Genomic DNA, 57,671 nt, shown 5'->3' on the forward strand with positions numbered 1-57,671 from the left:
CGCGTTCGCGTCATTGCCGCGCTTGCGCCACCCCCCGCGCCCGCGTCACTGCCACGCCCGCCCCACCGCCACGCCCGCGGTAGCACCACGCCCGCGTTCGCGTCATTGCCGCGCTTGCGCCACCCCCCGCGCCCGCGTCACTGCCACGCCCGCCCCACCGCCACGCCCGCGGTAGCACCACGCCCGCAGGACCGCCGCGAACACGGCTGGCGGAGAGCCGATCTCACGTCAGATGATCGAAATCACCACGCACCCAGCCGATGTGGCGGTCGGCCGAGCGGCGAATGATCGCGCGGGCGTCGGTGTCGATGGTCTTACCGAAATTGTCGTACAGCCGGTCGAATTCGAACTCCACGGCGCTCGTCGTGACTCGATCGACCACGGCGGCCGACAACGGAATGCGGTTGGGGTAACTACGCATGAAGGCGACGGATTTGCGGTCCGGGTTTGCCTGGATGGTGTCTGCGCTGAACAACACGCCCTTGCCGGCGGCGCCCGCCGCCCAATGCAGGACCGAGCTGCCCGCGAAGTGTCCGCCCAGTTGACGCACGGTGATCCCCGGCAGCAATTCGAGCCGATCCGACCACGGCCTGATCACCGGATCAGGCCGCGCGACCCATTGCAGATCGGACTCCGGGACATATACCGGCACCCCGCCGAGCGCCCGGCTCCACTCCACCTGAACGCCGTAGTGATGCGGATGACTCGGCACGATCGCGACGACCTCACCGAGCTCGAGCACCCGCCGCGCCGCATCCTCATCGACGTATCCGGTCACGTCCCACAGCACGTTCCCCGCGGGCGTCCGCACCAAATGGGACTCCTGCCCGATGCCGACCGCCGGCTCAACGGTCACGCCGAACATATCCGGCTCCAACTCCCGCACCACCACCGTGTGACCGTCCGCGACCAGCTTGTCCAGCGTCACCCACAACTGCCCCTCCGCCGGCACCCACTGCCGCTCATCGGCACAGATACGGCAGATCTCCGCCTCGGCCGCATGCTCCACCGCACACGTCTGACAGATCTTCCACATATCGACCCCGTTCGATCAGGTACACCCACCCCTGTTCTACACGCACACCGAACCCTCTCGCAGTCGAACCTCCAGCACCCCGCCCCGGAGCCCGCCGGCGCCCCTCCGCCGTAGACGAAACCTGTTCGCCCACCGCGATACCCGCGACCATGGCGATGAACTCGGTGCTGCACTGGGCAAATGGCCGCCTACGATTCGATCGCTGACTGGTACGAAACCGAGTTCGCCGCCCACGACGGTGACCCGATCGGCATCAAACGTGCGTTGCGTGAGCTGCTGGGTCCGGGAATCGGTCCATGTCTGGAAATCGGCTGCGGCACAGGGGTGTACGCCTCGCTGATTCGAAGCATAGGCTGGAATCCGTTGGGCGTGGACCTGTCCGCCGGAATGCTGCGGCACGCTCGCGATCGGCTTCCGGCCGTCCGTGCCGACGGTGTGCGCCTGCCCATCCGTGACGCATCGCTACCGGCGGTCATCGCGGTGATGGTCCATACCGACATGCCCGAATATCCGTCCGTGCTGCGCGAAGTGACCCGAGTGTTGCGACCAGGCGGGGTGTTCGTGCACATAGGTGTCCACCCATGCTTCTGCGGAGGTTTCGCCGACCGCACCGACCCGGCCGCCGTCGTCCTGCGTCCGGGTTACCTCGAGCCGCACTGGACCACGGATTCCTGGACCGACGCCGGTCTCCGCGACAAGGTCGGCGCGGCGCACTGGCCGCTGCCGGGCCTTCTGCACGCTGTTCTGGATGCCGGGCTGGTGTTGGAACGATTCGAAGAAGGGGGAGGGCCGGTTCCCACGGTTCTTGCGCTACGCGCCCGGCGTGAACGTGGGGCCCGGATTGCTGATGAAGCCGCCCAGGAGGTTGAGGAGGACGATTAGTTGGAGGAAAGGGGGCATGGTGGGTCTCCCTGCGGGTTCGGTGGTGTGGTCTCGATCAGCGTGGACGACCGATGTCAGAGGGAGGGTCGGGTGGCGGCAAAGATCGGTAAGAATTCGGCGGAGCGAGACGGGGTGGGGTTCTTACGCGGCTTTGCGGGTGGCTTGGCATTTCCTTGAGGGTTGTCTTCCAACCTGAACGAGACGCCCGGTGACCGCCGGGATCGTGACGGAAGGAAGTGCCTGCCATGCCTCAGCCTCTCCACGTGACCGGTCCCGCCGGGTCGTCACCGGATCACGCAGGGCCGCAGCTGTTCTGGAGCCGCGAGAGTCTCTCGTCGCCGGATGCTGCGCTCGCTCTGCCTGCCGATGTCGTGCGGTACTGGACTGCTCGCCATGTCGTGATCACCGGCGGGACGAGCGGCATCGGGCTGGCGGTGACCGAGCTGGCACTGTCGGCGGGTGCCAGGGTCAGCGTGCTCGCTCTGGAAGACGCTGGACTGGAACGCCTTTCGGCTGTCGCGGCAGTCGAACCGCGGCTGGCGGTGTTCGCCGCCGACGTGACGGACAAGGGGCAGGTCGACGCGGCCGTGGCGAAAGCCCGCACCCACCACGGCGATATCGGCGCGGTGATCGCGTGCGCTGGCATCGCCAGACCCGACTATTTCGACCGCTTGACCGACGCCGACTTCGTCCGGCACATGGCGGTGAATTACTTTGGCGCACTGCACGTTATCCAGCCCTCACTATCGGACCTACGGGGCGGAGAGCGAGGCAGTATCACGGTCATCTCCTCCCTCGCAGCGGTGCTGCCTTGTTTCGGATACGGCGCGTACAGCCCGAGCAAGTCCGCCGTGCGAACCCTCTGCGAGGTACTGCGCCAAGAGCTGAAGCCCCAGGGCGTCACGGTCACCGTGGTCATGCCGCCCGACGTCGACACCCCGCAACTTGCCGCCGAGTCCGCGACGAAACCGGCGGAGCTGCGGGCCTTGAGCTCGTCGGCACCGCTCACCGCGAACGCCGTCGCCGAAGCCCTGCTGGTCGGTGCGGCGCGTGGTCGCGCCTCCGTCGTACCGACCTGGTCGGATCGCCTGATGCACTGGCTCGCCGGCGTCGCACCCGGTCTGCTGGCCTGGATCATGGACCGGACCATCGCGAGAGTCCAGCGTCGAAACCTCCGCTGAATCCCTCAAAGCGGTAGCGGCCAGCCATGTTTCAGGCATCGGGCTGGTCGCGACGGGGAGGTTCCAGGCTCCCGCAATCCGGGCCCGAACTGATCGTCTGTTACCTAACGGAGAACCCAAAACCCCTAGCCCCAATGCCTTCGCACTGCTAACTTGCCGCGGTGGATCTCTTCTCACGCTCATGGACAGCGTTGCGCACGGCCGTCGCCGAACTCGAGGATCGGGATTTCCAACTCCCCTCCGGCTGCACCGGCTGGCTGATCCGAGACCTGGTGTGCCACTTGATCATCGACGCGCAGGACGTGCTGATCACCCTGGTAACCCCCACCGAGGCAGAACCCACCCGCGACGCGGTCACCTACTGGAACGTCGTGGCACCCCCGACCGGCGACGACCCCCTCGACGCCCTCATCGTCCGCCTGGCCGCCGCATACCAGCACCCCGAACTGCTCAAACTCCACCTCGACGACCTCGGCGCCGCCGCGGGCCGAGCCGCGGAACTCGCGAACCCCGGCACCCGGGTCGCGACCCAGGAGTATGTCCTCACCACAGCCGACTACCTCGGCGCCTATGTCATGGAATGGACCCTGCACCACCTCGACCTCATCGCCCACCTCCCCGACGCAGCCGACCCGCCTGCCGAAACCCTGTCGCACGCCCGCCAGACGCTCGAAAAAATCGCCGGCGCACCATTTCCCGCATCGATGCCGGACAAGGACGTGCTCCTGGTCGGCACCGGCCGCCGACTCCCCACCGACCCGGAACGCGCCGAATTGGGCGCACTGGCAACGAAACTCCCTTTTGCTCTCGGATAATCGCGCGCTTTGAAAGTGCTGCTTAACGTATGTAAGTAGGACACCGCTCGGAGTTCACGGTGCGGGAAATTGATTTACCGTAGTCCCGGATCGACCGTTCGAAGGGCCCACAGCGGCGTGGTGCTCCTTCGGCATGAATTCCATATATCGAAGCGCGGCACGTTACTTCGCCCGGCAACAGCCCCAAAGCACAGTGCACTCGTCTCGCGGCGGGTGGCTGGGTGATGCGCGGGTCCGTGCGGCCGACCGACCGAATTCGGTAGTGAGGGTGCAGGTGTCAGTCATAGGTTCGTCCAAGCGGTGTGTCGTCGCCACGATGGTGACCGTCGGGGTTGCCGTCGGTTCGACTGCCGTCACCGCGCCGGCGCACGCGGAGCCGGCCGGGTGCGCGGCGACGTTCAACCTGTTCATCCCCGGCACCTGGGAAACCGACGAGGACGCCGATCCCACGCAGCCCGTCGGCATGCTCGCGCCGATCGCGGAGGCGATCCGGCGCCAGCAGGGTCCGAGATCCGAAATCTATTTCACGCCGTACATGGCCCGCGCGTTCGACAACGGCTACACCTACGCCGACAGTAAGAGCACCGCGCTGAACAACGCTAGCGCGGTGCTGCGGGACTACAGCTCCCGTTGCCCCACCGCGAGATTCACCATCAACGGCTACAGCCAGGGCGCCGACGCCGCCGGCGATCTCGCCGCGGAGATCGGCAATGACCGCGGCCCCGTACCGGCGGATCGGGTCCTGGCCGTCGGCCTGCTCTCCGACCCGGGGGCGGGCACCCCCGGCGAGTCCGCCGTCGGCCCCCGCACCGCGGGCACCGGCATCGCCGATCCGCGACCGCAGGGCATGGGCAAGCTCTCCGGCCGGGTCACGTCGATCTGCGACCCGCACGACCTGTACTGCTCGATCCAGAAGAGCAACAACCCCCTACTCGGCGCGCTGGGCTCGATCCTGAGCAAGGCGTTCAGCGGCGCGCCGCCGGCCGATAGCGGCTTCCCGCTCGCCGCGGCCTTGACCTCGGATTTCTCGAAGACCGACCTTCCGGGCCTGGCCACCTCAGTCGCCGGGCTGACCTCGAGCATCGCCGCTCCCGCCGGCATCGACCTGGCGCGGGTCCGCATCGGCGCGAACAAACTGCTGGACACCCTCAACCCGGTGGTCGACCTGGTCGACTCCGGCGCGGCCAACCCGGCCGCCACCGCGCGCCTGCTCGCCGCCCCGGACGGCACCGCCGAACACAACGCCGGCGAGGTCCTGACCATGGCCGGGAAGTCCGACCTGGCCGGTGCCGCGTCGGCGGTGCGCACGATCGCCGACACCTCGACCACGCTGCTGGACCGCGGCGTGAGCACGGTCCCGCCGGGCTCGCCCAAGGCCCGCTCGCTGCGCGCCGCCGCGCACGCCGCCCGCGACCGCGTCGCCCCGCTCGCTTCCACGCCGCCCGACATCCTGGGATCGTCGACCCGCGTCCTGTCCCTGCTCAAACCGAGTGTGCTGGTCGACCAGGCACTCGATGTCGCCGCCGATGTCACCACCTTCGACTTCCCCGGCATCCTCGGCAACCTGACGCTGCTGCCGCAGAAGATCGTCGCGATGGACGCCGCGGGCGCCCACCAGGTCGCGGGCGAGCTGAACAACCAATTGCAACCGCTGCTCCAATTCGTGGGAAGCGTTGACCTGAACTGGATTTCGCAGATCCTCTCGATCATCCCGGACGCGCAGGGCTTCACCGGGGTCGCCGCGAAGGTGACCTCGATCCTGTCCGGTGCCGACATCCCGCGACTGGCGAACATCGTCGCCCGAATCCAAGACGTCGCCTGGTCGGTACTCGCGAAGATAGCGCCCCCTCCCGGGCAGGCCCCGGACCTGATCGGTGCGGGTGCCGCGTTGTCCGGCCTGCTGCCGATCGGCGCCGACCTGGCGTCGGTGGCGTTCGATCTGTTCAGCGGCAAGGCGCAACCTGCTCCGCCCGAGGTGCTCGGCAAGCGGGCTCCCGCTCCGGTCCACACCGTCGCTCAGCAGGACCTCGCCCTGGACGACCTGGCGGCACCGCTCAGCCAGATGACCACCTTCCACGACATCAACCTGGTCAACCTGGTCGTCGACGGATTGAGCGCCGCGAATTTCGTCGCCTCGGGCGTGCACACGAACTACGGGTCCCTCGTCGTGGATGGCTCCGGTCGCAACGCCGTGCAGTGGCTCGGCGATTGGCTGAACCAGCGGATCGGTTACGTCAAATAGGCGCGACGGCGGTGCCATGATGAGGGGAAACCTGTCGGTCTCGGAAAGGGGACGACGTGGCGGAGCCGTCGAAGGATGATCCGTACGGTGGCCGGCAACCGACCAGTCACGAGCGGATGACAGGTCTGCCCTGGGACGCCTCCTATCAGGACGGGCCCGCGCCGTGGGATGTCGGCGGGCCGCAGCCGGCGATAGCGCGGGTGGCGGCGGAGGGCGGAATCGCCGGGGCCGTACTGGATGTCGGGTGCGGGTCCGGCGAGAACGCGCTTCACGTTGCCGCGCTCGGATTTTCGGTGCTCGGTGTCGACGTGGCGGAGACCGCGCTGGCGATTGCGCGAGAGCAGGCCGTCGCGCGGGGGATCGAGGCCGAGTTCGCCGTGGCCGACGCGTTTCACCTGGAGCGTTTGGGGCGCAGGTTCGGGACCGTGCTGGACAGCGGAATGTTCCACACCTGCGACAGCGATGAACGGCCGGGTTATGCGGCAAGTCTCGCCGCGGCGGCCGAGCGCGGCGCCACGCTGTATGTGTTGTGCTTCAGCGACATCGGGCCGGATCCCGGCCCGCATCCGGTCGGCCGAGACGAACTCCGCGGAGCATTCGAAGCCGGCGGCCAGTGGAATGTCGTTGCTATAGAACCGGATCGGGTACTCACGAGGTTTCACGGCGACGACGGCGCGCCGGCGTGGTTCGCGACCATCGAGCGTATCTAGTTCACCGGTAGGTGTATTCGTCGACGACTCGCTCGACGGTGCCCAGTGCCGCGCGCAACGTGTCGAGATCGGTCGAGCCGAGTGCCAGCCGGATCGCATGCGGGACGTGGACGGACGTGGCGAACGGTTCCGCCGTCGACACCGAAACGCGTTCGCGCATAAGCGCTGCCGCGATCTGATCGGCTCGCACCTCTTCGGCCAGCGGGAGCCAGAGGAAATAGGATGACGGATGGCCGATGTAGGGCAGTCCGGCGAGAACGTCGCGCGCGATGACCTGCCGGGCCTTCGCGTCGTCACGTTTCTGCTCCTCCATTCGAGTGACGGTCCCGTCGTCGAGCCACCGGCACGCGATCGCCGTCATCACCGCGGGTGTGTTCCAGGTGGTCGCGCGGATCGTCCGTTCGATGGCCGGCACCGAAGCGGTTGGGGCCGCGACGAATCCGAAGCGCAAGCCGGTCGCCACATTCTTGGAGAGAGCGGAAACGTAGACGGTTCGTTCCGGTGCGAGGGAGGCGAGCGGTGCGGGTGGTTGCTCGGCCAGGAACGCGTACGCGGCATCCTCGATGATCAGCAGGTCGTATCTGCGCGCGATTTCGACCAACTGTTCGCGATGGTCCGCTGACGTCACCGACCCCAGCGGATTGTGCATCGTCGGCATCGTGTACACGGCGCGCACCCGCCTCGTCGTGCACAGTTGCTCGAACGCATCAAGATCAGTGACGTTGCCGGATAACGGAATCGGCGCAATCTCCAGGTGCAGCGCATTGGCAAGCACCTTGAATCCCGGATAGGTCAAGGCATCCGCCGCGACCACATCGCCGGGGCGTAGTGTCGCCATGGCCGTCACCGCCAGTCCATGCTGAGCGCCACTGACGATCAGCACTTGATCGCCGTCGACCGGCAACCCGATCCGCGTCAGATGGCGGGCAACCGTGTCCCGTTCATGCGGACGCCCGCCGTGCGGCTGATAACGCAACAGCGCATCCACATCACCGGACGACGCGAGCTGACGCAACGCTTGACGCAGCAGCTCGGCCTGGCCGGGCAGCGCCGGATAGTTGAAGCTGAGGTCCACCACGTCCGCGGCGGTCGCCACCTGGTCGATGCCATAACTGGGCGGCACCGCGATCTCCCGAACGAAGGTGCCGCGCCCGGGCTCTCCGCTCACCAGTCCCATGGCTTCGAGCTCCGCGTAGACCCGCGACGCCGTCACCAAAGCCATTCCCTCGGTCGCCGCCAACCGGCGATGTGTCGGCAGCCGCGTGCCCGACGGCAGCCGCCCGGAACGGATGTCGGCCGCCAACGCATCCACCACACTCTTGTACCGAGACATGCGCCGATTGTATGCATGACAATTTTTTGATTGTATTGATCCGACCGCAATACAGTGCGTGGCAACACGTTCGAAAGGTCGTCGTCAATGCATATCGCCATCCTCACCTTCGAGGGCTACAACGAACTCGACTCGCTCATCGCCCTCGGCGTCCTCAACCGCATCAAGCGGCCGGACTGGCGGGTCACGATCGCCGGCCCCACGCATCGAGTCCGCTCGATGAACGGCGTCGTCATCGAATCGATGGCCACCCTGGAGGAAGCCTGCGCCGCGGACGCGGTCCTCGTCGGCAGCGGCAGCCGAACCCGCGAAGTGGTCGCCGATCCGGCCCTCATGGCGCGCCTGCGGCTCGATCCCTCCCGCCAGCTTCTCGCCGGACAATGTTCCGGCACACTGGTTTTGGCCAAACTCGGCCTGCTCGACGGGGTTCCCGCCTGCACCGACCTGACCACCAAGCCCTGGGTTCGAGCGGCAGGTGTCGACGTGCTCAACCAGCCCTTCTTCGCCAAGGGCAATATCGCCACCGCGGGCGGCTGCCTTGCCTCCCCCTACCTCGCCGCCTGGTTGATCGCCCACCTGGAAAGCGTCGAAGCCGCCGAAGCCGCGCTGTATTACGTTGCGCCAGTGGGCGAAAAGGAAGCCTACGTGGCCAACGCCATGCGCAACCTCACCCCCTACCTGCACCCGCAACCGGCCGCCGTTTAGCGCCGCCGTAGGTGATCAATCGGGCGGCGCAGCCCGGTGGACGCGGCGTTTGTGCGTTATCCCAACTTCGGCCCGGTCCGCGGAATCGGAGACTTTCGCGGTTCGTCTCGGTTTACAGTGGATCGACGGTCCAGCACGAGATGTCGGGGACGTTCAGGCCTCGCCGGTGGGTTCTCGTCGGGAATCTATGGAGGTCTAGCATGGGCGTCGCGGTCAGAGCCGAAGGTGTCACCAAATCATTTGGCTCGCAACGAATCTGGCAGGATGTATCGCTGACGCTGCCCTACGGTGAGGTCAGCGCGCTGCTCGGCCCGTCGGGGACCGGCAAATCGGTCTTTCTGAAGTCGCTGATCGGCCTGCTCCGCCCTGAACGCGGTTCGATCTATATCGGCGACACCGATATCACCAGCTGCTCCAACAAGGAGCTGTACGAGATCCGCAAACTCTTCGGCGTGCTGTTCCAGGACGGCGCGCTGTTCGGCTCGATGACCCTCTACGACAACGTCGCCTTTCCGCTTCGTGAGCACACGAAGAAGTCGGAGTCGCAGATCAAACAGATCGTCATGGAAAAGCTCGAGCTGACCGGCCTGCTCGGCGACGAGGGCAAACTACCCGGCGAAATCTCCGGCGGCATGCGCAAACGCGCCGGCCTCGCCCGCGCCCTCGTGCTGGACCCGCAGATCATCCTCGTCGACGAGCCGGACTCCGGTCTCGACCCGGTCCGCACCTCCTATCTGAGCCAATTGCTGATCGATATCAACGCCCAGATCGACGCCACGATCCTGATCGTCACCCACAACATCAACCTGGCCCGCACCGTCCCCGACAACATCGGCATGCTGTTCCGCCGCCAACTCGTCATGTTCGGCCCGCGCGAGGTCCTGCTCACCTCCGACGAACCCGTCGTCAAACAATTCCTCAACGGCCGCATGCAAGGCCCGATCGGCATGTCCGAGGAAAAGGACGAAGCCCAAATGGCCCGCGAACAAGCAATGTTCGACGCAGGCCACCACCACGGCGGCGCCGAAGAAGTAGAAGGCATCATCCCCCAAATGGAAGCCCAACCGGGCATGCCCGTCCGTCAGGCGGTATTACGCCGCAAGGACCGCGTCCGCGAAATCATGCACACCCTCCCGCACGCCGCCCAAGCCGCAATCCGCGAGTCCCTCGACCGAAAAACCAACTGACCCCTCAGTTTCCAGGTTTGGTGAATTCTTCGATCAGCACGGGATACTGCTCGCTGCCGTGTCCCGCGGCGATCGCGCGGTAGGCGATCGTTTTGAACAGTTTCGGCAATTCGGCGTTCACGCCTACCGCTTCGCTTTCCTCGATCAGGTGGGTCATCGCCCGCACGTCGGTTTCCAAGGCCGACACTTCGGCAGGGAAGGCATTGTTGTCTATCTGCTCGGCATAGCCGGGCAGCCAGTCCGCCACGCCCGCGGCCATGTGCCGGGCGAACGGCGCGAACGTCGCGGCATCGAGATAGGAGGCAGTGCCGAGCGCCGCCAGCGTCGGCTCGTGCGCTTCGAAAACCGACTCCGGTCCGCTGTGCAGAATCACCGCGTCGTCGGTCCCGATCGCCGGGGGAACGGCCATGATCGCGCCGCCCTGGCCGTTTACATCGAAGCGGCCGAACGAACCGGCGCCGGTAACTACCCGGCTTTCGGCGACGCTGAAACATTGCCGGTGTCCGCCTGAGTAGCTGGGCCGCACGTTGCGATCAACCGAATTTACCGAGATATCACCACCGGTATTGGCGGCGGTTAGATGTTCGTGCGTGAAATCGCTGACAGAGCGTATAAAAGTCCGGCCTTGGATGCTCGTGTTAGGCAGGAGAACGGCGACGATACTGTGTAGTTTGCTATTCGATAGCTCAAGTGCCCTTCATTCGATTGGGACCAGGGGAGTCGATCATGGCAATCAGGAAATTCGCGCCTCGGCAACCGGCGGTGCAGCCGGAGGTCAGCACCGGGCCGCTGGCGGTCCTGGTCGCGGCGCTTGCCTTGGCCGCGATCTTCGCGCCCGCCTGTAGCAGCTCGGAGCCACCGGCTCGGCCGGCCGACAAAGGGTCGATACAGGAACGCCCGGCGTCGACTGTGCAATGGGCGGGGTGCGAAGGCGAAGAACTCGCGAGCCTGGAATGCGCCACGGTGCAGGTGCCGATGGATTACCGCAATCCCGGTCTGCGGCAGATAGATATCGCGATCAGCCGAGCCGGTGCGAAAGATCCGGAACGACGTCTCGGCGTGCTGTTCACCAACCCCGGCGGCCCCGGCGGCGCGGGGCTGGCCATGCCCACCGGGTACGCCGAACAGCCGATCGGGCAGGTTTACGACATCATCGGCATCGACGTGCGCGGCGTGGGCAAATCGACGAACCTGGCCGCGTGCGCACCCGTCGACGACGCCCGATACCCGGTTTCCTCGCAGAGCCGCCCCACCGACAACGACCTGATCCAACTCGTAGAACAAGCCAAGGCCAAGGAAGCGGCGTGCGCGCAGACCGGTGGTGAGTTCCGCCGCTATGTGACCACCATGAACACCGCCCGCGACATGGACACCATCCGCGACCGGCTCGGCGAGTCCATGATCAACTACCTCGGTGTCTCCTACGGCACCTGGCTGGGCGCGGTCTACGGCGAGATGTTTCCCGAGCGCCTGAACCGGAATGTGCTCGACTCGTCGATGGATCCCCGGGTCAGCTGGCGCGTAGGCGACCTGAACAACGCCACGGCGACCAAGCAGAACTTCGAGGACTGGGCCACCTGGACGGCAGAGCGGGACGCGGTATTCCGGCTCGGTTCGACGCCGGCGGCGGTGCGCGGTTCCATCGACACCATCGCCGACACGATCACCGAGCGCCCGGTCGGCGGATTCGACAATCGCGACGACTTCGACGGCGCCGTAGGCGAATTCACCCGCTACCGCAAGTCCTGGGCCCCGTTCGCCAAGAGCATGCACTACGTGCTCGACGAGGTCCACGGCGCGCCGCCCCGGCCTGAGGTGGACAAGAGCAACCAGCACGCCGTGCACACCGCGGACGCCCTCGACGACGACGCGGTCACCGAACGCGACGACGACAAGGACATGTCCGACGCGGTGAACGCCGCGGTGCTGTGCGATTGGGACTGGCCGACCGACATGGAGGTCTACTTCCGCGACATGCGTTCGGCCCGAGACACTTTCCCGTACGGCAACACCGTCGGCCAGCTCGGCCCCAACGCCTGCTCGTTCCACACCGGAAGGGTCGAACCGCTGGTGCGGGTCGGTGCCCCGAAATACCCACGCGGACTGGTGGTTCAGTCCGACGGCGACACCCAGACCTCGCTCGTCGACGGCCGGAATATGGCCAAGGCCTTGGACAGCGTCCTGGTCGTCGTGCACAACGAGGGCGCACACGGCCTTTACGCCGCCGATCCGGCGAACACCTGCGTCAACGACGCCGTCAACGCCTACCTACTCGACGCGAAACTCCCTGCCGCCACGGTGGATTGCGCCACCGCGGACCCGCCCATGCCCGTTCCCGCCCGCCCTGACCCGGCCGACCCGGACCCCGAGGCCGCCATCCCGCTCCTGGGCGAAACCGCCGACCAGCTGAAGACGGAAGTCGAAGCCGGCCCCTGATCAGCGGTCCGGAATCACCGCCGTCACTTCGATTTCCACCTTGGCGTCCGGCTCGACGAGGCGGGACACCTCGACGGCGGTCATCGCGGCGCCGAACCCGCCGATGATCTCCCGGAATGCGAGCCCGATTTCCCGGTACGCGCCAACGTAGGCGTCCACATCCGTGATGTACCAGGTCATTCGGACGATATGCGCGGGTTCGGCGCCGGCCTCGGCGAGCACCGCCACGATGTTCAGCAGCGTCTGGCGCACCTGGTCGGCGATGTCGTCGGAGTGGAACACCCCGTCGGCGTCCCAGCCGATCATGCCGGCCACGAACACCAGTTCGCCGCGTGCGGCAATGCCGTTCGCGTAGCCGCGCGGACGCGGCCAGCCCGGAGGTTGCAGGGTTCTCATGCCGTGGCCGCCGAATCGCCTTGCACCGCACCGATTTCCCGCAGCCGGAAGCGTTGCAGCTTGCCGGTGGGCGTGCGCGGCAGGGCGTCCACGAAGGCGATCGCCCTGGGGTACTTGTACGGGGCCACCGTCTGTTTCACGAAGTCCTGCAATTCCTCCACCATTCCGTCGCGGGTCTCGATCTCCTCGCGCAGCACCACATACGCCTTGACGATCTGGCCGCGATCCTCGTCGGGCACGCCGACCACGGCGCAGTCGGCGACCGCGAAATGCCCTGCCAGCGCGTCCTCGACCTCGGGTGCGGCGATGTTGTAGCCGGACGAAACGATCATGTCGTCCGAACGGGCCTGATAGTGGAAATAGCCGTCCGGGTCCATGGAATAGGCGTCGCCGGTGTAGTTCCAGCCGTCGCGCACGTAGACGGTCTGCCGGTCGTCGGCGAGGTAGCGGCAGCCGGTCGGTCCGCGCACCGCGAGCAGGCCGATCTCGCCAGGAGGCATGGTGTTTCCGTCCTCGTCCACGACGCGTGCTTCGTACCCGGGCACCGCCTTGCCCGTCGCGCCCGGTCTGGCGTGCGCCTCGTCGGCGGAGATGAAGATGTGCAGCATCTCGGTGGCGCCGATGCCGTCGATCAGTTCGATGCCGGTGGCGTCGCGCCATCGGGTGCGGGTGCTCGGCGGCAAGTATTCGCCCGCCGAGACGCATTTGCGTAGCGAGGTGCCCGCGAGGTCGTGGCGGGCGAGGATGCGGTACGACGTCGGCGCGGTGAAAAGCACTGTCGCGCCGAACTTCTCGATCGCGTCGAGAAGTTGCGGCGGCCCTGCCTGCTCGAGCAGCACCGTGGAGGCCCCGACCGACAGGGGGAACAGCAGCAGCCCGCCCAGACCGAACGTGAAAGCCAGTGGCGGACTGCCGATGAACACGTCGCCGGGCTCCGGTCGCAGGATGTGCCGCGGGAAGCACTGACAGATCGCCATGACATCGCGATGGAAGTGCACGGTCGCCTTCGGCACACCGGTGGTGCCGGAGGTGAAGGCGATGAGGCAGACATCGTCGGCGGCCGTGGCGACCGTGTCGAATCGCCCGTCGTGGCGGGACATCAGCGCTTCCAGGCCGTCGGCGGCCGTGCCGTTGAAATAGCGCACCTGGTCCAGTGTCGGGCAGGCGGCCGCGACTGCCTCCAGCCGCGACGCGAGCGCGGAATCGCAGAGCGCGTGCGTGATTCGCGCCTTGTCGACGATCTGGGTGAGCTCCTTGACCCGCAACAGCGGCATCGCCGTCACCGCGATGCCGCCTGCCTTCATGACGGCGAACCAGCACGCCGCCAGCATGGGGTTGTTCGGGGCGTCCAGCAGCACTCGGTTGCCCGGCACGAGTCCCATGTCCTGGACCAGCACGGCCGCAATACGATTGGCCTGCTCGTGCAAGTCCGCGTATGTCCAGCGCGGTCCGCCGGGCGCTTGCACGCACGGCCGGTCGCCGTTGCCGATTTCCAGCTGCCGGTCGAGTAGCTCGGCGGCGCAATTGAGTTGGTCCGGAAACCGCAGCTCGGGTGCGTCGAACACGAGGTCCGGCCACTGATCCAGCGGCGGCAGGTGGTCGCGGGCGAAGGTGTCGATGTGCGCGCTTTTCATGGTCGAACCTTGTGGGAGAGAGGGAAATCGTGAATCAGGACGCCGAATCGGTGGTGGCGCCGCGCAGGAGGTCGCGGGCGATGATCAATTGCTGTACTTCGGTGGCGCCCTCGTAGATGCGCAAGGCGCGGACGTCGCGGTAGAGCCGCTCGACCGGCTGGTCGCTGACCACTCCGAGCGCACCCCACATCTGGACGGCGGCATCGATGACCCGTTGCGCGCCTTCGGTGGCCGCCATCTTCGCCATGGCCGCCTCCCGGGTGACCGGCCGTCCCTGATCGCGTTGCCAGGCCGCGCGGTAGGTGAGCAGCGCGGTCGAATCGATCGTGGTCGCCATCTGGGCGAGTTCGGCCTGGGTCAGCTGGAAGTCGGACAGCACCCCGCCGAACATGCGGCGCGAGGTCGCCCGGGCGAGTGCCTCGGCCATGGCGCGGCGCGCGAACCCGACGGCCGCGGCGGCCACCGAGGTCCGGAAGACGTCGAGGGTCCGCATGGCGAGCGCGAAACCCCGTCCCGCGTCGCCGATCAGCTGGGTGGCCGGCACCCGGCAACCCTCGAAGCGCAACCGGGCGAGCGGATGCGGGGCGATCACGTCGATGCGTTCGGCGATGTGCAGTCCGGGGGTCTCCGCGTCGACGACGAAGGCCGAAATGCCGCGGGCGCCTGCGGCTTCGCCGGTGCGGGCGAAGACGACATAGAAGTCGGCGAGGCCGCCGTTGGAGATCCAGGTCTTCTCGCCGTCGAGCACGTATCCGTCGCCGTCGGCCCGCGCGGTGCAGGCCAGCGCGGCGGCGTCGGAGCCCGCGCCGGTCTCGGAGAGCGCGAACGCGGCGATAGCCGTACCGGCGGCCACCCGTGGCAGATACCGTCGCTTCTGCGCCTCGGTTCCGGCCAGGCTGATCGCGCCGGACCCGAGTCCCTGCATGGCGAAGGCGAAGTCGGCCAGCGCGTCACGTTCGGCGAGGATCTCTCGGGCGAGACACACTGCGCGCGTATCGATCCGGTCGCGGTTACCGCCGAATTCCGGACCCGCGACGGTGTGTCGGAGCCAGCCCGCGTCGCCGAGCGCGCGGACCAGCCCGCGGCAGCGGGTGTCGATGTCGGTGCCGGTGCCGCTGTTCGGCTGAGCCGCCGCCCAGTCGTGCAGCGCGGTTGCCAGTTTCCGATGCTCGTCCTCGAAAAATGGCCAGTCCCAGTGAGATTCGGACATGCCTAGTTCCCCTCGAACTTCGGGCGCTGCTTGTCCCGGAACGCGTGATAGGCGCGTTTGAAGTCCTCGGTGAGCATGCAGAGGGCCTGCGCCTGCGCCTCGGCCTCGATGGCCTGATCCACCGTCATCGACCACTCCTGGTGCAGCATGGTTTTGGTGATGCCCTGGGCGAACGTCGGTCCCTCGGCCAGCCGCCGCGCGAGCTGCCCGGCGGCGGCGAGCAACTGCTCCGGTTCGGCCAGCTGGTTGTAGAACCCCCACGCGTAAGCTTCGTCGCCGGTCATCGCCCGCCCGGTGTACAGCAATTCGGACGCGCGACCCTGCCCGATGATGCGCGGCAGGATCGCGCAGGCGCCCATGTCGCAACCCGCGAGGCCGACCCTGGTGAACAGGAACGCCGTCGCGCTGCGGGCGGTTCCGACGCGCAGATCCGCGGCCATCGCGAGAATCGCGCCCGCGCCGGCGCAGACACCGTCCACGGCCGCCACGATCGGCTGCGGGCAGGCGCGCATCGCCTTGACCAGATCGCCGGTCATCCGGGTGAACATCAACAGTTCCGGCGCGGGCAGCGCGATCAGCGGGCCGATGATGTCGTGTACGTCGCCGCCGGAGCAGAAGTTCTCGCCGGCGCCGTGCAGGACGATCACCGCGACGTCCTCGGCATAGGCCAAGCGGCGGAACAGATCTCGCAGCTCGGCGTAGGAGTCGAAGGTCAGCGGATTCTTGCGGTCCGGCCGATCGAGCATGATCGTGCCGACACCCTCGTGGACGTCCCACTGGAAGTGAATGGCCGTGTAGCCGGCGAGGGTGACGCGGTTGGCCTCGCGCAGCGCGGGGTCGAGGTGCTGGGTCATGAGCGGTCCTGACGATTCGATACGGGGGAGGGTTCGGCCGCGGCGGCCAGATGAACGCGCAACTGCCCGAGCAGATCGAACAGCGCCTGTTCGTCGCCGCGGCCGAAGCCGGCGAACATCTCGGTCAGCCAGCGTTCGTGTTCGGCGGCCATCTCCTCGAAGCGCTCGCGCCCGAGCTCGGTCAGCCGCACCAGCGTCGCGCGCTTGTCCACCGGGTCCGGGATCCGGTCCACCCAGCCCTCGGCCACCAGCTGGTCGGTCAGGCCGGTGACGTTGCCGCCGGTCACCATCAGATAGCGGGACAGCGCGCTCATCCGCAGACCATCGTGATGCCGGTCGAGCTGGGCCAGGTAGTCGAAGCGGGGAAGGGTGGTGGCGAACCGGACCCGCAGCCGGGTGCGGATCTCCTGCTCGATCTCGTTGGTGGTGGCCAGCAGTCGCAGCCACAGCCGCACGTCGAGATGGTCGCCGGAGACGGTGCGGGCCTCCATCCCGATGCGTTCGTCGCCGAGCTCGCGCTGGGTGGTCACCTCACATCACCTCCCCGCCGCTGACCGAAATCGACTGTCCGGTCAGCGAAGCCGCCGCGTCCGAGCAGATCCAGGCGACGGTGGCGGCGATCTCGTCCGGCTCGATCAGCCGTCCCTGCGGGTTGTGCTCGGTGAAGGCGGCTCGGGCGGCGTCGGCGCTGCGGCCGGTCGTCTCGATCACGTGGGTCACGCTCTCCTGCAACAGGTTGGTGTCGGTGAAGCCGGGGCAGATCGCGTTCACGGTGATCGGCGTTTTCGCGAGTTCCAGTGCGAGCGAACGGGTCAGGCCGATCACGCCGTGCTTGGCCGCCGCGTAGGCGGTGACATACGGATAACCGCGCAGTCCGGCCGTGCTGGCGATATTGATCACCCGGCCGCGGCCGGCCGCGAGCATGTCGGGAAGCGCGCTGCGCGTGCACAGGAAGGTGCCGGTCAGGTTGACGGCCAGCATGTTCTGCCACAGTTCGTCGGTGGTGCGGCGCAGCGGGGCACTCGCCGCTTGGCCTGCGTTGTTGACCAGGATGTCGATCGCGCCGTGCATCAGCCGGGCGTCGGTGAACGCGGCGGCGATGGCCGCCGGGTCGGTGATGTCGCAGGCAATGGCGTGTGCCTGTGCCGACTTCGGCAGTCGCGCAACGGTTTCGGTGGCCCTGGCGAAGTCGCGTGACAGCAGGGTGAGGCGAGCGCCCGCGTTCGCGAGCTGGTGCGCGATCGCGGCGCCGATGCCGCGTGATCCGCCGGTGACCAGCGCGTGCCGGTCGGCGAGACCGCGCGGGGTGTCGTCGTCGGGCATGCCGGTCAGGCCTTCCCGGCCGCGGCGGCGGCCTGCTGGCGTTGGATGTTCGCCTCGAATTGCCGTTTGGCGGCGTGGTATTGCTTGGGCCAGCCGAGTTCGGTGAAGCCGATCTTGGCCGCCTCGGTGAGGGTCCAGGACGGGTTCGCCAGGTGCGGGCGGGCGATGGCGCACAGGTCGGCCCGGCCGGCGGCGACGATGCTGTTCACGTGGTCGGCCTCGGAGATGGCCCCGACGGCGATCGTCGGAATTCCCGCCTCTTGCCGCACCCGGTCGGCGAACGGGGTCTGCCACATCCGCCCGAAGGTCGGTTGTTCCTGCTTGGAGACCTGACCGGAGGAACAGTCGATGAGGTCGGCGCCCGCCTCCTTGAACCGCTTCGCGATCTCGACGGCGTCCGCCGGGGTGATGCCGCCCTCGACCCAGTCGTGTGCCGAAATCCGCACCGACATAGGAAGATCGGCGGGCCAAGCCGAACGTACAGCCGCAAAGACCTCCAGCGGATAGCGCAGCCGGTTCGCCAGCGAGCCACCGTATTCGTCGGTGCGCCGATTGGTCAGCGGCGAGATGAAGCTGGACAGGAGATAGCCGTGGGCGCAATGCAATTCGAGCCAGTCGAAGCCGGCGGCGGCCGTGCGCTCGGTAGCGACGACGAACTGGGCCGTGACCTCGTCCATGTCGGCTCGGGTCATCGCGCGCGACCACTGGCTCCGGCCGGCCAGATACTGCTGCGGCGAGGCCGAGATCAACGGCCAGTTCGGTTCGTCGTCGTCGGCCGTGAGCGGTTGGTCGGTGCCGTCCCACATGCGGCGGGTAGACCCCTTGGCCCCCGAATGGCCTAGCTGCATACCGATTTTCGCGTCGGTGTTGGCGTGCACCCAGTCGGCGATGCGCTGCCAGGCCTGCCGCTGCTCGTCGGTGTACAGGCCGGGGCAGCCGGGCGTGATCCGGCCGGTCGCGCTCACACAGGTCATCTCGGCGAACACCAGGCCCGCGCCGCCCTGCGCGCGAGCGCCGAGGTGCACCAGGTGGAAGTCGCCGGGCACGCCGTGAACGGCCGAATACTGGGCCATGGGTGAGACGACAATCCGGTTCTTCAATGTCACCGAGCGCGCCGTGTACGGCGTGAACATCGGTGGGACGGAGGCTTCTTCGGCAGTTCGCGGCAAACCGGCGCGCGCGTCGAACCAGCGTTCGTAGTTCTCCAGCCAGCCCTTGTCGCGCAGGCGCAGGTTCTCGTGGCTGATCCGCTGGCTGCGGGTGAGCATCGAGTACATGAACTGCTCGGGTTCGAGTTGATCGCAATAGCGTTCGCCGCAGACCTCGAACCACTCCATCGCGTTCCAGGCCGCGTTCTGTAGTCGCAGCGCGTCGATCGACCGGATCTCCTGGTAGTGCGTGAGCACTGTGGGCAGGTCCGCGGGAGTGTCACCGTGCTCGCCGAGCTGACGCACCAGTTCGATGGCGTCCTCGAGCGCCAGCTTGGTGCCCGAGCCGATGGCGAAATGCGCGGTGTGCACGGCGTCGCCCATCAGCACGACATGGCTGTTTCCGTTGTGCAGCCACCACTTCTCGCATTTCACCCGCTGGAAGTTCTGCCACCCCGACCCCGGCAGGTGGCGCGAGTTGGTCATCAACTTCTCGCCCCGCAGGTTGTCGGCGAACACGCGCTCGCAGAACGCCACCGACTCGTCCGGCGTGGCCTGGTCGAGACCGTGGGCCCGCCAGACGGGTTCGGGCGCCTCGACGATGAACGTACTGGTGTTCTCGTCGAACTTGTAGATATGCGCCTGCAACCAGCCGTGTTCGGTCTGCACGAAGTCGAACGTGAAAGCGTCGTACAGCTTCTCGGTGCCGAGCCAGATATAGCGGTTCGGGCGGGTGACGAGGTCGGGCACGAAGATGTCCTGGTGCCTGCCGCGGGTCCTGGAGGAGATGCCGTCGGCCGCGACGATCAGGTCCGCGTCGGGAAACTCGCTGTCGGACACGACCTCCCGGTCGAACTCCAGCTTCACCCCGACCTCTTCGCACCGCGCCTGCAAGATGTTCAGCAGCTTCTTGCGGCCGATCCCGACGAAACCATGTCCGCCGGACCGCAATACCCGCCCCTTGAACCGCAACTCGATGTCGTCCCAATGGTTGAACGCCGACTCGATCCGGTCCGCCGTGGTCCGATCCCACACCCGCATCGTCTCCATCGTGGCGTCGGAGAACACCACACCCCACCCGAAGGTGTCATAGGCACGGTTCCGTTCAACCACCGTCACCTCATGACCAGCATCAAGCTGCTTCATCAGCAATCCGAAGTACAGTCCGGCAGGCCCGCCGCCGATGCACACGACCTTCATACGCTCTCCTCGAGTCGCGATACAAGTACTTTACATCTAAAGCTTTAGACATAAAGCACTTTCGCAGGATTGCGCCCCGGTCGCGATTGCGGCAGCGAGGCGCGGTGCCGCACGAGACGAGCGTCCTGCTCGCCGGACATGGCGGCTTCCGGACGATGAGTGAAGTCGTGGTCGACCGTCACACTGTGCTGAAGGGGATGTTGCGGACTGTGTGAGGATGGCTCTGCTCAGTCAGCAGTCGTTCGGGAGCGTTATTCGTTACGGAGGTCGTCTTCGGTGGCGCCGAGGCGCCAGTAGCCGCGAAAGGTTATGTCGGTTTTGGGGATGTGCCGGTCGGTGACCAGGTGGCGGCGTAGGGCGCGGACGACGCCGGATTCGCCTGCGATCCATGCGTAGGGCCGTTGGTCGGGTAGGGCGGCTTTCTGGATCGCTGACAGGATCTGGCCGCGGTGGCGCTCGTCGTGTACCAGCCAGGTGATCTCGGCGTTTGCCTTGGTGTGAAGCTCCCGGCGATCGGCCTTGTGCGGCACCTCGATCCAGACCTTGGCGACGGTGCCGGCGGGCAGCGATTCGAGAATGCTGGTGGTGGCGGGCAGGGCCGTCTCGTCCGCGGCGATGAGGACGCAGCCGGCGTCGGCGGGCGGGCGGAACGCGACGCTGCGATTGTCGCCGTCGGCCGGTCCGAGGATGGTGACCCGGTCGCCCGGTTGCGCCTGGGCCGCCCACCGGGAGGCGGGCCCGCCGTCGGCGTGCGGGACGAAATCGATGTCCAGCTCGCCTGTTTCGGGCCGATGCTCGCGCGCAGTGTAGGCGCGCATCACCGCGCGGACCGCGGGATCGGCGGCCCGCCATTCGGCGAACCAATTCTCCCCGGCATCCTCGGGCACCCACGGTTTCGATTGACCGGGGTGTGGCAGGAACAGCGACAGGCTCTGATCGCGACCGCCGCTTTCGAAGCCCGCCAACGACGGGCCGCCGAAGACGATGCGGAGCTGGGACGGGCTGAGCAACTCGGTCCGCAGGACCGGCACGTTCTCGAAGAAGCGAAAAGGCTGGGCGCGCATAGTGACTCCTGGTCAGATGACTTTGCCGGAGCGCAGGATGGTCGCGGCCAGATCCTCGAGCAGCGGTGCGGTACCCGCGTGGGAGAACCGGTAGATCGGCTGCCAACTGCCGATCTGGCCGGCGCGCACCGCGGGCAGACCGCGCCAGACCGGGTTGGCGGACAGCGCCTCCGGGGTCAAGCCGGTGGACCTACGGTCGAGCAGGATCAGATCGGCCGGGTATTTGTCGGTGTGCTCCCAGCTCAGCTCCTCGAAGAAGTCGTCCTCGGGCAGCGGATCCGGCCGGACCAGGTCCACGCCCAGTTCCGCGAAATAGCTCAGATCGGCAGAGGCTTTCGGATCGGAGACGTAGAAGATGCCGGGCGCGGCCGAGGCGGCCATGACACGTAGCCCCGGCCGCTGCGCGACCGCGTCCCGGACCGCCTGTGCGGCAGCGTCGAATCGAGCCTTGGCTTGGATTACCTTGGGCGCGTTCAGATCCGCACCGAGGGCGCGGGCGAGCTCGGAATAGCGCGCGATGGTCTCCGGCAGCGTCCGGTGCGAGACCCGCACCGCCGTCACGTTGGGGTTGATCGTCAGGATCTTCGCTTTGCTCTCGTCCGGGATGTACCAAAGCCGGTCGGGCGCATACATATCGGTGATGAGGAGATCGGGTTCGAGCGACGCGTACTTCTCCACATTGAACTCGCCCCAGTTGTTCCCGAGCACGGTCACCTTGCCGACGTCGAGTTCTCCGGTGAGCGGCGCCAGTTCACCTGCCTGGGCACGAGTTTCGCCGAAGACGCCGACGACGCGATCCTGCAGGCCCCAATCGGCCAGCATCGCGGCCGCGCCGGCGAAGGCGACGATCCGGGACGGCACGTCCTTGGTGTGGACGGTGCTGCCCCGGTCGTCGGTGAACGACCAGCCGCCCGGCCCCGTGTACGCATCGTCGGACCGGGACCCGGAGCAGGCGGTGGCGACGGCGCCCAGCCCCACCGCACAGGCGGTCGTGAGCAGGCGGCGGCGGGTGATATGGATTGTGTCCATGGCGGCCATTACAACGACAACTTATCAGTTAGGCAAGCCTCACCTACATGAATTTGATCACGCGGCTCCGGGCGTGGTTCGCCGGAGATCGCCAATGCCGTTGGCGCGGAAGCGAACCGCGAGAAACACGATTCCCGGTCGTCAGTTCATCAGGCTGTCGAACATGCCGGGCTGGTAGGAGCCGCCCTTCTGATGCACGATCACAGCGAGCCGGTTGGCCGCGTTGAGCAGAGCGACCAGCGCGACTAGCGCGACGATCTGTTCGTCGTCGTAGTGCTTGCGGGCTCGGGCCCAGGTCTCGTCGGACACGCCCTGGTGGGCGTCGGCGAGCCGGGTGCCCTCCTCGGCCAGGGCCAGCGCGGCCTGCTCGGCCTCGGTGAACACGGTGGTTTCCCGCCAGACCGCGACCAGGTTCAGCCGCAGCGCGCTCTCCCCGGCGGCCGCGGCGTCCTTGGTGTGCAGATCGACGCACCAGCCACAGCCGTTGATCTGGCTGACGCGCAACGACACCAGCTCCTGAGTCGGCTTCGGCAGCGACGACTGCACGATCGGCAGGCCGGCATTGGCGAACCGTTTGCCGAACTTGGCGCCGAGCTCGTTGGTGAAAAGGTCGATACGGGATTCCATGACTTCGTCCTCACTCGTGGTGTTGCATCGAACGAACACCAGATGCCGGCGGCTCGGGCGCTGTGACAGGCGCACGGACGTGACGTGTGTCATACGCAGCCGGTGTCACAGAATCGCGGCGCGCGGCATCTGGTGGGGTGACAGCCGAGTGCAGAGATAGGAGCCACCCATGGCAGGTACGTCGAAGACCGCGCCCGACCGGAGTGCGGGCGAGCGGCCGGACCCGGCGACCGCCATGTTCGTCACCCATCGGAACCTGCTGTTCACCGTCGCCTACGAGATGCTCGGTTCCGCCGCCGACGCCGAGGACGTGCTGCAGGAGACCTGGCTGCGGTGGGCCGGCGTCGATCTCGAACAGGTCCGGGATCAGCGGGCGTATCTCGTGCGGATCACCACCCGTCAGGCGCTGAGCCGGCTGCGCACGCTCGGTCGGCGCAAGGAGTCCTATGTCGGCTCTTGGCTGCCCGAGCCGCTGCTCACCGCGCCCGATGTGGCCGAGGACGTCGAGCTTGCCGACAGCGTGTCGATGGCGATGATGCTCGTGCTGGAGACACTCGCGCCGACCGAGCGGGCGGTGTTCGTGCTGCGCGAGGTCTTCGATCTGTCCTACGACGAGATCGCCGAGGCCGTCGACAAGACTCCGGCAGCGGTCCGGCAGATCATTCATCGCGCCCGCGCGCATGTGTCCGCGCGCCGGCCGCGCGGCATTGTCTCCCAGACCGAGACCAGGGACGCGCTCGCCGCCTTCCAACGGGCGATCGAGACGGGTGACATGCAGGACCTGCTCGACATCCTCGCGCCCGACGTCGTGCTGCTCGGCGACGGCGGCGGAATCAAGCAGGCGGTCGCGCGGCCCGTCGTCGGGGCCGGCAAGGTGGCTCGCCTGCTCGCCGCCGGGTTCGATCGGGTTCGTGCGGCGATGACCGTCGAGCCGGTGCAGGTCAACGGTTCGCCGGCGCTGATCTACCGGCTGGACGGCCAGGTCGACACGGTGGTGGCGTTGCGCATCGATGACGGCCGGATCTCCGGGCTGTACGCGGTGCGCAATCCCGAGAAGCTGTCGCACATGGCGAGCGAAACCGCGCTGCGTCGATGAGTTCGGGTCCCGGCGGGTGTATGGGTTCCGTCAACGACGGTGGTCCAGATGGTGCGGCAGGGGCATAGTCAGCCGTCGTGACGGATCCAGCGGGCGGCGATGTCGAAGTTCGTGCCGAGATCGGCCGGGTCGCGGCGTGGGAGGATCTGGGTTCGCACCGAAGAACCTATGCGGCAGCACAACCCGGCATCCGACGCTATGTCATCGAAGGTGTAGCCACGCTTGCGGCCGCGCTGGTGGCCGCGTTCGGTTTCGCGGGTGGTGTAGCGGTGCCGGCCATCATCGGGGTGACGGGCATGCTGATGGTCGGGGGCCGGCTGCTGTGGGATCTGTTGTGGCTGGCGTATATCCACGGCCGGAACCGGCGGGTGCGGCTGGATCTGTACGAGCGGGGGCTTGTCGTGATGGTCGGCGGCCAGGCTCGTTGTGTCCGGTACGACACTACGATGCTGCGGCGCAACATCATCGAGCACGCGGATTCACCTGCCGCCAAACAGGTTTCGTATGCATACACCTTGATCGACACGGGTGGTGATCCGGTCGTGTTGCGGCAAGGGATCGAGCGTCCGGAGGAGTGGGGGCCGGAGATCGATCGGGCGATCACCGCGGCTCAGTGGCCGAGGACTGTGGAGATGCTCGAGGCCGGTGGGTGTCTCGACTTCGATTACTTCTGGATCACGCGGGACGCGATCGGTGCGGGGGAGCGGTCGGAACTGTGGTCGCGCGTAACGGGTATCGCACTGAGTGCGGGGTGGGTCAGTGTCGGTGTGGCGGGGGAGTCGGCGCCGTTGGAATCGCTTCCGGTGAGCTTGATTCCGAACTTCACCCTCTTTCGCACGCTCGCGGAGCGGATGCGGGCGGAGCATGCGCGGCCGGTGTAGCTCGAGGCGTAAAGGGCGCGTCAAGGGTTGCCGGACGTTCCAGGGTTCGAGCTGTCGCTGGGAGGGGCGAGACCGGCTGGTCTGCCTTATATCCCGAGAACCTTTGTCCCGCAGCATATGTCAGGGAACCGTCAAATCGGTCCAGCGGACCTTCCCGGCGCGGTCCAGTACTGACATCGTCTGAATCCGGATTGCTGGTGAAAGGGATCGGGCGTGGCATCGAAGGTCGGGGTAACTCCGGAGCAATTGCGGAGTGCGGCAGGAAAAATGGGTACGCTGCGGGATCGGATGGACGACATCCTCAACACGTTGGAAGCCTCGTTGGCGACCAAGGGCGCGGCCTGGGGCGGCGACGGCTACGGCAGCACCTTCGCCGACGGCCCGGAAGGCTATGTGGCCGCGCACAAGAACCTCACCGAGGGCATCGGCAACACCGCCGTGACCCTCGGCTCGTACTCCGCCGGGCAGTACAAGGCGGCAGACCTCCTGGCTCGAATGGACCGGCGCTAGCACGACTTCTGCTGATACCGCATGTCCATCACCATGCCCAGCGAGCTGCAATGGCTCGGCTGGATCGCCGGATCGGACTGGCCCGACGGCGACGAAGACACGATGTGGGCCATCGCCGCCGACTGGCGCAAGGCCGCCGCCGACATCCGTGCATTGCTACCGGATCTGGCCGCCGCCAGGAAGGCGACCATCGAGGCGTACCCCTGGGGCGACGGCGTCGAGGAGATGACCGCCGCGCTGGACAAGCTGGATCGCGGTCCCGAATCGCTGGAGCGACTGGCCGAAATCCTGGACTATGTCGTCGAATCCGCGCATGCGCTCGGCACCGAGATCGAGTACACCAAGATCCTCGTCATCAGCTCACTGGCCATGCTGGCCGTCGAAATCGCTGCGGCGTGGTTCTTTCCGCCGACCGCGCCGCTGGTCGAGGCGGCGGTCATCGGTGTGACCCGGGTGGCGGTGCGGGTGCTCGGTCAGCGCGCGGTCAGTGCGATCGCTCGATTCGCGGCCAAGACCGGAGTTGCCGCGCTGGCCGAGTTCACGGCGAAGCATGTCGTGTTCAGCACGGTGCTCGGTGCGGGGCAGGACGCGGCGATCCAGGCGTATCAGGTCGGGGCCGGACATCGGGATGGGATCGACTGGAATCGGGTCGGTACGACGGCCTATACCGCCGCGGCGGCGGGTGCGGTCGGCGGACCCGTCGGGGGACTGCTCGGGAAGGCTGCGGCGAAAGTGCCACTGCCGGAGCGGCGTTGGAGCGGAGCGTTGAAGGGCGCGGCGGTCGGGGCGGGATCGGGCATGGCCGGGGCGTTGGGGGCGTGGGGCGTCGGCGGCTTCGCCAATGGGTGGACCTGGGATCCACGGCTGCTCACCGGTGGAGCGGCCTACGGGGTATTGACCGGCGGTAGCAAAGGGTTTCGGCACGCGCCGTCCGGTCGTGGGACCGGTGCGAGCGGATTCTCGGCGGCGGACCCAGTGCGGTTCGATGGTGACGGCAGTTCCGCTCGGGTCCACCCGCAGGGTGGTGCCGATGCGCGGAACGGGACCGCTGGTTCGGTGCCCCGCTCGGGAGACTCGTCTGTCAATGGCGGCGGAGTTCGGGAGGTTGTTACTGACAACCGTCCGCATGAGGCGCCGAACAGAGGCCTGGCCCAGGTCGACGGCGCGTCGAATTCCGATGCGCGGAATAGTGAAAGCCGCGCCGGGACCCGGGCCGACGGCGCGTCGGATTCCGATGTGCGGAATGGTGACAGCCGTGCCCGAACCGAGGTCGATGGCGGGTCGGATTCTGGTGTGCGGAATGGTGACAGCCGTGCCGGGACCGAGGTCGATGGCGGGTCGGATTCTGGCGTGCGGAATGGTGACAGCCGTGCCCGAACCGAGGTTGACGGCGGGTCGGATTCTGGTGTGCGGAGCAGTGACAGCCGCGCTGGGACCCAGGACGGTTCGGGGCACAGTGCGCACGACGTGACACCGGCGCGTGCCGGGAACTACGAATCCGGAATCGTTGCGGGGACCAAGGAATTGCAGACCGCTGCTCTGAATGGGCAGGGTAGCAACGGTTTTGGCTCGCCGACCGGTTCCGAACCACGCGCGGGTACACCCGACCGTGGACCGGAATCGACGAGAGCCGAGACGCCCGTCGAGGCAAGCACTACAGGAAAGGTGGAATCCCAAACTCCCACTCCTGGAACGGAACAGGCGCACCCGCAGTCTCGTGTGCCCGGCGAGGACCTTGCGCAGGCGGCCGAGGTGAAACGACCGGCCGAGGTTACTGATCAGATCCGCGAGAAGCTCCGTGGGCTGGGTGTCGGCCCGGAGGGGATGGGCATCGAGCAGGTACATCGCGCCGGTATGGATGCGGTGACGCGTCGTCTGCCGGAACTCGCCGCCTCGATGGCCGACCTGGATGCCGCGGGCCTACCGCCGAACGAACATCTCACCCACCGGAAGGCCCTGCAACGGCAGATCGACGACGTCCTCGCCTTGCGAAAGGACCTTCGATCCGAATTCGACCATCCACGTAACGCATCCAGTGAGAGACCTGCCGCGACCACCCGTCCGCGGACGGAAACCGGACCGGGGAACGAGAATACGTCCGGGCCGGCAGGTGAGCGTGCACCGTCAGCGGTGCGGCAACCCAGCGAAATTCTCGAATCGATCCGGGAAAAGGTGCGCGCCCTCGGCATCGATCCGAACCGCATGACACCGGAGCAGTTACGCCGCGCGGGCACAGAGGCACTGACCCGACGATCCGACGAATTCGCCCAGCGGAGCGCCGATCTGGACGGGGCCGGCCTGCGCCCGAATGACCTCCTCCAGCAGCGCATGGACGTGCAACGGCGAATCGACGAATTCCTCGCACAACGCAGAGAACTCCGCTCGGAACTCGACCAGTACACGAAACAAGCTGAAGCAGAAGAACATACGCCCGCTCAACTCTCGCCGCCGACCCGACACCCCACGCCCGAGCCGCCACGCCAACAGCCAGCAGCCGAACACCCGCGACCCGACGTCCAGACACCCACCACCGACCCCACCCCAACCCCGCGCACCCCGTTCGACGGCGAGCGGACCCCTGAAGAGATCCCCGACACCTCCTCGAAGATCCCGTACACGCCAAGATACTTCGGCGTCCCACCGATTCCCGCCTACGAAGCACCCGCGCCCCCGGATAACGCCGTATGGGAACCCACCCCGATACCCACGCCTGACCCGAAACCCGAACCAGCTCCCGACCCGGAGCCCAAACCCGAACCCGAACCAGAGCCAAAGCCCACGCCTGAGCCTGAACCGGCGCCCGAGCCCACACCTGAGCCGGAACCGGCGCCTGAGCCCGAGCCAGAACCGGAACCGGAACCTGAGCCAGAGCCCACGTCTGAGCCTGAACCGGCGCCCGAGCCCGAGCCCACACCTGAGCCGGAGCCGGAGCCGGAACCGGCGCCTGAGCCCGAGCCGGAACCTGAGCCAAAGCCCGAGCCGGAACCTGAGCCCACGCCCGAGCCAGAACCGGAGCCGGAATCTGAGCCCACACCAGCCCCTGAGCCGGAAATTGAGTCTGAGCCGGAACCCGAGCCCAGTCTGCCGCCGGAGCCGGACCCCAGGGCGGCCACGTAGTGAATTTCGGGCGCATCGAAACCCCCGTCCGGATTTCCGAACAGGGCTGAAACGGCACCGTCACCGCCGCAGCGGCGACACCAGCGGCCGATGGTCCGGACTCGACACCGAGCATATTCAGCGCATGCCATGGCACACCGAAACGCGCCCATACGGCGGGGGACGGCGGCGCTCCGGGCGCGACGTGACATATGACTCGATGACAGACCACCCGTCCGTGATGACACTGGATGGCGGTGTCGACCATAAATTGCCTGCTCAGACATGGCGATGTGGCACTGAACTATCCCGATCGGAAGGATGATCTCGAGCTCATGGCCTCGTCGCCGAGCATGGATACGGTCAAGATCGCACTGGAGATGGCGGTGCGGGCCCCCTCCATCCACAACACTCAGCCGTGGCGATGGCGGATCCATGACCATGCGATCGAACTGTGGGCCGACCCGCAACGCCACCTCGTCTCCGCCGACCCCGACCAGGGCAAGCTGATCGTGAGTTGCGGCGCCGCGCTGCATCATCTGCGCGTCGCGCTGGCCGTGCTCGGCTGGTCCGCGGCGGTGACGCACCTTCCGGACCCGAACGAACCGGACCATCTCGCGACCATCGAGTTCGCACCCCATCAGCCGAGCCAGGCCGACATCGACCTCGGCGCCGCATTGCTGCAACGCCACACCGACCGCCGCGGCTACCGCTCGCTGGAGATCCCGGCCGGCTACCTCAAGACCATCTCCCACCGCGCCACCAGGTTCGGTGCCGTGGTCCGCCACGTCCCGGAAAGCCTCCGGCTCCGCCTGGTGCGGCCGTTTCGAGCCGCCGTCGCCCGCCACGCCGAGGACCCCGGCTATCAACTCGAGCTGGCCACCTGGAGCGGCCACCGCCGAACCGCGGACGGGGTCCCCTCGGCAAACACGCCCCGCCCGCACCTGGCCGACGAAATCCCCGCCCGGATATTCGCCGACGCCGACTTGATCGACCACCACGAAGCCCCCGACGCCGCCGAATGGCTGGTGATCTGCACACCCCACGACGATCGCCGGTCCCAACTCCGCGCCGGCGAAACCACCAGTGCCCTCCTGCTCGAGGCCACCCACCTGGGCCTGTCCACGTGCCTCCAGACCGAACCCCTGGGCCTGCCCGAACTCCGCAACGACATCCGCACCACGGTCCTCTACGACTGCGCCTACCCGCAGGCCATGCTCCGGGTAGGTTGGACGCCAACCGATTCCGCCCCGCTCGCCCCTACCCCGCGCCGCCCGATCGAAGACACCATCGACCCGTGATCCGGTCGGGCGCGACCATCGGCGTTCGGTCGACGATGTGGTGTGCACGGTCGAACCAGTAACGTGCACGCACAAAACACCTACTTTCGAGTTGCGGCCGAAGTTTTTTCGACGGAATGGATCTGGAACCATCCAGCAAATCTGACACACCAATGTGCCGGGCCGCAGTCGGTGCCTACGGTTATCGATAGAGCCCGATCCCGAGTGGAGTGGCGGAGCCGACCGAAGAGTCGGCACATCCGCAGCAATCATTACGGGTCTTGGCGAATGTGAATATCGCATGTAATGATTGCTCCCATCGAGTTCCTCCGACTCTACCCGGACATGGGGTCGGAGAAAGTCGGGGCGGCAATATTATGGGCATTTACGCACCCTGTGGCGGTGTTCTCGCGCACCTTCACATAACCTGGGCAAGTGTCCGGACGCGTTGGTTTCGACTCTTTCCGAAGCTGTTTGCGGCGTATCGCGGAGGCGGCATGGTCGACCTGTGTTATAGGCTCGTTGAATTATGGAACAGAACAGTCGATCAATCGGAATCGGATGTCGACGGTCATTTACTGGAATCCGGAGTAAATTCTCTGGACATCTGTCGATTCGTTTATGAAATACGCCGCGAATTAGGCATCGCCGTATCTACGCGGACGGTTTATGACGCTTCGAGCCTGGCCCGGCTGGCCCGTTCGCTGGAGTCCGCCGCGGTATCGGCCGATGGCGAGGATGCCTCGGCCACGGCGGCTTTCACCCTGCTACCGCGCCCAGACCGGCTGCCATTGTGCTCGGGACAGTCGGCACTCTGGTATCTCGGTCGTATGGATCCGGCATCGTCGGCCTACCATATTCCGCTGACCCTTCGAGTACCCGTGGCACTCGACGAAAGCGCGTTGCAAGCCGCGGTCGGTGATTGCGTCAGGCGGCACACCAGCTTGCGGACCGTATATCCGGTCATCGACGCGGCGCCGGTTCAGGTCGTCGTTCCCGCGGACGAAGTCCGTGTCCCGTTCGAGGTGCGGTCGGTCTCGCCGGAGCAGTACCCGGCCGCCGTGGTGGCGGAAACGGCGCGGCCCTTCGATGTACGCACGCAAATTCCTGTGCGCGCCAGGTTGTTTCGCGTCGGCGAGAATGAATCGATCCTGCTTGTCGTGGTGCATCACATTTCCTTCGACGGCTGGTCGGTCGGGCCGTTCTGCCGTGATCTGGCCGACGCTTATGCCGCCCGTGCGGCCGGCCGGAGCCCGAATTGGGCTCCGCTACCCATCGAGTACGCGGATTATGCAGTGTGGCAACGGCATACGTACGGCCGCACCGGCGAGAACGGCGACACCGCCGCCGAGCAAATCCGATTCTGGACCGACACGCTGACGGGTCTGCCGACAGAGCTGCCCGGCTTGGCCGACCGGCCGCGGCCGAACGCCCCGATCGGCCGGGCGGGCGTCGTGCACGGCGCGTGGTCGCCGGAGCTGCACGCGAGATTGTCGAAAGCGGCGCACAGTCACCGAGCAACCTTGTTCATGATCTTGGTGGCAGGCCTGGCCGAGGTCTTCACGCGACGCGGCGCCGGGACCGACATACCGGTGGGGACCGCGACGGCTGGGCGGCTCGACCCTCGTTTCGACGACGTCGTCGGCTATTTCGTCAACCCGGTGACGCTCCGTGTCGACACCTCCGGAGAGCCGGATTTCACGGAATTGCTGTCCCGCGTCCGGGCCGTGACGCTCGCGGCGTTCGACAACCACATCGTTCCGTTCGAGCGCATCGTCGAAGCCGTCGGTCAGCCGCGGGCGCTCGGCCGGAATCCGCTGTTCCAAACGGGATTGGTAGTACAGAGCCGGCCCTGGCCTGCGGTCGAGCTGGCCGGTGCGCCCGCGGAGGTGTCGGTCCGGTCGACCGGCTGGGCGAAGTTCGACCTCTACTTCGAGTTCTGGGAGCACCGTGGCCCGGCCGGCGAACCGAACGGCCTGACCTGCTCGGTCGAATACAGTGCCGATCGCTTCGATCCGGAGACCGTGCGGGAGGTGCTGGACCACCTGCGCGACGTACTGGCACGGGCCACCGAGCATCGCGATGCCCCGGCGATACCGGCCGGGGCGTCCCTTGCCCGGTTGTTCGAGCGGCAGGTCGGCGCGCACCCCGACGCCGTCGTGGTCGAGGCACCCGACGGCGTGCTGACCTACCGGCAGCTCAACCGCCGGGCGAACCAGCTGGCGAGGCTGCTCACCGCCGCTGGAGTAGGCCTCGAGACCTTGGTCGGCATTGCGCTGCCACGTTCGGCACAGCGCGTCGCGGCCACGCTCGCGGTGCTCAAGGCGGGTGGCGCGTACCTGCCGCTGGATCTCGACTATCCGGCCGACCGGCTGACCCAGATCATCGACGACGCGCGGCCGGTGCTGGTCATCGCCGGTGCCGACGGTATCGCTCAGCTGCCGGATCCATTGCCGGTGCCGATATTCGCCTTGACCGCCGACACGCTCGAACGGTGCGAGCGTCAGCCCGAAGACAATCCGGCCGCCGCCGTCCACCGCTGTACTTCGGCGAATCTGGCGTGCGTGTTGTACACCTCCGGCTCGACCGGACGGCCGAAGGGGGTGATGATCCCGCACGCGGGCGCCGCCGCGTTCGCCCTGGACAGCCGATTCGCCACGGCCGCGCATCACCGGATGCTGATGCACACCCCGTTCGGATTCGACGTGGCCAACTACGAGCTGTGGGTGCCCCTGCTGCACGGCGGGCAGACGGTAGTGCTGCCGCCGGGCCGGCCGGACACCGCGATCTTGGCGAGGACGATCGAGCGCGAGCAGGTCTCGGCGGTGTGGCTGACGGCCGCGGTGTTCCAGCTGATCGCCGCCGAGGATCCGGGCTGTCTGCGCGGCGTTCAGCAGGTATGGAGTGGTGGCGAAGCGGTGCCGCCGGAGTCGGTGCGGCAGGTCTTCGCCGCCTGTCCCGAGATCGTGTTCGTCGACGGGTACGGCCCCACCGAGGCCTCCTGCATGGTCGCCAGCCACGCCTTGCGGTCGTCGGACCAACTGGCGGATACGGTGCCGATCGGGCGCCCGATGGACGGTGTCGAGGCGCGCGTGCTCGATGAGCGGTTGCGGCCGGTTGCCGCCGGTGCGGTGGGCGAGCTGTACGTTTCCGGAATCCGGATCACCCGCGGGTACCTGCGGCGTCCCGGCTTCACCGCAACCCGTTATGTGGCAAGTCCTTTCGGCCCGGCGGGCGAGCGGGCCTACCGGACCGGGGATCTGGTCCGGGCGAACGCGGACGGGGTCCTGGAATATCTCGGCAGGGCAGACACGCAGCTCAAGGTGCGCGGCCATCGCATCGAATCCGGCGAGGTCGAGCACGCGATGAACCAGCATCCCGCGGTGGTGCAGTCGGCAGTGGTGGTCCACGGTGCGACGCCACTGGACCGGCGTCTGATCGGCTATTTCGCGACTACCGAGGATCTCGATGCCGAGCATCTGCGTGATCACCTGACGGCCACCCTGCCGCGGCACATGGTGCCTGACCGGTTGATCCGGCTGGAACGTCTGCCGCTCACGCCGCACGGCAAACTCGATCGCGCCGCGCTTCGTTCGGCGGCTGGCGCAACTCCGGCTCGATCGGTCGAACCGGCAACTATCGCAACACTTTTCGAAGAGCAGGTGACCCGGCATCCGGCTGGTGTCGCACTGAGTCTGTCGGCCGGCGAAGAGGTGTCCTACGCGGACCTGAACCAGCAGGCCAACCGGATCGCTCGCATGATCATCGCCCGCGGCGCAGGACCGGAGCGGGTGATAGCGCTGATGCTGCCGCGCGGCCGGATGCTGATCACCGCGATCTTGGCGGTAGCGAAATCGGGGGCGGCTTTTCTGCCGATCGATCTGGACGCCCCACTGGCACGAATCAGGTTCGTGCTCAACGACGTTCGACCGGCACTGGTCATTCGCCATGCTGACGACAGCGGTCAGTGGGCCGTCGCGGAACAGATCGTGCTCGACCAGGACGGCATCGGCGCCGACCAGTGGGCCGGACATGATCTGGCCGCCGACGAGCGGCTCGGCGCGATCGCGCTCGATCAGCCCGCGTATGTGCTCTATACCTCCGGGTCCACCGGGACGCCCAAGGGCGTCGTCGTCACCCATGGTGGCGTGGCCGGTCTGGTTCGGGTTTCCCGTGAGCGATTCCGGGCAGGGAGTTCGAGCCGGGTATTGCAGTTGTCCTCACCGGGCTTCGATATCGGGATCATGGAGCTGTGCGTGTCGTTGCTGTGTGGCGGCGTGCTGGTGCTGGCCCCGAGCGACCACCTGCGACTCGGCGCGCCCCTGGTCGAATTGTGTGCGCGACAACGGGTTACCCACATGATGATGGCGCCCACCGCGTTATCGGCGCTGCCCGTCGGTTCGCTGCCGTCGGTCGAAGTGCTCGCCGTCGGCGCCGAGGCGGTTCCGCAGACCTTGGCCGCGTGCTGGTCGCCGGGCCGAATCCTGCTCAACGGATACGGTCCCACCGAAGCCACGGTCTGCGCGACCGTGAGCCGGCCGCTCGACGGTTCGGTACCACCGCCGATCGGTCGGCCGATACCCGGTGTGCGCTGTCACGTCCTGGACGACGCGCTTCGGCCGGTGCCGGCCGACGAGGTCGGTGAGCTGTACCTGGGTGGGCCGGGGCTCGCGCGCGGATACGTCAACCGGCCGGCCGTGACGGCGGGGCGGTTCGTCGCCGATCCGTCCGGGCAACGCGGCGAACGGATGTACCGGACCGGCGACCTGGTCCGAAGGCAGGCTGACGGCGACCTGACCTACGTCGGCCGGGTCGACGATCAGGTCAAGCTCAACGGCGTTCGAATCGAGCTCGGCGAGATCGAGACGGCACTCGGCACGCACCCGGCCGTGCACGCCTGCGCGGTCACCGTCCGGGAAGACCGCCCCGGCATCCGCTACCTCGCGGCCTACCTCGTCTTCTCCACAGCCAACCCGCCCGCGCCCGCGGAATTGCGCGAACACCTCCGAAAGATGTTGCCGACCACCATGATTCCCAGCGCTTATGTGACGGTAGCCGAACTCCCGCGAACCCTGAACGGCAAGATAGACCGCGCCGCGCTGCCGAAACCGGAGCACACGAGCCCCTCTCGGCAAGTCGGCGACCGTGCCGGGATGCATGCGGAGGTCCAGCGTGTCTGGTGTGCGGTCCTCGGCCGGGATTCGATCGGCCTCGACGAAGCCTTTTTCGAGGTCGGCGGGACCTCGCTGCTGCTGGTCCAGTTGCAGCAGCAGTTGACCGAGCTGCTGGGCACCGAGGTAGATGTCGCGACCCTGTTCGAGTACCCGACCATTCGGCGCTTCGCCGACCACTGCGTGCCGGAACGTCCGGAGGAACAGAGTTCCCGGGTCGAGCACGAGTCCGCCGGGCAGGCGATCGCGGTGGTCGGCATGGCCGTCCGGGCTCCAGGGGCCGCCGACCTCGACCAGCTCTGGTCATTGCTGACCGCTGGCAAGGAAGGCATCGTCCACGGCTCGGAAAGCCGGGACGGATTCGTCGCCTCGACCGGTGTACCGCCGGGGGCGGGCACCTTTGACGCCGGCTTCTTCGGCTACACGGCGGCAGATGCCCGGCAACTCGACGCACAGCAACGACTGTTTCTCCAAACGGCATGGGAGGCAGTGGAACACGCCGGATACGATCCACTCGCGCTGGACGGTCCGACGGGTGTCTTCGCCGGTGCCGGGCTGCCCTACGACTGGCTCCGCGCCAACGATTGGCGGGAGACGACGAATCCGGCTGCCCTGCAACGGATCGGGCTCGGCAATCCGCTGCAATTCCTGAGCGCGCACGCCGCCTACAAACTCGGTCTGCGTGGGCCGGCTCTGACGGTCAACACCGCCTGCTCCACGTCGCTGGTCGCGGTGCATCTGGCCTGCGAAAGCCTGATGGCCGGTGAGTGCACGACGGCGCTGGCCGGAGGAGTGAGCCTGCGCCCGGACGGTGAGACCGGCTACCTGCACCAAGACGGCGGAGTGCTGTCCCCGGACGGGCGATGCAGGCCGTTCGACGCCGACGCCGGGGGAACGATCTCCACCGGCGGCGCGGGCCTGGTTGTCCTGAAACGCCTCACCGACGCGGTCGCCGACGGCGACACCATCCACGCGGTCATCCGGGGATCCGCCATCAACAACGACGGCGATCGCAAACTCGGCTTCACCGCGCCCAGCGTCGACGGCCAGGCCGAACTGCTCGACGCCGCCTACCGCGCCGCGGGTATCGATCCCGCGACGATCACCTACATCCAGGCGCACGGCACCGCCACCGCCCTCGGTGACGTCGTCGAGGTGCGCGCGCTCGATCGGGTGCTGGGCCGACCCAGTCGGACGGCGCGCCGCTGTGCGCTCGGCTCGGTGAAAGCCAATGTCGGACATACGGATTCGGCGGCCGGCGTGATCGGGCTGATCTCCACCGTGCTGGCCGTCCAGCACGGCCGCATTCCGGCCGTCGTGCATTTCCGGCAGGCGAACCCGAGGCTGGACCTGGACCGAACGCGGTTCTACGTCAATGCGCAGACGATCGCGTGGCCGCCCACCGGCGACATCCCGCGGCGAGCCGGGGTCACCGCCATCGGACTGGGCGGCACGAACGCGCACGTTGTCGTGGAGCAGGCCCCGGCCCCCGAGCGGCCGGCGGAAACCGATGAGCCACAGGTCATCACGGTGTCGGCCAGAGACGCCGCCACGCTGCGGCGTGCGTCGGCGAGACTCGCCGAGCACTTGCGGGACAATTCCGATCTGTCGTTGGCCGATGTCGCGTCCACTCTGCAACGCGGCCGGCATCGCTTCGATCATCGCCGCGCCCTGTCGTGCCGAAGCGTCGAGCAGGCGATAGACGAACTGCTGGACACCGGTGGTTCCGGCCACGTCGTCGCCGACCCGGACACACCGCGGAAAATAGTCTTCCTGTTTCCCGGTGTTGGGTCACAGTTTCCCGGTATGGGCCGGACCCTGTATGCCGAAGAGCCGGTCTACCGGGCAACATTCGATGAATGCCGCGCCCTGTTCCGAGCCGAACTGGGCTGTGACATCGGCGCGCTGCTTTTCCATGCCGAGCAGGGTGACGACACCGCCACCTTGCTGCGCCGCCCCTCGCTCAACTTCGCCGCCATCCTCACCACCGAACTCGCTGTCGCGGCACTGCTGAGGTCCTACGGCATCATCCCGACCGCACTGATCGGCCACAGCCTGGGGGAGTACGCCGCGGCACACATCGCGGGCGTGCTGACCCTGCCCGATGTGGTCGGTCTGGTCGCGGCGCGCGGATTGCTGTGCGACAAGCTGCCACCGGCCGCCGTGGTCTCGGTACCGCTCGCCGAGGACGAGGTCCGGCCGATGCTCGATCCCGAACTCGCCGTCGCCGCGGTGAACAGCATCCGGCACTGTGCCGTCTCCGGCCCCCTGGACAAGCTCGAACAGTTTCGACGGCAACTGCGCCGAGACGGCATACAGGTCAAGCCGGTGCCGATCGACATGGGCGTCCACTCCGCCGCCACCGATCTCATCGCCGACGAGTTCGCCCGTGAATGCGCACGCCGTCCCCACGGGGCGCCGACCATTCCCCTGGTGTCCGGATTGACCGGGGCCGCGCAGCCCGTCGGCGAACCGCTCGACCCGAGCTATTGGGTCCGGCATCTGCGCCGGACCATTCGATTCGCCGACGGCCTGGACACCGTGCTCGCCGACCCGGATGCGATCGCCGTGCAGATCGGGCCGGGCCGGGCCCTGCTGCAACTCGCCGAGGTGCATCCGCGCTGCGGTGCGGATCGCCCGGTCCTGCCGTCCCTGCTGCCCGACCGAGTCGAAACCGACACGGTCGCAGAACTTCTCGCCCGGCTGTGGGAACTCGGTGTCGATCTCGACTGGGAGACTGCCGCGCACGGGAAACGCCGCAGACGCATCCCGCTCCCCGCCTACCCCTTCCTGGTGGACGACGAACCGGCGCCACCGGCGGCCCACCCGGAACCGCTCAGCGCGACCGAGCCCGGTTCCGATCGGGTCGAACAGGTGCTGCGTCGGCTCTGGTGTGAACTGATCGGCGTCGCCGAGGTCGGTGCCGCCGACGACTTCCTCCACTCGGGCGGCGATTCCCAACTGGCCGTTGTGTTCCGCAGCCGGATCAAAGAGATACTGGGCGTACAGGTTTCGGCCCATGCCTTCTTGCAGTACCGAACCTTCGGTGCTCTGCTCGATCACCTGCGACCCGCCCCGGTACCGGCGCGGACGGCAGCGGCGCTCTCGCCGGTCCTGATCACCCTCCGGCCGGGCGAACCGGACCACGTGCCGCTCTACCTCGTTCAAGCCATCGGCGGCACCGTGTACTCCTACCGAGATCTGGTCGACGGCCTGGACGCGCGCCGGCCCGTGCACGCCTTCCGCGCCTACGGGATCGAACCCGGCGAACCGGTTCCGTCGACCATCGGCGAAGCCGCGAACCGTAACGTGCAGACGCTGCTCGATACGCACCGGGGAGGACCGATCGTCCTCGGCGGTCACTCGTCCGGTGGCGTGCTTGCGCAGGAAATGGCCAGGCAACTGCTCGACGCGGGACATTCGGTCCCCGTGGTGGTCCTCATCGACACCATGACGTTCGCCGACGCGCACCGATACAACCTGCGCAGCGCCGAGGACGTGCGCGCGGCGTTCGAGAGCTTCCGCGACAGCGCACCCGAGGCGTGGGCCGCGTTCACCACGGCAATGGATACCGATCCGAACATTCGCGCCGTGATCGTGGCGACCAACTCCGCGATCCGTGAGCACCAACCGTCCTCGATACCCACCGACCTGCTCTATCTGCGCGCCGCCGAGACGAACCAGATCTTCGACCCGCACCCCGAAAACGCATGGCGCCAACTTTTCTCGGGTCGGACAACGGTGTGCACCATGCCCGGCAATCATTTCACCGTCATCGAACGACCGCATGCCGCCGACGTGGCGAACGAGATCGAAAAGGCACTGCGCGGGGTCGAAACCGATTCGGCCGAAGCTGATTTCGACTTCCCGTCGGTGCTGCACATCCGCACTCCGTCGGGCCTGCGGATAGGCGGCCTCAGCCTGACGCAGGCGGTCGAGCTGATCCGAGCGGCAGGGGGGCTACGCGAAACGTGAGAACGCCTGTTAACGAACGTCATCGACTCGACATCACGAGGACCATGAGAAGCCATGAACAACCCCAAGATCGGCGATCGATTCGCCGCATACGGTGAAACATACGCACAGTCGGAACAGCTTCCGTTACGGAAACATCTGGAGGCGCCCAGTTTCCTGTCCGCGCTCGGCGACATCGACGGCCTGTCGGTGCTAGACGCGGGGTGCGGGAGCGGGTTCTATGCCCGCACCCTCGTCCGCGCCGGGGCGGGCACAGTGACCGGCCTGGACCCCTCCGAAGGCATGCTCGCCGTCGCCGAACAGCTCGAGCGCACCGAAACCGACGGCATAGCCTACGTTCTCGGTGACCTGGCCGACGCCGGACGGCTCGGCCCGGTCGATATCGTCACCGCCGTTTACGTGCTGCCCTATGCCACTTCGCTGGAGCACCTGGAGGCGATGTGCCGTGGCGCCGCGGCGGCGTTGCGGCCGGGCGGACGCTTCGTCACTTTCGCCGTGAACCCCGAATTCGCCCGCGATCCCGATTGGTACGCGCCGTACGGGTTCGCGCTGCACTGCGCACACACCGGCCAGGAGGGCGAACCGGTGACCCTGGTCTCGGAACTGTTCGACCCACCGCTGGAAGTCGGTCTGCGTCGCTGGTCGCGACAGGCGCACGAGAACGCCCTGCGCTCAGCGGCTTTCGATGACATCACCTGGACGCGCCCCACGCCTTCCGCCGCCGGGCTCGCCGAAATGGGCCCCGAGTTCTGGGCGCCCTACACCGAGGTCCCGCACGCCCTCATTCTTACCGGCCGACGCTCCTGATCAACGATCGGACAACCCAGAGGAGGGTGACATGGCACCCGAGAACGACGTCATCGTCATCGGAGCCGGACTCGCCGGCTTGGCCGCGGCCATAGCCCTACAGGCGGCAGGCAGGCGGGTCACGATCATCGAACGCGCCGATCGCACCGGCGGATTGTGTGGCAGCCGGATCATCGACGGATACTCGTTCACTATCGCCTGCAACGACTTCGGGCATTTCATCGTCGACGCGATGGCCGGCCTGGGCGTGCACGCCGACTTCACCAGACCACGATCGCTCCTGTGCACGACACAGCGGACATACCAGCTTCCGATCGGCCCGGCGACGGTGTGGCCACTATTACGCGAAACGCCCGACCTGATCCGCTTCGTCCGGACGCTGCGCCGCGGCATCGACTCCCCGGAAACCGTTTTCGTCGGCGACGTCCTCGACGCGGTGAAAGGCGGTACCGTCGCGGACCTGATCGGCATCTGGTGCTGGGCGTTCGGCACGCCTCCGCACCGGTTCCGCTGCGACAAGTTCGCCGCGCTGTTCGCGCGAAATCCAGGATACGGCTACGACCGGATGGTCACCCCGGTCGGCGGACCGCAAGCCCTCGTCGACGCCATGACGAATCGTTTCACCGAACTCGGCGGTGAAATCGAGCTGGGCAGCGAGGTTCTCGACGTCGAGGCCGGCCCCGAGGGTAAGGCGGTCAGCACCGCGAACGGTGTCCGTCGCGCGCGGCACGTGATCTCCAGCCAGAGTCGATTCGACCGGTATCCGTCCGGAACGGTACCGGGCCTGGCGATCGGTACCCTGCACATCGCCGCCGACGGTGCCGCGCCGTTCCCGGCGGGCGTGCACACGGTCGCGCACGTACCCGACGGGATCCCGGAAATTCTGAATCGACTCGATACCGGCGAGCTGCCGGACGACATTCCCTTCACCGTCTTCCCCTGCGGCCCTTCTGGTTCCGTGCCGGCGGACCGACGAACATTCAACGCGTACTTCCTGTTCCCGCGTGGTGTCGATGAACTCGGGGTGCCGGAGCGGAATCGCATCGAGCACTACCTGCTCGCCCGGCTCGAATCCATGATCCCCGGCTTCACCGCACGGATTCGCTACCGCCGGCTCGTATCACCCCTCGAATTCACCGCGCTGCACGGTGTTCCGAGCTACGCGACGCCGGTGATCATCCCGCCGGGGTGCGACAAACCCGACGGTTACGACCCGGTCCGCGACATCCACTACATCGGCAACCATGTGCAGCCGGTGGGTGAGCATGCGTGTGGCGCCATCGCCTCGGGCCTGCGCGCGGCCGAAACCGTGGCCATGGCCAACGACCTCATTCCGCGGTGACGGAGTACCGCGAGAACCTCTCTACCAGGATTGGAGAAGCGAATCATGACTACCAGCGACCAGTCGTCACTCCGGCGAATATCGCTGTTCGACACCACATTACGAGACGGTGAGCAAGCACCCGGAAACGCCTTGTCGCCGCGACAGAAACTCGAGCTCGCCTTGGCGCTGGAGGAGATCGGCGTTGATGTGATCGAGGCGGGTTTTCCGGCCTCGTCACCGAGTGAATACAAGGCCACCGCGCTGCTGGCCAAGGAGTTGACCACCGCGCGGATCGCCACGCTGAGCCGGGCGGTGCACGAGGATGTGCGGCTGGCGATCGAGGCAGGCGGAACCGCGAACCACCACCTTCAAATCCTGGCCACCGGCAGCGAGACCCACCTGAAGTACAAGCGCGGCATAGACAAAGCCGAGGCGGTGCGCGAGGTCGTCGACACGATGCGCTATGCCACTTCGCTGGGCGCGCAGAACCTGACCCTGGGTATCGAAGACGCGACCCGCGGTTCGGACGCGCTGTTGCGGGAACTGATCGAGGAATCGCTGGCCGCGGGTGCGAATCTCGTGGTGGCCGGCGACACCACGGGATGTATGACGCCGAACGAGTACGGTGCGCTCATCGCCAAGATCCGCTCCTGGGTGGGCCCGGATATCGCGATCGCCACGCACTGCCACGAGGACCTCGGCCTGTCGCTGGCCAACGCGCTGGCCGGCATCCAGGCCGGCGCCGACGAAGTACAGGCCACCCTGGCCGGGATAGGCGAGCGAGCGGGCAATACCGCGCTCGAAGAACTCGTCGCCGTGCTCACCTACAAAGGCCACGAGCTCGGGGCGTGCACCAGCGCGAAGACCGAGAGCCTCTACCACGCCTTCGAAATACTTCGCCGGGCGATCGGATTGACCCCGCCGCGGAACAAGTCGATCTTCGGCGTCAACGCCTTCGCGACGCAGGCCGGGATTCATCAGGCGGGCATGCTGCGCGAGCCGATCACCTACGAGTACATCGAGGCGGCGCGATTCGGCCGGACCCGATCGCTGCTGGTCGGCCGAAACTCGGGACGAGCGGTGCTGCGCTACGTCTACGACGAGATCGGTCTTCCGGTGGACGAGGTCATGGTCGAGCGGCTGTATCAGGATTACGTCGCCAACCGCGTCAACGGCGAATGCATCGACATCCAGGGCGTCCGGGAGCTGATCGTGCGGCAGCAGGCCGAGGCCGGAAAGGCACGGGTCTGATGAGCGGCGCACGCACCCTGATCGACAAGGTCTGGGACAACCATGTGGTCCAGCCGGTCGACGAGCAAACCGATCTGCTCTACATCGATCTGCACCTGGTGCACGAAGCCAGTTCACCCCAGGCGTTCGATGGGCTACGCCAGGCCCAGCGCAGGGTGCGCAGGCCCGACCTCACCCTCGCCGTCGAGGACCACAACGTCCCGACCCGTTCGCTGATGCTGACCGACGCGCTGGGCCGGGGACAGGTAGAAACCCTGCGGCGCAACTGTTCCGAGCACGGCATCGAGCTGTTCCGGCTCGGTGACACCCGCCAGGGCATCGTCCACGTCGTGGCGCCCGAACGGGGGTTCGTACAGCCCGGCATGTCGGTCATCTGCGGTGACAGCCACACCTCGACCCACGGCGCGTTCGGTGCACTCGCTTTCGGCGTCGGCACCTCCGATGTCGAGCACGTGCTCGCCACCCAGACCCTGCCGCTGGCGCGACCACGCACGATGGCCGCGGAATTCATCGGCGAACTGCCTGCCGATGTCACCGCCAAGGACATGATCCTGGCGCTCATCGCCCACATCGGAGCCAACGGCGCCCACGGCCACATCATCGAATTCCGCGGGCGTCCCGTCGAAGCGCTCTCGATGGAGTCGCGGATGACCATGTGCAACATGAGCGTCGAGGCCGGCGCGCGAGCGGGGCTGATCGCGCCCGACGACACCACTCTGGCCTACCTCGACGGCCTGCCCGCGGCACCCGGCAAGGCCGCCTGGGAGACGGCTGTCACGCAGTGGCGGACCCTGCCCACCGACCCGGGCGCGGCCTTCGACCGCACCGTAACCATCGACGTGTCCGGCTTGACCCCGTTCGTCACCTGGGGCACCAATCCCGGTCAGGCCGTGCCGATCTCCGGTGCCGTGCCGAATCCGGAGGAGATCGCGGATCCGGCGGCTCGCGCGGCCGCCCAGCGCAGCCTGGACTATATGGATCTGATTCCCGGCACGCCGATGCGCTCGATCGCCATCGACACCGTCTTCCTCGGGTCCTGCACCAACAGTCGCATCGAGGATCTGCGTTCGGCGGCAGCGATTTTGCGTGGCCGTACCGTTTCCCCGTCGGTGCGCATGCTGGTGGTTCCCGGCTCGCTGGCGGTGCGCCGCCAGGCCGAGGCGGAAGGGCTGGATACCGTTTTCCGCGCCGCCGGGGCGGAGTGGCGGCTGTCCGGATGTTCGATGTGCTTGGGCATGAACGAGGACCGGCTGACCGGCACCGAACGCTGTGCCTCCACCTCGAATCGCAATTACGAGGGTCGCCAAGGTGGCCGTGCGCGTACACATCTGGTGTCTCCCGCCGTTGCCGCCGCCACCGCGGTCACCGGACGGCTTACCGGCCCGGACACTCTGGAGGAGTCATGAAGGCGATCACCGAGCACACGGGCCGGGCAGTGGTGTTGCGGCGCAGCAACGTCGACACCGACCAGATCATCCCGGCGGAGTATTGCAAACGGCTGACCAAGAGCGGGTACGCGGACGCACTGTTCGCCGGGTGGCGGGCGGATCCGCTTTTCGTGCTCAACCAGCCGGCGAATGCGGGTGCCAGCGTGCTGATCGCGCAACACAACTTCGGCACCGGTAGCTCCCGGGAACACGCGGTATGGGCCTTGCGGGATTGGGGATTCGTCTCCGTCGTCGCCACCAGCTTCGGAGATATCTTCCACCGCAACGCATTCAAGAACGGACTACTGGCCGTCGAGTTGCCCGCATCGGCGGTCGATTGGCTGGCCGACGCGATCGAACGCGACCCCGGCTTGCCGGTCACGGTCAATCTCCGTCGGTGCGAAATCGGGGCGGGTGGGCTGCGGTATCCGTTCACGGTCGACGCCAGGGCCCGGGAATTGCTGCTCGGCGGCATGGACGAGATAGCGGTGACGCTCGAACGTGACGCATCGATCAGGACCTACGAACGGACCCGTGCCCGCTGGCTACCCAGCATCCGCCCGAGCGTGCCCAGCATGGTCGGTGGAGCCGGCTCATGAGCACGATCGCGGTGATTCCGGGTGACGGCATCGGCCCAGAAGTCATCGAGGAGGCGGTGCAGGTCTTGGACGAGCTGGCCCTCGGGCTCGACTTCGACGTGCTCGAGCACGTCAACGCCGACACCTATCTGCAAACCGGAATCGCGTTGTCGGACAGCGACTTCGACAGGATATCCGGCAGCGACGCGGTGCTGCTCGGCGCGGTCGGCGACGCCAGGGCCGACATGGCCTACGCCCGCGGCGTGCTGCTCCGGCTGCGTTTCGACCTGGACCTCTATGTGAACTATCGACCCGCTGTGCTCTGCCACGATCGACTGAGTCCGCTGCGCGACGAGACACGGCGGTCGATCGACTGCCGCGTGATCCGGGAGAACACGGAGGGGCTCTACGCGGGTATCGGCGGCAGACTGCATCGAGCGACCGTCAACGAGGTCGGGATCGATGCCGAAATCAGCACTTATCACGGCGTCGCCCGCATCCTCGACTTCGCGTTCACGGTCGCGCGCCGCTCGGTGTGCCTGGTGGACAAATCGAACGCGGTCCGCAACGGCGGTGCGTTGTGGCAGCGCTGCTGGGCCGAGGCGCGCGACAAGTATCCCGACGTGCCTGCCCGGCACCTGTACGTCGACGCGGCGGTCATGCACCTGGTGCACGATCCGACCGCGTTCGATGTCATCGTCACGAACAACTCCTACGGTGACATCCTGAGCGACCTCACCGCCGAGCTGGCCGGCGGCCTCGGCACGGTCGGATCGGCGAATATCAACGGCGGCAACGGGTTCGGCTTGTTCGAACCGGTCCATGGTTCGGCGCCCGACATCGCTGGTCAAGCGATCGCCAACCCGATCGGCGCGATTCTCACCGCCGCGCTGCTCGTCGACCATCTCGGTCACCGCGACGCCGCCCGCGCGGTTCGTGCGGCGGTCGAGAAGGTGATTTCCGCCGGGAACGTCACCCCGGACCTCGGTGGGCCGCTGTCGACAAAGGATGTCGGCGCGGCGATCCGCGCACAGTTGTGACCGAAGGAGCTGAACAGATGACATCCTTCCCGCGCCCTGACATCGCCTCGAAAGTCGCACGAATGGCCTCCGGGCAACTGTTCCGGATGCTGAGCGAGGCGCGTGCGAGTAATGCGATCGACCTCGCCCTCGGCGCACCCGAGACGCCACACACCTCGTCGGCCATGATCGACGCCGCTCACGCGGTGCTACGGGGTGGACAGCACAACCAATACGCGGACCCGCTCGGTAACCCGCTGCTGCGCAAGCAGATCGCTGATACATACTCGCCGGCCGCGGATCCGGACACCGAACTCACCATCACGGTCGGCGCCACCGAGGCATTGCACACCGCCGTGCTCACCGTCGTGGAGCCGGGCGACGAGGTAATCCTCTTCGAGCCGATCTACGACAACTTCCTCAGCGCCATCGCCCTCGCCGGCGGCATACCCCGGCTGATCCCGCTGTCCCCACCGCACTGGCGCCATGATCCGGCCGAACTGCGCGCCGCGTTCGGACCGCGCACCCGGGTGATCATCGTATCCACCCCGAACAACCCGACCGGGCACATGCTTTCGCGCGCCGAGTGGACCGAGATCGCCGAGCTGTGCCAGCGCTGGAATGCCGTCGTCATCTCCGACGAGATCTATAGCGGCTACGTTTTCGATGGTCACCGGCACATCTCGGCGGCCGATATTCCTGGCTTGCGCGACAGGTACTTTATCGCGGGCAGCCTCTCGAAGAGCCATGCGATCTGCGGCTGGCGGATCGGATACCTCCGCGCCACCGCGGCGCTGACCGCGGCGGCTCGTCAGGTGCACATCGCTGTGTGCGGCGGTACCGCCGCACCTTTACAGGAAGCGGTGGCGCGGGCGGCCGCCGCCGATCCCGACTTCCCCCGGCCCGGCACCGATCTACGCGCACAACGGGATCGGACTATCGAGATGTTCGACCAGCTCGACTTCCGTTGCGTCCCACCGGATGGCGGCTGCTATGTGATGGCCGATATCACCTCGTTCACCGACGCGGACAGTGAGACGCTCGCCGAGCGCTTGCTCCGGCACGTAGGTGTGCTGGTCGTGCCGGGTCGATACTTCTACCTGGACGACAGCGAACACCGTGACGCGTTCGTCCGCGTGGCGTTCAATCGGTCGATGTCGCTGCTCGACGCGGCCGAGCAGCGGCTCAGCGCAGTCGCTTCCCGAGGGACCCGGACGTTGATCGGCAGCGAGCCCGGGGGGACGGCGTGGCGGTAGTTCTCGACACCGCAACGGTCGCACCGCACGAGCGAGCCGATCTGGTCGCGGCCGTCATCCGGCAGACCGCGGCGCCGATGCATCTGGAACTGGCGGGTCCGGATCGCGACATCCGTTGCCGATTCGAGCAGTGGCAATTCGGTGACAGCACCTTGCTGCGATCCGCGATCTGCGGGATCCAGGTGGTGCGAACTCCGCGGCTGATCCGGCAGGCGCCCGCCACTCAGCTCTTGATCAACTTCACGCGTGGTGGCACCGGAGCGCGGTTCGCCCGCGGCGCCACCCGGCAGCACTACGACGACGGTGATCTGTTCCTCCTGGACCTCAACCGGCCCTTCGAAGCCGAATACGCCGGGGGCGAGTGCGTGAGCCTCCAGGTGCCGCACGAACTGCTCGGCATTTCGGAGGACACCATTCGCGGTGCCGCCGACCGGCTCCGCGCCAGTCCGCTGCACCGGCTGCTGGTGGCTCAGCTCGCGGAGCTGGTCGACATCGCCGACGGGGTCCGGGAGCCCGCCGCGAGCAGCGCGCTCGGCGAATCCTGTGTGGAGATCACCCGTGCCCTGCTGGTCACCGCCGTCGATCACGGTGACGGAACAGCGGTGCCTGCCGACATCATGGTCGCCCGGATCCGCGCCTACATCCGCAGACATCTCACCGACCCCACCCTGTCCCCAGCCACAATCGCTCGCGCACACTACATTTCGATCCGGCACCTCTACAAGATCTGCGCCCGGGCCGGCATCCGGCTCGAGCAATGGATCATCGCCCAGCGTCTCGACCAGGCACGCACCCAACTCGCCCACCCCGACCTCGCGCGGCACACCATCGCCGCCGTCGCCCACCGATACGGCTTCCGCGACCCCGCCCACTTCACCCAGCGCTTCCGCGCGACCTATGGCATGACGCCGAGTCAATGGCGAGCACATACCGGCCATCGCCAACGGTGAGTCGCAGACGACTGCTCCGCACCGATCCGTGGTCGTAGATCACGTGCTCGTATCGACGCGTAACCCGCTGCGGTAGAACGCTGTTCGCTGTTGTGAATACCAACAGCATTCCGTCGCAATACTACTAACGTCTCCCATTAGCGCACCGCCAACTCGCGAACCCGGCCGTCTCATGAAAGCATCTGTCCCAGTTGACTATCGGATTCAAGAAAGCAATCCCCTCTAGTCACACCCCAAGAATTCGAGGAACCAAGATGCTCCTGTGGGCAACCATCGGAACCGCCGCCCTCATCGTCCTGCTGCTCCTCGCCGCAGCAGCCCGAGCCATGGACCCCCACAGCCGAGCAGACCGACGGCACCGCCCGAACCACCCCCACCCCTCGGCCGCACAACAACAGTGGCCGCAATCGGGGCGTTAGCTTCTGCCAGGCAGTGCTGACGTCCCGTACCTATCCGAGCGGCATTACATTGCGCGACCCCAACGAGATTCGCGTTGCCCAGGTTATGCCCGAACAGGTTTGCCGACGCCCATGACCTCAGGGGGTGGGGGTGCGTTGGGCTCGGCGGGCGGCTATTGAGCCGAAGGTTTCTCGGTCGGCGAGGAAACCCTCGAGGGCGAAGGTGGCGGCGCCGAGGCTGGCGGGGTTGTGGGGGAGGGTGGAGAGTTGGAGGGTTACCGCGGCGAAGGGGTCGGTCATGGCGTGGCGGGCGGCTACGCGGCGGGTCACGTCGAGGAGGCGGGCGCCGAGGTGGTCGGCGATCAGGTCGCCGAAGACGATGGTTCGCGGGTTGAAGAGGTTCACCAGGTTGGCGACCGTGACGCCCAGGTAATGGCCGGTCTTGTCGATGACCTCCAGTGCAACGGCGTCACCGCGGTCGGCGGCCTTGGCGATGGCCGCGATGGTGACCGCGTCGTCGGCGTCGAGTAGCGGGCTGGCCGGCGCGAGTTCGCGCAAGGTGCGCACGATGCCGGGCGCGCTGACATACGCCTCCACGCAACCCATTCGCCCGCAACGACATTCGCGACCGTCGAGCACCAGGTTGGTGTGTCCCCACTCGCCTGCGCTGTTGGTGACGCCGCGATAGAGCATCCCCTCGACGACCACACCGATGCCGACGCCCGCGCGCAGCGTGACCACGATCAGATCGTCCACATCCCGTCCCGCACCGAACCAAAGATGCGCCGCCGTACTGGCTTTGAGCGGATTGTCCAGATACAGCGGGTAGGAAAGGTGCTGTTCGAGCAGCTGTGCGAGCGGCACATCGTGCCAATGCCAGTACGGTGAGAACACCGAGACGCCGCCGATGGGATCGACGAGACCCGGCACGCTCAGCCCCACGCCGAGCACCTTGTCCGCGTCGGCGGCGGCCAGCTCGCCGATGCCCCGGGTGATCAGCGCGACGACATCGGCGGGCTCGGTGGCCGCCGGGTCGACGGGGATCTCGACCGACCGCTGCACCGTCATCGCGAGGTCGAAAAGGTCGAAGTGGATGGCGGTTTCGGCGATATCGACCCCGACCAGCATGCCCCGATCGGGATTGATCGCGAGCCGGGCGCGCGGCCGGCCGATGCCGGGCGCCTCGTAGCCGAGTTCGGCGAGCACGCCCACGTCCAGCAGTTCCGAGATCATGTTGCCGACCGTGGCGAACGACAAACCGGTCGCCCGGGCGATCTCTTGCCGGCTGATATGGCCGACGGCGGCATACACCGCCTGCAGCACGCCGAACCTGTTGCGACGTCGGATGTCGCGCGCGGTCAGCTGATACACGGGTCGGGACCTCCTCGTCCGCTGGTGGTCGCAAACATACCGAACCACTTCCGCCAACAGTATTTACAACAGTTATCGGAAGTCTTACTGTAACCGGCATCACTACACGACGCGAGTAGGCGTCAGATCACCGAGGAGTGCCCATGTCCTGGACCCATCGACGACGTTGGACCAGTGCCGTTCTGTGCGGGGTGTCGCTGGCCCTGGCCGCGACCGCCTGCTCATCGGGCAAGGAGGCAGACCCGGCCGCCAGCGGTCCGCAGCATCAGGCGGGCGCGGTCAGCCTGGTCTACGCGCAGAAACAGGGCGACCAGGAGTACTTCATCGGTGAGGCCGAGGGCGCCAAGGCGAAGGCCAAGGAACTCGGCATCGATCTGAAGGTCGTGAATCTGGGCAACGACGCGAACAAGGCGGTCACCGAGGTCAACAACGCGATCAATCAGAAGGCCAGCGGCGTGATCGTCGTGGTGCCCGATCCGTCGGTCGGCCCGCAGGTCGCCCAGCTCACCAAGACCGGCGGCGTCGCCCTGCTGACCTCCGACGACCAGGTCTGCACAACCGGTCCCGATCCGTCGAAGTGCGCCAAGGACCAACTGGTTCCGCGGGTCGGCTTCAGCGGAACGCAGATGGGCACCGAGGTCGGCCGCCGGGCGGGCGAGGACTTCAAGAAGGCCGGCTGGAAGCCGGAGGAAACCGCGATCGTCGACGCCTGGAAGCAGGACGTGACGGTCTGCACCGATCGGGTCGAGGCGAACAAGAAGGCCTTCCGCGAGGCGGCGGGCGTCGACGTCAAGGTGATCGATGTCGGCACCGACAACACCCCCTCGGACGCGCAGAACAAGATCTCCGCGACGGTCGCGGGCAACCGATCGGTCAAGAACTGGATCGTCATGGGCTGCAACGACGAGAACGTCAGCGGTGGCGTCGCCGCCATCCAGAACTCCGGTTACGCCGCGGACAACGTGCTCGGCGTCGGCCTCGGCGCCTACCTGGCCTGCAAGGAGTGGCGCGGCGGCAAGCCGACCGGCTTCAAGGCAGCACTGTTCATCAACGGTAAGGACGTCGGCGCCCTCGCGGTGCAGACGATCTACGACTACCTGAAGAACGGCAAGGCCATGTCCGCCGAGGCCTTCGCACCGACCACGATGGTCGACTCCGGCAGCTGGCAGCAGGCAGGCGTCCCATGCAGCTGACCGGCCTGCGCGCGACCGGCCTCAGCAAGAGTTTCGCCGGGGTACCCGCCCTGCGCGACGTGAGCCTGGACTTCCCGGCCGGCGCGGTGACCGCGCTCATGGGCGAGAACGGCGCGGGCAAATCCACGCTGATCCGGATCCTCGGCGGCGATCACCTCCCGGACACCGGCCGGCTCGAGCTCGACGGTGTCGCGCTCGAACCGGCCACCCCGGCCGACGCCCGCGCGGCCGGGATCCGGGTGATCGGTCAGGAACCGGAGATCGTGCCGCACGTCTCGGTCGCCGAGAACGTCTACCTCGGCGCGCTGCCGCGCCGCGCGGGCCGCCTGCTCGACCGCGCGGCACTGCACGAGCGGATGCGCACCGACCTGGCCCGGCTCGGCTTCGATCGCGACCTCGACCCGGACACCATCGGATCGAAACTGACTGCCGCGCAACGACAGCTGGTCGAAATCATGCGGGCGCTCACCACCGACGCCAAGGTGATCGCCTTCGACGAGCCGACCTCCTCGCTGTCCGACCACGAAACCGAATCGCTGTTCGCGCTGATCCGCCGGTTGCGGGCGCGCGGGCTGGCGGTGATCTATGTGTCGCATCGGATGCGGGAGATCTTCCAGCTCGCCGATCGGGTCGCGGTCCTGCGCGACGGCGCGCTGGTCGGGGTGCGCGCGACCGCCGAGACCGACGATCAAGAGATCGTCCGCATGATGGTCGGCCGCGACCTGTCCACGCTGTTCGCCCGCGGGCCCAGCACGCCGGGCCGGGTCGTCCTCGATGTCGACGCGGTCACCACCGACGACGTGCAGGACGTGAGCCTCCAGGTGCGCGCCGGCGAAGTCGTGGCGCTGGCCGGGCTGGTCGGCGCGGGCCGCTCGGAACTGGCGGGCGCGCTGGCCGGCGATCATCCGATCCGCTCCGGCACGGTGCGGGTGGACGGCAAGCAGCTGCGGTTGCGTCAACCACGGGACGCGGTACGGGCCGGCGTCGGCTACGCGCCGGAAGAACGCAAAGCCCAGGCCCTGCTGTTGCATCGCGGTGTGCGCGACAACATTTCGCTGGCCATGCTCGACCGCCTGCGACGACTGCGATTCGTCAGGTCGGGCGAGGAACGGCGGCTCGCTCAGCACTATGTCGACTCGCTGCGCGTACGCACGCCCTCGATCGAACAGGAGGTGCGCAAGCTCTCCGGCGGCAACCAGCAGAAGGTGGTGCTGGCCCGCTGGCTGGCTCGCAAACCCAAGGTGCTGATCCTGGACGAGCCGACCCGCGGCGTCGACGTCGGCGCGAAGGCCGAGATCTACCGAATCATCGAGGAATTGGCCGAGGCCGGGGTGGCGGTGCTGGTGATCTCCTCGGAGCTACCCGAAGTGCTCGGCCTGGCCGACCGGATCGTCGTCATGCAGCACGGGCGCGTCACCGGCGAACTGGACCGCAGCGCAGCGAGCGAGGAGGCCGTCCTCGCGTTGGCCATGGCCGCAGACCTGACGTCGAACACATCTCGAGGGAACCAATGAGTGAGCAACAACTCGAACTGCCGCCGCCGGTGGCCACCGCCGCACCGGCGCCCACGCTGAACCGCTACACCGCCGCGCTCACCCCGCGTCGACTGTTGCACGCGATCGGCCCGGGCAACCTCAGCCTGATCGGCGCGCTCGTGGTCATCGTCGCGATCTTCGGCTCGCTCAACGACGGCTACCTCGACCCGGCGAACCTGGCCGGAATCGGCGACGCGGTCACGGTCTTCGGCCTGCTGGCCGTCGTGCAGACCGTGGTGATCATCTGCGGTGCGCTCGACATCTCGGTCGGCTCGCAGGCGGGCGTGGCCTCGGTGATCAGCGCGATGGCGTTCACCGCGACCTCGGGCAACGCCTTCCTCGGCATCCTCGCCGCGGTCGGTATCGGGGTGGTGCTCGGCTTGGTGAACGGGCTGATCATCGTGTACGGCCGGGTGAACCCCGTGATCGCGACGCTGGCCACACTGGCCGCGTACAAGGGCCTGGCCCAACTGATTTCGGGCGGTAAGGCGCAGGGCTTCGTGCTGGACAACGACCTGTTCATCTTCCTGGCGCGCGGCAAGATCATCGGGCTGCCGGTACCGGTGATCATTCTCGCGATCGTCGCGCTGGGCGTGCATGTGCTGCTGAAGTACACCGACATCGGTCGCAATATCTATGCCATCGGCGGAAATGACACCGCCGCAAGGCTTTCCGGTATCAACATCAACAAGTATCTGATCGCGGTGTTCGTGCTCGCCGGTGTGGTGGCCGCGATCGCGGGCATCATCCTCACCGCACGCACCGGGTCCGGGCAGCCGGTGTCCGGCAGCGAAGGTCTGGAGCTGAAGGCCATCACCGCGGCGGCACTCGGCGGATGTGCGCTCAAGGGCGGTAAGGGAACCGTCGGCGGCACGCTGCTCGCCGTCGTGTTGCTCGGTGCCCTGGACAACGGGCTGAATGTTGTTGGCGTCAATACATTTTGGCAGAATGTCGCGCAGGGATCACTGCTGGTCGCCGCCGTCGTCATTCAGCAGCGACGCAGTGGCGAACGCGCGGTCGGGTTGCCGACCTGATGCGAAACTCACACCGCCGCAATCTGTTCGATATCCGCACGCGTGTCGGTGCGGTGAATCGGAATGCGGGAAACCGGAAGGCGCACGGCCGGTCCGCCGGCTCGGGCACCGCCTATCTCAGGAGCGAATCATGATCACCTTGCGTGCGCATCCGTGCGCTCCGCCACCCGGGGTGCTGTGTGAAAGCCCGGTGTGGGACAGCAGAACCCAGGAACTGGTGTGGGTCGACATCCGCGGCGGACACATCCATCGCGCGACATTGGACGGACTCGACCTCACCCTCAGGTCGACGATCAGCTTGGCGCCGCCGGTCAGCGCGGTGGTGCCCTGCGCCTCCGGCGGCCTGGTCGCGACGGTGGGCGACACCGTCTACCGGATCGCCGACGACGGTACCGCCACACCGATCGCCGCAATACCGATGCCTGCGGACGGGATTCGGCGCCGGCTGAACGACGCGAAGGCAGACCCGCACGGACGGCTGCTCGCGGGCACCATGTCCGAAGACGGTGTAACGGGAAGCGCCGCCCTCTACCGGCTCGATTCCGACGGTGCGCTGACCAACCTCCGCGACGGCGTCACCATCTCCAACGGACTCGACTGGAGCCCCGACGGCACCGTCCTCTACTACGCGGACAGCCCGACGAAACGAGTCGACGCGTTCGACTACGACATCGCCACCGGCACTTTCAGCGGTGGCCGGACCTTCGCGCGCTTCTTCGGCGGCGACCCCGACGGCCTGACCGTCGACGGGGAAGGCTGGGTGTGGGTGGCGGTCTGGGGCGCGGGGCAGGTGCACGGATTCGACCCCACCGGACAGCGGCGCGTGATCATCGAGGTCGGCCCCTCGCAGGTGTCCAGCTGCGTGTTCGCCGGGCCGGACCTCAGCGTCCTGGTGATCACCACCGCCGCGGAGGGACGGGGCGCCGCCGAACCCGATGCCGGTCGACTGTTCACCTGTGTCCCCGGTGCCGTCGGCTTGCCCGGAACCGCCTACGCCGATGCGGGATTGGTGCACAGCGATGTCCGATGATCTCTTGCGGTTGAGCACTCCGGTCATCGCGATCCTGCGGGCTCCGAACGCGTCCCGGTTCGCCGAAGTCACCGCCGTGCTGCACGAATCCGGTATCACGGCAGTCGAATTCACGCTCACGACCGCCGGCGCGCTCGACGCGTTGCGGGACTGCGCGGGATTCGAGCATCCGATCGGCGTCGGCACCGTCATCACCGCCGGCGACGCGAACCGCGCGGTCGAGGCCGGTGCCGCGTACCTGATCACCCCGATCGTCAGCGACGCGGTCATCGACGAGGGATCCAAGCTGAGCGTTCCGGTGATCTCGGGTGCGTTCACCCCCACCGAGATTCACCACGCCTGGTCCGCGGGCAGCACCATGGTCAAGGTCTTTCCCGCCTCATCCGGCGGCCCCGAATACCTCCGCGCCATCCGCGCCCCGCTGCCCGGTATTCCGTTGGTGCCCACCGGCGGCGTCGCCCTCGAGGACGCCAGGGCCTACATGGATGCCGGCGCCACCGCCCTCGGCATCGGCTCCCCGCTCATCGGCGACGCCTGCACCGGCGGCGACCTCGACGCCCTGCGCGAACGGGCGGCGTTGCTGCGCGAGGAGTTGTCATGAACGAGCACCGGTCGGCCATCAGCGGGGCGCAGTCGTGACCGGCCGCGCGCCGGCCCTGCGGAACGGATCGTCATGAGGGGCAAGCTGGTAACGCTCGGCGAAGCCGTCGGGGTCGTGGCGGCCACCGACCCGGGGCCGTTGGCTTCGGGTGCGGCGATGCGGATGGATTTCGCGGGTGCGGAGGCCACAGTTGCCATCGGCGTCAGCCGGCTGGGACACGACAGCACGTGGGTGGGCAGTGTCGGGGACGATGCGATCGGCACGATGGTGCTGGATCGGCTGCGGGCCGAGCGAGTCGACGTGTCCCGCTGCCGGATTGATCCGGAGCTGCCGAGCGGCCTGATGCTGCGCGAGCTACGGACCGCTGACCGGATCCGGGTCACCTACTACCGGCGCGGGCTCGCGGGTTCCAGGCTGTCGGTGGCCGAGGTCGACAAGGAACAGATCGCCACGGCAGGTGTCCTGCATCTGACCGGAATCACCCCGGCACTCAGCCGGACCGCGCGCGACGCGGTGCACGCCGCCCTGGACGCGGCAGTCGATGCCGGTGTCCTCGTGTCACTGGACATCAACTACCGCAGTGCCCTCTGGTCCCGCGCCGAGGCCGCCGCCGAACTGGCGAAACTGGTGTCGCGATCCGACATCGTGTTCGCCGGAACCGACGAGGCGGCGCTACTCGTGCCCACCGCGAGCCCGGCGGCCATGGCCGAATCCCTTGCCGCACTCGGCCCGTCGCAGGTCGTCCTGAAGCTCGGCGCCGAAGGTGCGCTCGCGGTGCACCGCGGCCGGCAGATCCGGCAACCGGTGATCCCGGTGACCATGGTCGACCCGGTGGGGGCGGGCGACGCGTTCGTCGCCGGCTACCTCGCGGGCGTGCTCGACGGCGGTCCGGTCCGGCACAGCCTGCGGTTGGCCGCGACCTGCGGCGCGTTCGCGGTATCGGTACCCGGCGACTGGGCCGGCCTGCCGTCGCGCCGCGAACTCGACCTGCTCATCGGCACGGACATTCAACGTTGACCACGAAGGGAAGTGCATTGAGTCGCCTGTCAGACCGAGTCGCGGTCGTCACCGGTGCGGCCTCGGGCATCGGGGCCGCCACGGCCCAGCGCCTCGCCGAAGAGGGAGCCTCGGTCGTCGTCGCCGATATCGCCGAAACCGGGGGAGCGGAGGTCGCGGCGAAGATCCGCGCGGCGGGGTATCGCGCCGAATTCGTCCGCTGCGACGTCTCGCGCGAAGAGTCGTGGGTAGCGCTGCGGGACCGGGTCAACGAGTTGTTCGGCCCGCTGGATACCTTGTGCAGCAACGCCTCCAAGCAGGCCACCATCCCCGCCCACGAGCTGACCCGCCCGCAGTGGGACGACGGCCTGGCGGTCAACCTGACGCCGCTGTTCCTCGGTGTGCGCACCTTCATCGACGACCTGCGATCCCGCACCGGCAACGTGGTCGCCATCTCCAGCGTGCACGCCCAGTTCGGCCTGCCCGGGTATCCGGTGTACGCCGCGGCCAAGGGCGGATTGACCGCCCTGGTGCGGCAGCTCGCCGTGGAATACGGCGCGTCCAGGGTGCGGTTCAACGCCATCCTGCCCGGCCCGGTACTCACCCCGGTCTGGGACGACGTCGACGAGGAGGGCAGGCGAATGTCGGCCCGCGCCACCGCCCTCGACCGATTAGGCAAACCCGAGGAGGTCGCCGCGGCCGTCGCTTTCCTCGCCTCCGATGACGCCTCGTTCATCACCGGCGCCAACCTCGTCGTCGACGGCGGCTGGAGCGTACGAAAGGAGTCCCGGTGAAGATCACCGCACTGACCACCTACCTGGTCGCGCCGCGCTGGTGCTTCCTGCGCATCGACACCGACGAGGGCATCACCGGCTGGGGCGAACCGGTCATCGAGGGCCGCGCGCACACCGTCGCCGCCGCCGTCGACGAGCTGGCCGACTACCTCGTCGGCAAGGACCCGATGAGCATCGAAGCGCATTGGCAGGCGCTCACCAAGGGCGGCTTCTATCGCGGCGGTCCGATCCTGTCCAGCGCGGTCGCCGGCATCGACCAGGCCCTCTGGGACATCACCGGCAAGGCCCTCGGCGTCCCCGTCTGGCAGCTGCTCGGCGGCGCGGTCCGTGACCGGATCCGGGTGTACAGCTGGATCGGCGGCGACCGCCCCGATGACGTCGCCCAAGCCGCGCTCGAACGAAAACAGCAGGGCTTCACCGCGATCAAGATGAACGGCTCGGCCGAACTCGAACTGATCGATACGCCGCGCGCCACCACGGGCATCGTCGACCGCGTGGCCGCGGTGCGCGAAGCCACCGGCGACGACTTCGACATCGCCGTCGACTTCCACGGCCGCCTCTCCGTCGCGATGGCGCGGCGCGTACTGCCGCTGCTCGAGCCGTACCTGCCCTTCTTCGTCGAAGAGCCGTTGGTGCCCGAGGTCAGCGACCGGATCGGCGAGATCACCCGGGCGACAAGCATTCCCATCGCGACCGGCGAACGGCTGTTCTCCCGGTGGGACTTTCGCACGGTGATCGACCAGGGCATCGCGGTCGTCCAGCCGGACCTCTCGCACGCGGGCGGCATCTCCGAGGTCCGCCGGATCGCCGCCCTCGCCGAGAGTCGCGACGTGGCGATCGCGCCGCACTGCCCGCTCGGTCCGATCGCGCTGGCCGCCAGCCTGCAGGTCGGTTTCGCCACACCCAACCTGCTCATCCAGGAACAAAGCCTGGGCATCCACTACAACACCGGATCCGACCTACTCGATTACCTGATCGACCCCACGGTTTTCGCCTACCGCGACGGCTACGTCGACCTGCTGAACGCGCCGGGTCTCGGCATCGAGATCGATGAGAAGGCGGTGGCCCGAGCCGCCGAACTGGGCC

Annotated in this window: 44 protein-coding genes (1 of these 44 cut by a window edge); 30 read left to right on the top strand and 14 right to left on the bottom strand. The window is 67.4% G+C overall.

Annotated elements, in window-relative coordinates; translation table 11 throughout:
- Positions 1–223 precede the first annotated feature (223 nt).
- On the bottom strand, positions 224–1,036 hold the full coding sequence (locus ACFYO1_RS33240; protein WP_387239863.1) for a hydrolase: 813 nt from the start codon (positions 1,034–1,036) through the stop codon (positions 224–226).
- Positions 1,037–1,216: 180 nt separating this feature from the next.
- On the opposite strand from ACFYO1_RS33240, the gene ACFYO1_RS33245 reads away from it, so the two are divergent.
- From ACFYO1_RS33245 to ACFYO1_RS33265, 5 genes are all read left to right on the top strand, one after another.
- A complete protein-coding gene (locus tag ACFYO1_RS33245; RefSeq protein WP_387239866.1) occupies positions 1,217–1,918 on the top strand; it encodes a class I SAM-dependent methyltransferase in 702 nt (233 codons plus the stop codon).
- A gap of 245 nt (positions 1,919–2,163) precedes the next feature.
- Complete coding sequence (locus ACFYO1_RS33250; protein WP_387239869.1) at positions 2,164–3,099, top strand: SDR family NAD(P)-dependent oxidoreductase; 936 nt, start codon at positions 2,164–2,166, stop codon at positions 3,097–3,099.
- A 161-nt stretch (positions 3,100–3,260) separates the two neighbouring features.
- Complete coding sequence (locus ACFYO1_RS33255) at positions 3,261–3,914, top strand: maleylpyruvate isomerase N-terminal domain-containing protein (protein WP_387239872.1); 654 nt, start codon at positions 3,261–3,263, stop codon at positions 3,912–3,914.
- Positions 3,915–4,230: 316 nt separating this feature from the next.
- Positions 4,231–6,156 (top strand): cutinase family protein, encoded by a 1,926-nt coding sequence (locus ACFYO1_RS33260; protein WP_387241656.1) that lies wholly within the window; start codon positions 4,231–4,233, stop codon positions 6,154–6,156.
- 116 nt (positions 6,157–6,272) lie between these two features.
- Positions 6,273–6,866 (top strand): class I SAM-dependent methyltransferase, encoded by a 594-nt coding sequence (locus tag ACFYO1_RS33265; RefSeq protein WP_387241659.1) that lies wholly within the window; start codon positions 6,273–6,275, stop codon positions 6,864–6,866.
- A 1-nt stretch (position 6,867) separates the two neighbouring features.
- Here the strand turns inward: ACFYO1_RS33265 and ACFYO1_RS33270 are convergent, their stop codons facing one another.
- Positions 6,868–8,199, bottom strand: a complete 1,332-nt coding sequence (locus ACFYO1_RS33270) for a PLP-dependent aminotransferase family protein (RefSeq protein WP_387239875.1) — start codon at positions 8,197–8,199, stop codon at positions 6,868–6,870.
- An 87-nt stretch (positions 8,200–8,286) separates the two neighbouring features.
- On the opposite strand from ACFYO1_RS33270, the gene ACFYO1_RS33275 reads away from it, so the two are divergent.
- A complete protein-coding gene (locus ACFYO1_RS33275; protein ID WP_387239878.1) occupies positions 8,287–8,904 on the top strand; it encodes a DJ-1/PfpI family protein in 618 nt (205 codons plus the stop codon).
- A gap of 200 nt (positions 8,905–9,104) precedes the next feature.
- Complete coding sequence (locus tag ACFYO1_RS33280; protein ID WP_378718165.1) at positions 9,105–10,091, top strand: ABC transporter ATP-binding protein; 987 nt, start codon at positions 9,105–9,107, stop codon at positions 10,089–10,091.
- Positions 10,092–10,095: 4 nt separating this feature from the next.
- Here ACFYO1_RS33280 and ACFYO1_RS33285 read toward each other — a convergent pair whose 3' ends face one another.
- A complete protein-coding gene (locus ACFYO1_RS33285; RefSeq protein ID WP_387239881.1) occupies positions 10,096–10,500 on the bottom strand; it encodes a hypothetical protein in 405 nt (134 codons plus the stop codon).
- 317 nt (positions 10,501–10,817) lie between these two features.
- On the opposite strand from ACFYO1_RS33285, the gene ACFYO1_RS33290 reads away from it, so the two are divergent.
- Positions 10,818–12,527 (top strand): alpha/beta fold hydrolase, encoded by a 1,710-nt coding sequence (locus ACFYO1_RS33290; RefSeq protein ID WP_387239884.1) that lies wholly within the window; start codon positions 10,818–10,820, stop codon positions 12,525–12,527.
- Here the strand turns inward: ACFYO1_RS33290 and ACFYO1_RS33295 are convergent, their stop codons facing one another.
- The 10 genes from ACFYO1_RS33295 to ACFYO1_RS33340 all read right to left on the bottom strand — a co-directional run bounded on the left by ACFYO1_RS33295 (position 12,528) and on the right by ACFYO1_RS33340 (position 23,012).
- Positions 12,528–12,923, bottom strand: coding sequence for a RidA family protein (locus tag ACFYO1_RS33295; RefSeq protein WP_387239887.1), 396 nt, complete (start codon positions 12,921–12,923; stop codon positions 12,528–12,530).
- Positions 12,920–14,557, bottom strand: a complete 1,638-nt coding sequence (locus tag ACFYO1_RS33300) for an AMP-binding protein (RefSeq protein ID WP_387239890.1) — start codon at positions 14,555–14,557, stop codon at positions 12,920–12,922. The genes ACFYO1_RS33295 and ACFYO1_RS33300 overlap by 4 nt, the downstream gene beginning before the upstream one ends.
- A 34-nt stretch (positions 14,558–14,591) precedes the next feature.
- Positions 14,592–15,767 carry an acyl-CoA dehydrogenase family protein gene (locus ACFYO1_RS33305; protein WP_387239893.1) on the bottom strand — a complete coding sequence of 392 codons (1,176 nt, stop codon included), beginning with the start codon at positions 15,765–15,767 and terminating at the stop codon, positions 14,592–14,594.
- Positions 15,768–15,769: 2 nt separating this feature from the next.
- Positions 15,770–16,621: an enoyl-CoA hydratase family protein gene (locus tag ACFYO1_RS33310; RefSeq protein WP_387239896.1), complete on the bottom strand. Its 852-nt coding sequence runs from the start codon at positions 16,619–16,621 to the stop codon at positions 15,770–15,772.
- Complete coding sequence (locus ACFYO1_RS33315; RefSeq protein WP_387239899.1) at positions 16,618–17,151, bottom strand: MarR family winged helix-turn-helix transcriptional regulator; 534 nt, start codon at positions 17,149–17,151, stop codon at positions 16,618–16,620. Before ACFYO1_RS33315 ends, ACFYO1_RS33310 begins: the two co-directional genes overlap by 4 nt.
- A 1-nt stretch (position 17,152) precedes the next feature.
- The gene (locus ACFYO1_RS33320) at positions 17,153–17,944 is read right to left on the bottom strand and encodes an SDR family NAD(P)-dependent oxidoreductase (RefSeq protein WP_387239902.1); all 792 of its coding nucleotides are present in this window, start codon (positions 17,942–17,944) and stop codon (positions 17,153–17,155) included.
- Positions 17,945–17,949: 5 nt separating this feature from the next.
- Positions 17,950–20,292, bottom strand: coding sequence for a bifunctional salicylyl-CoA 5-hydroxylase/oxidoreductase (locus ACFYO1_RS33325; protein WP_387239905.1), 2,343 nt, complete (start codon positions 20,290–20,292; stop codon positions 17,950–17,952).
- Between the two features lie 251 nt (positions 20,293–20,543).
- Positions 20,544–21,356 (bottom strand): siderophore-interacting protein, encoded by an 813-nt coding sequence (locus ACFYO1_RS33330; protein ID WP_387239908.1) that lies wholly within the window; start codon positions 21,354–21,356, stop codon positions 20,544–20,546.
- Positions 21,357–21,368: 12 nt separating this feature from the next.
- Positions 21,369–22,385, bottom strand: coding sequence for an ABC transporter substrate-binding protein (locus ACFYO1_RS33335; RefSeq protein WP_387239911.1), 1,017 nt, complete (start codon positions 22,383–22,385; stop codon positions 21,369–21,371).
- 141 nt (positions 22,386–22,526) lie between these two features.
- A complete protein-coding gene (locus ACFYO1_RS33340; RefSeq protein ID WP_387239914.1) occupies positions 22,527–23,012 on the bottom strand; it encodes a carboxymuconolactone decarboxylase family protein in 486 nt (161 codons plus the stop codon).
- A gap of 169 nt (positions 23,013–23,181) precedes the next feature.
- Between ACFYO1_RS33340 and ACFYO1_RS33345 the strand changes: the two genes are divergently transcribed.
- The 14 genes from ACFYO1_RS33345 to ACFYO1_RS33410 all read left to right on the top strand — a co-directional run bounded on the left by ACFYO1_RS33345 (position 23,182) and on the right by ACFYO1_RS33410 (position 47,633).
- Positions 23,182–24,108 carry an RNA polymerase sigma-70 factor gene (locus tag ACFYO1_RS33345; RefSeq protein ID WP_387239917.1) on the top strand — a complete coding sequence of 309 codons (927 nt, stop codon included), beginning with the start codon at positions 23,182–23,184 and terminating at the stop codon, positions 24,106–24,108.
- Positions 24,109–24,185: 77 nt separating this feature from the next.
- Positions 24,186–24,989: a DUF6585 family protein gene (locus tag ACFYO1_RS33350; protein WP_387239920.1), complete on the top strand. Its 804-nt coding sequence runs from the start codon at positions 24,186–24,188 to the stop codon at positions 24,987–24,989.
- A gap of 213 nt (positions 24,990–25,202) precedes the next feature.
- On the top strand, positions 25,203–25,499 hold the full coding sequence (locus ACFYO1_RS33355) for a WXG100 family type VII secretion target (protein ID WP_387239923.1): 297 nt from the start codon (positions 25,203–25,205) through the stop codon (positions 25,497–25,499).
- Between the two features lie 21 nt (positions 25,500–25,520).
- Entirely contained in the window at positions 25,521–28,616 is a 3,096-nt protein-coding gene (locus tag ACFYO1_RS33360) for a hypothetical protein (protein WP_387239926.1), read from the top strand.
- Between the two features lie 314 nt (positions 28,617–28,930).
- A complete protein-coding gene (locus ACFYO1_RS33365; protein ID WP_387239929.1) occupies positions 28,931–29,896 on the top strand; it encodes an Acg family FMN-binding oxidoreductase in 966 nt (321 codons plus the stop codon).
- Positions 29,897–30,372: 476 nt separating this feature from the next.
- Positions 30,373–39,021 (top strand): amino acid adenylation domain-containing protein, encoded by an 8,649-nt coding sequence (locus ACFYO1_RS33370; protein ID WP_387239932.1) that lies wholly within the window; start codon positions 30,373–30,375, stop codon positions 39,019–39,021.
- Between the two features lie 54 nt (positions 39,022–39,075).
- Positions 39,076–39,828, top strand: a complete 753-nt coding sequence (locus ACFYO1_RS33375) for a class I SAM-dependent methyltransferase (RefSeq protein ID WP_387239935.1) — start codon at positions 39,076–39,078, stop codon at positions 39,826–39,828.
- 31 nt (positions 39,829–39,859) lie between these two features.
- Complete coding sequence (locus ACFYO1_RS33380) at positions 39,860–41,170, top strand: phytoene desaturase family protein (protein WP_387239938.1); 1,311 nt, start codon at positions 39,860–39,862, stop codon at positions 41,168–41,170.
- Between the two features lie 45 nt (positions 41,171–41,215).
- Entirely contained in the window at positions 41,216–42,403 is a 1,188-nt protein-coding gene (locus ACFYO1_RS33385) for a LeuA family protein (RefSeq protein ID WP_387239941.1), read from the top strand.
- Positions 42,403–43,809, top strand: a complete 1,407-nt coding sequence (gene leuC, locus ACFYO1_RS33390) for a 3-isopropylmalate dehydratase large subunit (protein ID WP_387239944.1) — start codon at positions 42,403–42,405, stop codon at positions 43,807–43,809. The genes ACFYO1_RS33385 and leuC overlap by 1 nt, the downstream gene beginning before the upstream one ends.
- Entirely contained in the window at positions 43,806–44,429 is a 624-nt protein-coding gene (gene leuD, locus ACFYO1_RS33395) for a 3-isopropylmalate dehydratase small subunit (RefSeq protein ID WP_387239947.1), read from the top strand. The genes leuC and leuD overlap by 4 nt, the downstream gene beginning before the upstream one ends.
- The gene (locus tag ACFYO1_RS33400; RefSeq protein ID WP_387239950.1) at positions 44,426–45,448 is read left to right on the top strand and encodes an isocitrate/isopropylmalate dehydrogenase family protein; all 1,023 of its coding nucleotides are present in this window, start codon (positions 44,426–44,428) and stop codon (positions 45,446–45,448) included. The genes leuD and ACFYO1_RS33400 overlap by 4 nt, the downstream gene beginning before the upstream one ends.
- A 17-nt stretch (positions 45,449–45,465) precedes the next feature.
- Entirely contained in the window at positions 45,466–46,683 is a 1,218-nt protein-coding gene (locus ACFYO1_RS33405) for a pyridoxal phosphate-dependent aminotransferase (protein WP_387239953.1), read from the top strand.
- On the top strand, positions 46,674–47,633 hold the full coding sequence (locus tag ACFYO1_RS33410; protein ID WP_387239956.1) for a helix-turn-helix transcriptional regulator: 960 nt from the start codon (positions 46,674–46,676) through the stop codon (positions 47,631–47,633). Before ACFYO1_RS33405 ends, ACFYO1_RS33410 begins: the two co-directional genes overlap by 10 nt.
- A 536-nt stretch (positions 47,634–48,169) precedes the next feature.
- Here ACFYO1_RS33410 and ACFYO1_RS33415 read toward each other — a convergent pair.
- Positions 48,170–49,402, bottom strand: a complete 1,233-nt coding sequence (locus tag ACFYO1_RS33415; protein ID WP_387239959.1) for an ROK family protein — start codon at positions 49,400–49,402, stop codon at positions 48,170–48,172.
- A 143-nt stretch (positions 49,403–49,545) separates the two neighbouring features.
- Here ACFYO1_RS33415 and ACFYO1_RS33420 point away from each other — a divergent pair, with 143 nt between their 5' ends.
- The 8 genes from ACFYO1_RS33420 to dgoD all read left to right on the top strand — a co-directional run.
- Positions 49,546–50,595, top strand: coding sequence for a substrate-binding domain-containing protein (locus ACFYO1_RS33420; protein WP_387239962.1), 1,050 nt, complete (start codon positions 49,546–49,548; stop codon positions 50,593–50,595).
- Positions 50,586–52,109, top strand: coding sequence for a sugar ABC transporter ATP-binding protein (locus ACFYO1_RS33425; RefSeq protein WP_387239965.1), 1,524 nt, complete (start codon positions 50,586–50,588; stop codon positions 52,107–52,109). The genes ACFYO1_RS33420 and ACFYO1_RS33425 overlap by 10 nt, the downstream gene beginning before the upstream one ends.
- On the top strand, positions 52,106–53,164 hold the full coding sequence (locus tag ACFYO1_RS33430) for an ABC transporter permease (protein WP_387239968.1): 1,059 nt from the start codon (positions 52,106–52,108) through the stop codon (positions 53,162–53,164). The genes ACFYO1_RS33425 and ACFYO1_RS33430 overlap by 4 nt, the downstream gene beginning before the upstream one ends.
- Positions 53,165–53,294: 130 nt before the next feature.
- Positions 53,295–54,194 carry an SMP-30/gluconolactonase/LRE family protein gene (locus ACFYO1_RS33435; RefSeq protein WP_387239971.1) on the top strand — a complete coding sequence of 300 codons (900 nt, stop codon included), beginning with the start codon at positions 53,295–53,297 and terminating at the stop codon, positions 54,192–54,194.
- The gene (locus ACFYO1_RS33440) at positions 54,184–54,795 is read left to right on the top strand and encodes a bifunctional 4-hydroxy-2-oxoglutarate aldolase/2-dehydro-3-deoxy-phosphogluconate aldolase (RefSeq protein ID WP_387239974.1); all 612 of its coding nucleotides are present in this window, start codon (positions 54,184–54,186) and stop codon (positions 54,793–54,795) included. Before ACFYO1_RS33435 ends, ACFYO1_RS33440 begins: the two co-directional genes overlap by 11 nt.
- A gap of 72 nt (positions 54,796–54,867) precedes the next feature.
- A complete protein-coding gene (locus tag ACFYO1_RS33445; RefSeq protein ID WP_387239977.1) occupies positions 54,868–55,812 on the top strand; it encodes a sugar kinase in 945 nt (314 codons plus the stop codon).
- Positions 55,813–55,829: 17 nt separating this feature from the next.
- Positions 55,830–56,585 (top strand): SDR family NAD(P)-dependent oxidoreductase, encoded by a 756-nt coding sequence (locus tag ACFYO1_RS33450; protein WP_387239980.1) that lies wholly within the window; start codon positions 55,830–55,832, stop codon positions 56,583–56,585.
- A protein-coding gene (gene dgoD, locus ACFYO1_RS33455) for a galactonate dehydratase (protein ID WP_387239983.1) crosses the window boundary here: on the top strand, positions 56,582–57,671 show its 5' portion. The gene runs 56 nt beyond the window's last position; 1,090 of the gene's 1,146 nt are visible here — the first part of the coding sequence; it begins with the start codon at positions 56,582–56,584; its stop codon lies beyond the right edge, outside the window. The genes ACFYO1_RS33450 and dgoD overlap by 4 nt, the downstream gene beginning before the upstream one ends.

This window comes from Nocardia sp. NPDC006044, assembly GCF_042871115.1.
Taxonomy (GTDB): Bacteria; Actinomycetota; Actinomycetes; order Mycobacteriales; family Mycobacteriaceae; genus Nocardia.

Bases quoted from the DNA above. Each gene is read 5' to 3' on its own strand.
- ACFYO1_RS33265 (WP_387241659.1), top strand. From the start codon at position 6,273: ATGACAGGTCTGCCCTGGGACGCCTCCTATCAGGACGGGCCCGCGCCG.
- ACFYO1_RS33295 (WP_387239887.1), bottom strand. From the start codon at position 12,923: ATGAGAACCCTGCAACCTCCGGGCTGGCCGCGTCCGCGCGGCTACGCG.
- ACFYO1_RS33305 (WP_387239893.1), bottom strand. From the start codon at position 15,767: ATGTCCGAATCTCACTGGGACTGGCCATTTTTCGAGGACGAGCATCGG.
- ACFYO1_RS33385 (WP_387239941.1), top strand. From the start codon at position 41,216: ATGACTACCAGCGACCAGTCGTCACTCCGGCGAATATCGCTGTTCGAC.
- ACFYO1_RS33240 (WP_387239863.1), bottom strand. From the start codon at position 1,036: ATGTGGAAGATCTGTCAGACGTGTGCGGTGGAGCATGCGGCCGAGGCG.
- ACFYO1_RS33310 (WP_387239896.1), bottom strand. From the start codon at position 16,621: ATGACCCAGCACCTCGACCCCGCGCTGCGCGAGGCCAACCGCGTCACC.
- ACFYO1_RS33300 (WP_387239890.1), bottom strand. From the start codon at position 14,557: ATGAAAAGCGCGCACATCGACACCTTCGCCCGCGACCACCTGCCGCCG.
- ACFYO1_RS33440 (WP_387239974.1), top strand. From the start codon at position 54,184: ATGTCCGATGATCTCTTGCGGTTGAGCACTCCGGTCATCGCGATCCTG.
- ACFYO1_RS33420 (WP_387239962.1), top strand. From the start codon at position 49,546: ATGTCCTGGACCCATCGACGACGTTGGACCAGTGCCGTTCTGTGCGGG.
- ACFYO1_RS33250 (WP_387239869.1), top strand. From the start codon at position 2,164: ATGCCTCAGCCTCTCCACGTGACCGGTCCCGCCGGGTCGTCACCGGAT.
- ACFYO1_RS33400 (WP_387239950.1), top strand. From the start codon at position 44,426: ATGAGCACGATCGCGGTGATTCCGGGTGACGGCATCGGCCCAGAAGTC.
- ACFYO1_RS33335 (WP_387239911.1), bottom strand. From the start codon at position 22,385: ATGGACACAATCCATATCACCCGCCGCCGCCTGCTCACGACCGCCTGT.
- ACFYO1_RS33280 (WP_378718165.1), top strand. From the start codon at position 9,105: ATGGGCGTCGCGGTCAGAGCCGAAGGTGTCACCAAATCATTTGGCTCG.
- ACFYO1_RS33275 (WP_387239878.1), top strand. From the start codon at position 8,287: ATGCATATCGCCATCCTCACCTTCGAGGGCTACAACGAACTCGACTCG.
- ACFYO1_RS33405 (WP_387239953.1), top strand. From the start codon at position 45,466: ATGACATCCTTCCCGCGCCCTGACATCGCCTCGAAAGTCGCACGAATG.
- ACFYO1_RS33325 (WP_387239905.1), bottom strand. From the start codon at position 20,292: ATGAAGGTCGTGTGCATCGGCGGCGGGCCTGCCGGACTGTACTTCGGA.
- leuC (WP_387239944.1), top strand. From the start codon at position 42,403: ATGAGCGGCGCACGCACCCTGATCGACAAGGTCTGGGACAACCATGTG.
- ACFYO1_RS33430 (WP_387239968.1), top strand. From the start codon at position 52,106: ATGAGTGAGCAACAACTCGAACTGCCGCCGCCGGTGGCCACCGCCGCA.
- ACFYO1_RS33320 (WP_387239902.1), bottom strand. From the start codon at position 17,944: ATGCCCGACGACGACACCCCGCGCGGTCTCGCCGACCGGCACGCGCTG.
- ACFYO1_RS33270 (WP_387239875.1), bottom strand. From the start codon at position 8,199: ATGTCTCGGTACAAGAGTGTGGTGGATGCGTTGGCGGCCGACATCCGT.
- ACFYO1_RS33245 (WP_387239866.1), top strand. From the start codon at position 1,217: ATGGCCGCCTACGATTCGATCGCTGACTGGTACGAAACCGAGTTCGCC.
- ACFYO1_RS33330 (WP_387239908.1), bottom strand. From the start codon at position 21,356: ATGCGCGCCCAGCCTTTTCGCTTCTTCGAGAACGTGCCGGTCCTGCGG.
- ACFYO1_RS33360 (WP_387239926.1), top strand. From the start codon at position 25,521: ATGTCCATCACCATGCCCAGCGAGCTGCAATGGCTCGGCTGGATCGCC.
- ACFYO1_RS33380 (WP_387239938.1), top strand. From the start codon at position 39,860: ATGGCACCCGAGAACGACGTCATCGTCATCGGAGCCGGACTCGCCGGC.
- ACFYO1_RS33285 (WP_387239881.1), bottom strand. From the start codon at position 10,500: ATGGCCGTTCCCCCGGCGATCGGGACCGACGACGCGGTGATTCTGCAC.
- ACFYO1_RS33345 (WP_387239917.1), top strand. From the start codon at position 23,182: ATGGCAGGTACGTCGAAGACCGCGCCCGACCGGAGTGCGGGCGAGCGG.
- ACFYO1_RS33290 (WP_387239884.1), top strand. From the start codon at position 10,818: ATGGCAATCAGGAAATTCGCGCCTCGGCAACCGGCGGTGCAGCCGGAG.
- ACFYO1_RS33260 (WP_387241656.1), top strand. From the start codon at position 4,231: ATGGTGACCGTCGGGGTTGCCGTCGGTTCGACTGCCGTCACCGCGCCG.
- ACFYO1_RS33375 (WP_387239935.1), top strand. From the start codon at position 39,076: ATGAACAACCCCAAGATCGGCGATCGATTCGCCGCATACGGTGAAACA.
- leuD (WP_387239947.1), top strand. From the start codon at position 43,806: ATGAAGGCGATCACCGAGCACACGGGCCGGGCAGTGGTGTTGCGGCGC.
- ACFYO1_RS33435 (WP_387239971.1), top strand. From the start codon at position 53,295: ATGATCACCTTGCGTGCGCATCCGTGCGCTCCGCCACCCGGGGTGCTG.
- ACFYO1_RS33425 (WP_387239965.1), top strand. From the start codon at position 50,586: ATGCAGCTGACCGGCCTGCGCGCGACCGGCCTCAGCAAGAGTTTCGCC.
- ACFYO1_RS33370 (WP_387239932.1), top strand. From the start codon at position 30,373: ATGGTCGACCTGTGTTATAGGCTCGTTGAATTATGGAACAGAACAGTC.
- ACFYO1_RS33365 (WP_387239929.1), top strand. From the start codon at position 28,931: ATGGCCTCGTCGCCGAGCATGGATACGGTCAAGATCGCACTGGAGATG.
- ACFYO1_RS33340 (WP_387239914.1), bottom strand. From the start codon at position 23,012: ATGGAATCCCGTATCGACCTTTTCACCAACGAGCTCGGCGCCAAGTTC.
- ACFYO1_RS33445 (WP_387239977.1), top strand. From the start codon at position 54,868: ATGAGGGGCAAGCTGGTAACGCTCGGCGAAGCCGTCGGGGTCGTGGCG.